The sequence below is a fragment of the Paenibacillus chitinolyticus NBRC 15660 genome (genome assembly GCF_000739915.1).
Classification (GTDB): Bacteria; Bacillota; Bacilli; order Paenibacillales; family NBRC-103111; genus Paenibacillus_F; species Paenibacillus_F chitinolyticus.
On record NZ_BBJT01000002.1, the window covers coordinates 806,456 to 852,567 of the forward strand.

A 46,112-nucleotide genomic window follows, 5' to 3' on the forward strand; every position below is an offset into this window, starting at 1 on the left:
ACGACCGGATCCTGCATCGGAGTCGATACGATGTCGTAGCCTGCGCTCCGGGACCATCCCAGATCCGCGTACGGCTGAGTGATTTCACGGTCCACGAACCATTTGCCCGTCTTGATATTGTCAATGCCGTCAAGCGTGGCGACATCTTTACGCAGGTATCCCGCCTGGTAGTATTTGCGGATCGTTTCCAGAGAAGCTTTCAGCTCTGGGGTCTCCAAAATATTGACGAATTTGAAGTCCGAGGCGTTGTCCTGGATTTTCATTGCGACCGGGAATTCGTCCCCGAGAATAAAGTCGTACGGAATGTACGGCTTGAATCCTTTCGGTACGGCAAGCGGCGTAATGTCTTCCGGTTCGCCTTCTTTAATCTGCTTCAGGTACGGCTCCAGGTCTTGAAGAGTGCGTACTTTGGTTATATCGATCTTATATTTGTCCACGTATTTCTTGTTAAAGCGCCATACCCACTGCTCGCCAAGCTCCTTATTGACCGGAACGGCGTAGTTTTTCCCGTCGATTTTGGTTCCTTCGAGAAAACGGGGGTCCAGCTCTTCTTTGATCCCCTTGCCGTATTTATCGAGCAGATCGTTCAGCGGCATGAACGCGCCTTTAGCCGCATTCGTGCGGTACTCGAACGCCCACGAAGACGTGAAGGCGATGTCGAAGTTTTCTCCGGAAGCGGAAAGCACCTGCATCCGTTTGGAATAATCGCCCCAGTCGATCATGGTGATATCGAGCGTCGCGTTGATTTTTTCCTTCACATATTTATTGATCTCTTCCTGGACTTTAGGCAAATCCCGCTGCGGACCGCCGATCAGATATACTTTCAATTTAACTTCCTTCTCGGTCGAATCGCCGGCCCCCTGCTTACTGTCCCCGCCTCCGCTTTTGCTTCCGCAGCCCGCAAGCAAGGAACTCAGTGCCAGCATCAGTACGAACATGAACACAAGCGCTTTTTTTCCCGCCATGCTTAATTCCCCCTGACCATATCATAATGATAACGCTTTCTTTATTGGAATGACCTCTCCTTCAGCCCTTCGAAAGAAAAGGCCGTAACCCCTATTCTTTTACCGAGCCGATCGTCAGCCCCTGAATAAAATATTTCTGGAAAAACGGATAAGCGAGCGCAATCGGCAGGGTAGCTAATACAACCATCGCCATTCGCACCGTTTCCGTGGGAAGCGAGGCCGCAATATCGTACGACACGACCTTAGAACTGTTCTGAACGACAAAGTCCATGTTGTTCTGAATGCGCATCAGCATCGTTTGAAGAGGAATCAGCGTCGGCTTGTCGATATAAAGCAGCGCATTGAACCAGTCGTTCCAGAACGCGAGCGTACTGAACAAGCCGATCGTCGCAATGCCCGGCAGTGAAATCGGCAGCACGATTCGCGTGAATACGCCGAATTCGGTCGCACCGTCGATTTTGGCCGATTCTACAATGGCGTCAGGAACCGTCGTGGAGAAGAACGTCCGCATCACCAGGATGTAGAAAGCGTTCAGCACGGACGGCAGAATGAGCGCCCAAATCGAATCGCGCAGATGGAGAAACTGGGTGACCACGATATACGAAGGTACCAAGCCTCCGGAGAACAACATCGTGAAGAAGGCGAGAAAGCTGAAAAATCTCCGCTGCTCGAAGCTTTTCCGGGACAATGCGTACGCATACGTGGCAACGAGATACAGCGTGAGCAACGTGCCCAGCACCGTCACTAGAAGCGTGACTCCGAACGACTGGAACAGCTGCTGCCCCGAGTTCATGAGAAACCGGTACGAAGCTGTGCTTAGCTGGCTCGGCACAAGGCTGAATCCCTCGATAGCGAGCGTCTTCTCGTCGGTAAACGAAATGATAATAATAAACAGAAACGGAAACACGCAGGACAAAGCGAACAAACCCACTCCGGTCGAGAATACGAAATTCCAGAACGGTGAAATCGCATTCAAATCTTTCGGCTTCTTGCCTTTCCGGGCTTGCGCCGCCGCTCCCGCCTTAACCGACCCGCTCAAGTCTGACATTGCTGGCACCCCCTAGCCGGAACCTTGCTGCTTTTACGTTTAAAAAACGGCATATTCTTTTTCAATCTTCCGCACCGCATAATTGGCCGTTAGGACCAGAATCAGGCCTACAACCGACTGGTAAAGCCCGGTAGCCGTACTCATTCCCGTATCGCCCATAACCGTCAGTCCGCGGTAAACGAACGTGTCGATCACGTCTGTAACCGGATACAAAGCACCCGAGTTTTTCGTCACCTGGAAGAATAAGCCGAAGTCCGAGCGGAAAATGCCGCCAAGCGCCAGCACGGTTAAAATAATCATCAGCGGTTTAAGCTGCGGAAGCGTTATGTACTTGATTTGCTTCCATTTGCTGGCTCCGTCAATCATGGCGGCTTCGTAATACGAACGGTCGATTCCCGCAATGGCGGCGAGATAGACGACGCTGCCGTAGCCGATATTTTTCCAGATGCCCATAAAGATCAGGATGTACGGCCAATATTTCGGCTCGCTGTACCAGTTGACCGGATCGGCTCCGAAATACACGAGAAGCTGGTTGAACACGCCCTTTTCCATATTGAGAAAAATCAGCACGAAGTAACTGATGATAACCCAAGACAGGAAATAAGGCATAAACATGGCCGTCTGATACACTTTGGTCAGCCGTTTGTTCAGCAGCTCGTTCATGACGATCGCGAATCCGACCGCACAGACCAGCCCCAGAAAAATCAAAGCCAGATTGTACAAAATCGTATTGCGCGTGATGATAAACGCGTCATTGGTGGAGAACAGAAACTCGAAGTTTTTCAGACCTACCCATTCGCTGTTAAAAACGCTTGCAAAAAAGCCGTCCGGATGAATACGAAAGTCTTTAAACGCCACGATCGTACCAAACATGGGCAGGTAGGCAAAAATGATAAACCAGATCGCTCCCGGCAGCACCAACAAGAGAAACGCCCGGTTTCTCACTAAACTTTTCACGATGCCAGGCACGGCGTTTTTCCCTCCTTTGCCTTTTCTTAGGTTGTCTTCTGCGATTGTTAATCCCCTATAATCAACAACGGCAACTCACGCGGGACTTTCCGTCTCGCTCCCGTTTTCATTATCCCCGCTGACCGCCTCCCCCGTATAGTTGAAAAATCTAATCCAAGATGGAGAAATTAAAGAAATCTTTGGCGATATCCTAAAAAAAAGCACGGCGGTGCAGATGCACGCGCCATGCTTCTTCCTTTTTTCACCTTTTGATATACATGGAACGGAGTTCCGTCGGCGATACGCCGGCGTATTTCTTAAAGGTCCTGTAAAAGTACGACGAGTCCCAATAGCCGACCTCCTGGGCGATTTCGGCCGTCTTCCGGTCCGTGTGGAGAAGAAGGTGCGTAGCCCGCTCCACCCGGTACTGGTTCACATAATCCGAAAAGCTGGTCCCCATCTCCTGCTGGAACAACTGCCCGAGATAATTCGGGTGCATGTGCAGCTTTTGGCTGAGTGTTTTAAGCGACAGCTCCCGGGAATAGTACTCTTTCACCTGCTCCAGCATCGCCGCTACATGCGTGCTGTACTCGCGGACCGCATCGGACTGGCTGTCCAGCATCCCGCCCGCGACCCGTTTGACCTGCGAGGCAAGCCCGCTCCGCGTCTGAATCCGGAAAAGCGCTGCGAAAACTTCGCTGTAATCCGGCTGTTTCTCCATCTCCTTGACCGCCAGCATAAGCTGGATAGCCGCATTGAAGTAAGGCTGCCTTGGTACGGGATGAACACTGTCTCCCCGGACAAAGAAGAGGTCCGCGAACTCGTCGATCTCATCCCGTCTCCCCTCCGCCAGCAGCTTGACGAACCGGTCCATCGCGGGCTCTTGGAGAGCCGGACGCTCTTCTTCCCGGAAGGCGTAAGCCGCCAAGTCGTCGACGATCACGCCGGGCTGCTCGTTCATCAAGTGTGCCTGATACCACGCTTGAACGGCGCGGGCGCTGGCCGGATAGCCCTGATACAGCTCTTCGGGCTGACCTGCCGCGCACCAGACCCGGAACCCGGTGAAGCCGGCGATCCACTCCGACATTCTCCGCAAGGCCGGAAGCACCTTTACTTCATTCCCGCTTAAAGCGAACAGGAGCGTAATTTCATCGCCGTCCCCCGGAAAGGCGATCACTTCGCAGTTCTCCGGCAGCTCCTCCGTGCCGATCCGTTCACACTCCTCGGCTAGGCCGGGAAGACGGTAAAACTGGAAGGCCGGCTCGTTCTCCGTCACGATCCGCAGCGCTGCCGAGCGGTAGACCTCATGGTCGATGGGAATGCCGAGCATTCTCGCGCGCTCCCTGAACTCCTTGTTGTCGATGTTCCCGTTCGTCCAGCGGTGCAAAATATTGTTGCGCAATATTTTCCAGTCTTCATCCAGGCAGAAACGGCTGATTTCTTCCCGTTCCCAGTCCCGCAAAATGTGCTTGATCGTCGCTTCCAGTTCGTCGATATTAATGGGCTTGAGCAGGTAATTTTCGATGCCCAGCAAAATGCCTTCCTTTACATATTTGAATTCGTCGTAGCCGCTCAAAATAATGAACTTGGTCCGCGGATTCAGCAGTTTGACCCGGCGCAGCAGCTCCAGACCGGTCATTTCCGGCATCATAATATCCGTGATGAGCAGGTCCACCGGCTCTTCCTTCAGCTTCTCCAGCGCCTCCAGGCCGTTCCGGGCGGAGCCTGCGATTTGCAAGTCGAACTGCTCCCATGGCAGCAGGTTGTACAGCCCTTGGACGATAAGCGGCTCGTCATCGGCAAAAAACAGTTTTCTCATAGCAGCATCTCCCCCTGTATGGCCGGAAGCTTTAACATCACTTCGCAGCCTTGATCCGGACCGCTGTCGATCGCGAGGCCGTAATCGCTTCCGTAGTGAGAGCGAATCCGTTCGTTCACATTGACGAGGCCTAGCGAATCGCCACCAAGCCCACCGGAATCCGGCTTCATCGCCAACCTCTTGCGGATTTCGGCCAGCCTCTCCGGCGGCATTCCTTTTCCGTTGTCCGCCACACGGACGACGATGTTCTCCTCTTCGCGCGTCATGCTTACCGCGATCCGGTTCGAATCCGATTCGGGCCGGAACCCGTGCACGAGGTAGTTTTCGACGACCGGCTGAATGAGCAGTTTAACCACCTGGCAGTTAGCCGCGTTTTTATCCAGACACGTCTCGACCTCCAGCCTGTTCTCAAAGCGGTACTGGAAAAGCTTCAGGTACATGACGTTCATCTCCATTTCTTCCGCCAGGGTCACGTTCGTCTGCTTGCGGATCATGTCGCGGAACAGGGCGGCCAGAATATAGATCATTTGCCCGACATCCCTCGCCCCGGACGTGATGGCCTTCATGCGGATGCTTTCCAGCGTGTTGTACAGAAAATGAGGATTGATCTGCGCCTGCATCGCCACGAGTTCGGCATTCTTCTGCTTGATTTCCGAGCGGTACACCTGGTCGATGTACGTTTCGAGCCGGTCGCACATGTAATTGAAATTTTGCGAAATATCCTGCAGCTCATCCTCGCCGGTCAGCACGATGCGTGCGCTCAAATCGCCTTCCTGAAGACGCCGGATGTGCGTCACGATTTTGCGGATTTTTTTGGAATACTGCCGGATGATCGTAAACGTAAACATAAAACTAACCGCAATGCAAAGGGCGGTAATCCCGATCAAACTCAGCCGGATTGTGTCCATGCTCTGCTCGATCCGTGATTTCGGGATAATCCCCGCAATCGTCATTCCCGTATTCCCGATGGTCAGCACGTTCACCTTGGACGGCTCTTCGAGCTCCACCCAGTCTTGCTGCTCATGAAGCTGCTGCCAGTATGGATAGATCTGCCCCTGATAACGATTCTCGGAATCGTAAATGACCTGCCCGCCGGAGGTCATCAGCAGCATTTTAGCCCCCCGGTCCTTCAGCTTGCTTTCGACCAGCCGTTTGATTTCATCCGTATTCAGATCGAATACAATCGCCCCGAATTTTTGAAGCGACACGGTATCTTTTAAAACATGGGTGTACGAGTAGACCGGTCCGCTGTCTTTCCGCGCCTCCCACAGGACGGATCGCTGATCTGTCGGCAGCCACTGGTGATTAATAGTGGAATCGAACCAGCCTGGGCTGTCCTGCGGAATCTCCGACGGATAATAAAACCGCTGGGTGCGGGGATTCATGAAATAAAAAAAACGCTCCCCTTTGCTGTACAAAAGAATATTCGCGATGGAAGGCTCGTCTTTGAGAAACGACCGGAGCTGGCTGTCGAAATTTTTGGGTTCCGTTCCGCTGCTCCGGATGTACTGATTCAGCCGCCTTTTCAAATAATCCTCATACTCATGTGACAAAAAATAAGTCAAATCCTCGTTAACCGCCGCGTCCGTGTACAACTGCTGGATGGCCGAATACATCCGTTCGTACAGCTGATTCAAGTTAACGCTTACAATATCCAGATCTTTAAGGACGCGATCCGTCTGTTCCCGCACGCTGCGCTGCTCATAGTACTGATAAGCCAGGATGGACACGCCCATAAACAGCAGCACCATGACAATCGAGTAAAAGAGAAGAATTTTATTAAACATCCGTTTTTTCAGGTGAATCCGGTAAAACGTTTTTAAGCTCGGCATGAGGTCAGCACCGTCACTTTCGGTCAATTCGCGTATAAGCTTATCACCGATGGGGGAAATTAGGCAATTGCATTCCCCTCTCTCCGCGGACTATAATGGAGCTACCCTATAATCACCCGCAGCTCCATAAGACAGGATTTTCCTCCTTTTCTCGCTCCCTAATCAGGTTCCAACAGGGGGTTTCTTCGACATGTTCCTCACCGAACACAAATTACAATCACGTATCCGTGAACTATCCGAGCTTCGCTATCGGGATAACCATCCCATTCCGTCTTTTCTTTCTCTGGAAGACCAGCGCAAAGAAATCAACCCGAGCCTTCCCGCTCCCGCCAAGGACTGGAAGACGATGAACGTCGGAAATTCGTGGAAAGGCCGCGACCTTTATTTGTGGCTGTCCGCTGAAATACATATTCCTGAAGCCTGGTCCGATAAACGCATTCTCGGCCGCTTCGATTTCGGCGATACGGGCGGCGGCAACAACTCGGGGTTCGAGTCCTTGTTTTACTGGAACGGCAAGCCGTATCAGGGCGTCGATTCCAATCACAAGGAAGTCTTCCTCCCGGACGATGCGGCGGGTACCTCCCGGCAGCTCCTGTTCCGGCTGTGGTCGGGACTCGAAGGAGGCGGGCAGCCCCAGGATCAGACGCATGCCATCCGGCAGGCCGAATTTTGCTGGCTGGACGAAGCCGCGGACGACCTGTACTTCACCGCGCAGGCGGCACTCGATACCGTCCGCATTCTGGATGCCAACGCTCCCGAGAGGACGGCGCTGCTTCATGCTCTGAATCAGTCCTTCAAGCTCATTGACTGGACCGAGCCCGGTTCCGAAGATTTTTACGTATCCGTAAATGCCGCGAGAACCGATCTGAATACACGGATCGAGGGGATGGACAAAAGATCCGATGTGACCGTAACCTGTGTCGGCCATACGCACATCGACGTGGCCTGGCTCTGGAGGCTTAAGCATACCCGGGAGAAATGCGCCCGTTCTTTCTCCACCGTGATGCGTCTCATGGAGATGTTCCCGGACTACACCTTCCTGCAGACGCAGCCTCAGTTGTACGAGTACGTCAAGGAGGACTACCCTGAGCTGTACGAAGCGATCAAGAAGCGTGCGGCGGAAGGCCGCTGGGAAGCCGGCGGAGGCATGTGGCTGGAAGCCGACTGCAACCTCACTTCCGGCGAATCGCTGGTCCGGCAGCTATTGATCGGCACCCGCTTCCTCGCGGACGAGTTCGGCACGGAATGCAAATACTTGTGGCTTCCGGACGTTTTCGGCTACAGTTGGTCCCTGCCGCAGATTTTGAAGAAATCCGGCATTCATACGTTTATGACGACGAAAATAAGCTGGAACCAGTACAACCGGATGCCGTTCGACACGTTCCATTGGCGCGGGATCGACGGTTCCGAGGTGCTCACTCACTTCATTACGACGCCGGAGCCGTGGTCCGGGCCCGACTCCTGGTTCTACACGTACAACGGTCAGATTATCCCGAAAACCGTGAAAGGCATCTGGGACGGCTACCGCGATAAAGAAATGAACCAGGAACTTCTGCTCTCCTACGGTTACGGGGACGGAGGCGGCGGTGTCAACCGCGACATGCTGGAGATGCGCCGGAGACTGAACAGCCTGCCGGGTCTGCCTAACGTGGAAACGGGGCGCGCCGATGCCTACTTTGAACGGCTTCAGGAAACGGCGGCGAACACCGATGCTTACGTACACACGTGGGATGGGGAGCTGTACCTGGAGTATCACCGGGGCACGTACACAAGCCAGGCTTACAACAAACGGATGAACCGCAAACTGGAGCTCGCCTACCGGGAAGCGGAATGGCTGAATGCGATGCAGAGCGTTCTGCATAACGATTGGAGCCTGTATAAAGGCAAGGAACTGACCGAAGGCTGGAAAATCATTCTCCGCAACCAGTTCCACGACATCATTCCCGGTTCTTCCATCCGTGAAGTGTACGAGGACAGCGTTATCGAGTACGAGGAAGCGGAAGCGATCGGCCGCACTGTCGACACGCAGGCGGTTGAAGCGATTGCCGCAGGCAAGGACTCTTCCGGCGCTTCTGCCTACACCGTCTGGAATTCGTCTCCGTGGACGGTGACGGAGCTCGTGACGATTGCTTCTCCGCAGCAAGGAGAATCCGGGCAATGGCTCGACCTGCAGGGCAGCGTGCTTCGGGCGCAGCTTCACGATGAGGTGTGGACCGTAGAAGTGAAAAACATTCCGCCGATGGGCTACACCACGGTCAAGTTCGCGGCGGCGGATTCCCGGCAAGCGGCATCAGCGAGTCCTTTCGCGTGGAATCACAGCGGGATTGAGACGCCGTTCTATGTGCTGGAATGGAACGCGCAGGGTCAATTGACCCGCATCTACGATAAAGAGCAGCGGCGTGAAGTATTGGCGCCGGGCGAAAGGGGCAACGTGCTCCAGCTTTTCGAAGATAAACCGCTCGCTCACGAGGCGTGGGATATCGATCTCTTTTATCAGGAGAACATGCAGGAAATCCGGGATTTCAAGGGCGCCGAACTCGTCGAGGGAGGGCCGCTTCGCGCCGTGATCCGCTTCAACTGGGTGTACCGGAATTCGTCGATCAGCCAAGATCTGGTCGTGTACGGCGGCCATCCGCGCATTGATTTCGTGACGGAAGCCGACTGGCATGAACAGAAGCAGCTGCTGAAAGCGGCCTTCCCCGTCGATATCCGCACAACGGAAGCGACTTTCGACATCCAGTTCGGCAATGTAAAGCGGCCGAATCACTGGAACACGAGCTGGGATTGGGCACGGTTCGAGACCGTCGGACATCAGTGGGCCGATCTTTCGGACCGGGGCTACGGCATCAGCCTGCTCAACGATTGCAAGTACGGATACGACATCAAGGCGAACGTGATGCGCCTCACCTTGATCAAATGCGCAACCCATCCGGATACCCATGCGGACCAGGGGCATCATGCCTTCACCTATTCCCTGCTGCCCCACCGGGGAGACTGGCTGCAGGGCCAGACCGTGAAGCAGGCCTGGATGCTGAACAGCCCGCTTCGGGCCTCGGAGGGAACCGCAGAGGTTCCGTCCCGTTCGATGTTCACCTTGTCGGGAGACACCGCCATGATCTCGGCCGTCAAAAAAGCCGAAGATTCCGGCAAAGTCATCGTACGTGTTCACGATTACTCCGGAAGCCGCAACGCGCTGGAGCTGACAAGCGATTTCCGCATCGCTTCCTGGCGGGAAACGAACCTGATGGAGAAGCCCGAAGGGCCGGTCGTCCATGATGGAACGATTTCTTTCGTGCTCCAGCCTTATGAAATCAAAACGTTCGAGATCGATCTCGAAGCATAAACGTCCGGCGCGAAACCCGGCGCACAGCAAAAAGCTTCCCAGCCATGCGGCGGGGAAGCTTTTTGTTCGGTTGCGGCTTGCAGCCCGTGTGACGGCAATGCGTTCTACTCGGTCTGACGCTTGAGCGGAAGCCATTCCAGAACCCGGCTGATCTGCTGATCCCAATAGCTCCAGTCGTGGATTCTCCCCTCCTCCTCTTCATAAAGGAGGGGAATATTCAGACTTTGCACATAATCCCGGAAGGCGATATTTTCCTCGTACAGAAAATCATCCGTCCCGCAGCACTGGTATAGAGCAGGCAGCTCCGTCTTCTTCTCCGCCGCATAACGGGCCAGCGCGAACAGCTCGCCTGCTCTCAGCAGCTCCTTGTTTTTTCCGAACACGAGCCGGAAATCTTTGGGGAACCGCTTTTCAATCTCTTTCACCTGAGTGACGCCCGACAAACTGGCCGCGGCCGCGAACTGATCCGGCTTTTTCAGCGCCCATTTGAAAGCCCCGTAGCCTCCCATCGACAGACCGGCCACGAAATTGTCCTCCCGGCGGTCCGACAGCGGAAAGAACGAGCGGCATACCTGCGGAAGCTCTTCGGACAGAAACGTCCAGTAATCGTAGCCGCTCTCCATGTCCGTATAAAAGCTGCGCGCCGCATTCGGCATCACGACGGCCAGCCCGAGAGGAGCGGCATAACGCTCGATAGCCGTTCTCCGCATCCAGATCGTATCGTCGTCCGACAACCCGTGCAGCAGATACAAGGTCGGGTGCTTAAGACCCGACGCGCTGCCTTCCAGCCCGATTTGGCCGGTCGTCCGTTGAGGCAGAATCACTTGGATAGAAGTTGACATACCGAGTACTTCGGAATAAAAATCACATTGGATGAAAGCCATGCCGCACATCTCCTCCTTGTTTATATTTACCAGGGGTAAAATAACCGTTGACTTCAAAAAAACCTTAGGTTATACTCGGAATTGTCGTTTTACCGTCTAATTTAGGACAACCTCATACTATACCGATTCTTATCAAGAGTGGCGGAGGGACAAGGCCCTGCGAAGCCCGGCAACCGATCGCAGCAATATGCGCGATGACAATGGTGCCAATTCCTTCAGGATCCAGGCGGATTCTGGCAGATGAGAAGGTCGTTTTCGATACCGGAAAAGCCCTTTTTGTCTTTACAAAATGGGCTTTTTCTTATTTTCAAGCAAAAGAAGGTGAAGCAATTGATCGAAATCAGGAAGCTGCGCAAGCAATACGGCAGCGGATCCCGCATAACACATGCCCTACAGGAAATTAATCTCACGATTGATAAAGGCGAGATTTACGGCATTATCGGCCATTCGGGCGCCGGCAAAAGCACCCTGCTTCGGACGATTAATCTCCTGGAACGCCCGACCGAGGGCAGCGTCTTCGTGGACGGCGTTGATCTTACGGCGCTCAGTACCAAGAAGCTTCAAGATCAGCGCCGCCGGATCGGCATGATCTTTCAGCATTTCAATCTCCTCTCCTCCGCCACAGTGGAAGAGAACATCGCGTTCCCGCTTCGCCTGGCCGGTACGGCCAAGTCGGAAGCCCGGCGCCGCGTCGGCGAGCTCCTTGCCCTGGTCGGGCTGACCGAGCACGGCAAGAAGTATCCGGCCCAACTGTCCGGGGGCCAGAAGCAGCGTGTCGGCATCGCGCGGGCACTTGCGACGAACCCGCACGTCCTGCTGTGTGACGAAGCGACTTCCGCACTCGACCCGCAGACGACGAATTCCATTCTCAATCTGCTGCTGGACATCAACCGCAAGCTGAAAATCACCATCGTGCTCATTACGCACGAAATGCAGGTCATCCGCTCCATCTGCGACCGCGTCGCCGTCATTCATGATGGCCAGATCGTGGAGCAGGGGCCGGTGGCGGAAGTGTTCCTGAAGCCGCGGCACGACGTAACCCGGCAGTTCATCGAACAGGTTGCGGACTCGGTCGAAATCGACAAGCCGGACGTGTCGGGAGCTCCTGCCCAGGACGGCACGGTGCTGAAAATCACCTTTCTCGGTGAAACTACGTACGAGCCGATTTTATCCAGAACGGTCCAGCAGACTGGCGTGACGTTCTCCATCCTGCAGGGAACCATCTCCCGGATGAAAAACACGCCTTACGGCCAGCTCGTCGTTCGTCTGCAGGGCCCGCGGGACGCGGCGGAGAATACGATCCGCCTTCTGCGCGAGCACGGCCTGGATGTGGAGGTGTATTCGAATGGATTGGTCTAAAATCGATTGGAGCGAGATCGGAATCGCCACGAACGACACGATGATGATGCTCGGCCTTTCGGCCCTGTTCACGTTCGTGATCGGGCTGCCGATCGGCGTACTGCTCTATCTGACTTCGAAAGGAAGTCTGCTGGAAAACCGCACGTTCAACATCGTCATCTCGTTTGTCGTCAACGTGCTGCGTTCCTTCCCTTTCATCATTCTGATGATCGCCGCGATCCCGCTGACGAAGCTTCTCGTCGGCACCTCCATCGGCGTCAAGGGAACGATTCCGCCGCTTGTCATCGCGGCCGCGCCTTTCTTCGCGCGTCTCGTCGAGACGGCTTTGCGCGAGGTGGACCGCGGCATTATCGAAGCCGCCCAGTCCATGGGCGCGGGCCGGTTCCAGATCGTCCGCCGCGTCCTGCTGCCGGAAGCTCTTCCCGGCCTCATCGCCGGCATTACGATCACCACCGTTACGCTCGTCTCTTACACGGCCATGTCCGGTATGGTCGGCGGCGGCGGCCTCGGTGACCTGGCTATCCGCTACGGGTACCAGCGTTTCCAGACGGAAGTCATGATCGCGACCGTCGTTATTTTACTTATTCTCGTGCAAATTTTGCAGATGATCGGAGACCGTCTCGTTCTCTATTTCACGCGCAAATGATGCGATAGATAACCGAATCCAAGGAGGAAACCCTGATGAAAAAACGTTCACTGATCGTCTTGTTTCTAATCGTCGCACTGACGACTCTTGCAGCCTGCGGCAAACAAAAAGCCGAACCTTCCACAACGGCTACACCGGCTTCCGGCGCAGGCGAGAAAGCTGCCGTTACATTGAAAGTCGGCGCGACTGCCGTACCGCATGCCGAGATTCTGGAGTCCGTTAAAGACAAACTGAAAGCGGAAGGCGTTAACCTGGAAATTAAGGTGTTCACGGACTACGTTCTGCCGAACACACAGCTTAGCGAAAAACAGCTGGATGCCAACTTCTTCCAGCATCTTCCTTACTTGGAAGAGTTCAACAAAAGCAAAGGCACTAAACTTGTCAGCGTAGGCACCGTTCATATCGAACCTTTCGGCGGCTACTCCCGTAAAGTAAAAGCGATCGGCGAACTGAAAGACGGCGCAACGATCGCCATCCCGAACGATCCTTCCAACGGCGGACGCGCTCTCGCTCTTCTGGAGAAGAACGGCCTGATCAAGCTGAAAGAAGGCGTCGGCATTGCCGGAACCGCAAAAGATATCGTAGAAAACAAAAAGAACTTTAAAATCAAAGAACTCGAAGCGGCTATGCTGCCGCGTGTTCTGGACGAAGTCGATCTTGCCCTGATCAATACGAACTACGCGCTTGAAGCGAAACTGGTGCCTGCCAAAGACGCTCTTTTCGTGGAAGACAAAGATTCCCCTTACGCCAACATTATCGCGGCCCGCGATGACAATGCCAAATCCGATGCGGTTCAGAAGCTGATCAAAGCTCTGCAAACGCCTGAAGTGAAGAAGTTCATCGAAGATAAGTACCAAGGCTCCATCCTGCCGGCGTTCTAAGAACGACGAACAGGAACGAAAAACCTTTCCGCCGGATAACCGGCCGGAAAGGTTTTTTTATTGGCATCTTGCCGGTCTAGCGATAAGCCTTGATAAATTCGACGGCTTTGCGGATATCTTCCGCAGGATCGTCGCCCACTTCGCGCTCAATCGTCAGGTAGCCCTCATAACCGATTTCTTGAAGCGCCTGGAAGTAGCGGTCGAAGTCAACCTTGCCTTCTCCAAGCGGCAGCTCTTCGAACAGTTCGCCCTCGCGGAGCATTTCGGCAATTCGCTCGTGCGCCATCGGCTCGAACCCGACCGCTCCGTACAGGATGCGGGGATCGAATTCTTTGTGCCGCAGGCCGTCTTTTACGTGCGTATGAACGATATAGTCTTTCAGCGTATAGACGCCTTGGACCGGATCATCGCCCGTCACCATAATCATGTTGGCCGGATCGAAGTTGACGGATACTCCGTTCGTGCTGAGAGTGTCCAGGAAGCTCTTGAGGTGAGCGGCGGGCTCCGGACCGGTTTCGATCGCGAAGTAAGCGTTCACGCTTTTGGCGTATTGGCCCAGCTCTTCGCACGCTTCCTGCATCGCTTCGTAAACGTCGTCCTTCTCGGACGGAACGATTCCGATATGGGTCGTCACGATGTTGGTGCCGAGCTCCAGAGCCAGGTCCAGAACGCGCTTCGATTTCTCGATTTTTTCTTTGTTCTCGGCGCGGACTTGGAAGCCGTGCCCTCCGAAGTCGCCTACGAGCGCCGATACCTGCAGCCCGAGCGAATCGATATAAGCTTTAAGCTCCTTGCGCTGCGAGGCAGTCAGGTTGTCCGGGTACATCTCGCCCTTAACGGCATAAATCTGCACGCCGTCGGCGCCGACATCCTTCGCTTTCTGAAGACCTTCGCGGACGGGAAGCCCGAAACTGTCTACGATAACCCCGATCGGGTTCGGAACGCGGATACTCATGATATTGGAGTTCTCCCCTCTACTATAATTAGTTCACTTGAATTTCTTTGCCGGCTGCGCTGGATTCATAGATTCCGCAAAGAATTTTCATCAGTTCCAGACCGTCTTCCACAGGCGAAATCGTTTCATGCTTGCCCAGGCAGCAGTCTACAAAATGTTCGATTTCACGACGGAATCCCGCTTCGAAGTCAAACGTCAGATGATCGATCTGAGGCGTCGCATTCAAAATGGTATTGTGCTTCTCGGTTACGAGCATCAGTTCCGGCTCGATTTCAGCCCCGCCCTGGTCTCCGAACAGCTTGACGGAAATCTCGTCTTTCTTCGCATGCAGCGTGAAGCTCGCTTCAACGGACAGCGCCGCGCCGTTTTCAAAACGGATCAGGGCGGATGCCATATCTTCGACCGTATTTTTTGCCGCATCGTAATCAGCTGCTTTATAGAAACTTAAATTCTCGATATGTGAACGGTTGCCTAATTTGTCATATGTAACGGCGGATACGGATTTTACCTTCGGTTTGCCCATCAGGTACCAGCACAGGTCGATCACATGAACGCCGATGTCGATAACCGGGCCGCCGCCGGAACGCTCCACATCCGAAAACCATCCGCCGGGATTGCCCAGGCGTCTCAGTACGGTAGCTTTCGCATAGTAAATGGAACCGAGCTCGCCGGAATCAATAAAGCGTTTCGCAACATTCGTATTCGTGCCGAAACGGCGTACGAAACCGACCTGCAGCACTTTGCCGGACTTGCGGACGGCTTCCTGTACGGCATGCGCTTCTTCCACGGTTTTGCACAGCGGTTTCTCGACGAGCACGTGCTTGCCCGCTTCAACGGCCGCTTTGCTGATTTCCGCGTGCGTATTGTTCCAGGTGCAGATGCTGACGGCATCGATTTCAGGATCGGCCAAAAGTTGTTTGTAATCGGTAAACGTTTTCACAGCACCGTATTGTTTAGCTTTCTCTTTGGCCCGCTCTTCGTTCAAATCGCAAACGGCATGAATTTCAACTTGCGCATTTTTGGCGTACGCGCCGAAATGCAGTTCGGAAATCGAGCCGGCACCAATAACGCCGATTTTAAGTTTTGACATGCTTCTCCTTCTCCTCCACATCTATAAGGTTGAATCTATTCCATTCTTACATGAAAAGGAAGCGTCTTCAAGCTTATTTGAAGAAGAGGTGAACACTTTTTTAATTCTATTGATTAATTATATTTATCGGATATCAAAATAACATTTATTTAAACCAAAAAAGCATAACGGATTTTTCCGTCATGCTTTAATTTTATGGAGATTTTTACCACATTGATTGCAAGGTCAGTTCCGGTCCTTAAAAACTTCCTGCTGGAAAGCGGCGATCGCCGAATATTCCTCTTCCAGCTTGCGTGACAGGCCGATGAAGATCGGGAGCAGCTTGTGGTAAATGCGGGCATTGGCCTTATCCGGCTCATGCTTATGCGTGGCTCCGATCATTCCGGAAACGACGCCGAGCGAATCTACGCGACCTGTCGCATACAAACCCAGCACGGCCGCCCCCAGGCAGGAGCTCTCGATGCTTTCGGGAATGACGACCTCCTGGTCGAAAATATCGGCCATCATCTGCCTCCAGAGAGCCGAGCGCGCAAAGCCGCCTGTGGCGTGTATTCTCGCCGGGCGTCCGATTTTCTCCTCCATGGCCAGCAGCACCGTGTACAGGTTGAAAATGACCCCTTCCAGTACCGCACGGATCATATGCTCCTTCTTGTGGTGCAGGGTCAGCCCGAAGAAAGAACCGCGCGCATCCGGATTCCACAGGGGAGCCCTCTCCCCGCTTAAATATGGATGGAAAAGGAGCCCGTCGGACCCGGGACGAACCTGCCCGGCGATCTGCGTCAGCAGATCGTAGGAGTCGATGCCGAGCCGTTTGGCGGCCTCCACTTCCGAGGCGGCAAACTCGTCGCGCACCCAGCGAAAAAGCATTCCCCCGTTGTTGACCGGCCCCCCGATCACCCAGTACGACTCCGTCAGCGCATAGCAGAATATGCGCCCTTTCGGATCGGTTACGGGCCGGTCCACGACCGTGCGGATGGCTCCGCTGGTTCCGATCGTCGCGGCGACGACCCCGGGCTCAATCGCGTTTACGCCGAGGTTGGACAAGACGCCGTCGCTCGCTCCGACGACAAACGGCGTAGACGGCGCAAGCCCCATCTCGGCCGCGTAAGACGCGCTCAAGCCTTCGACGACGTGAGTCGTCGGTACGGGCCTGGACAGCCTGTCGGGGGTAATCCCGGCAAGCTCGAGCGCCTGTGCGTCCCAGTCCAGCGCCTGCAGGTTGAAAAGGCCCGTGGACGAAGCGACCGAGTGATCGACGAGATAAGTCCCGAACAGCTTGGCAAATACATATTCTTTGATCGAAATGAATTTGGCCGTTTTGCCGAAAATCTCGGGATGGTCATGGCGGAGCCACATCAGCTTGGTCAGCGGAGACATCGGATGGACCGGCGTGCCCGTACGCAGGTAAAGCTCGTGGCCGCCCAGGTCTTTTTTGAGCCGCCCCGACCACTCCGCGCTCCGGTTATCCGCCCAGGTCATGCAGCGCATAAGCGGTTTACCTTCCGGGTCTACCGGAAGCACACTGTGCATGGCGGAGCTGAACGAAACGAAAAGAACCTCGCCAGGCAGTACCCTGGCTTGGTCCATTACGCCTCTCACCGACTTCAGGACGGCCTGGAAAATCTCATCCGGGTCCTGCTCGGCTGTAGACGAGGTCGGGGTATATAAAGGATAGCCGCCGCCCGCTTTGGCGACGACCTTTCCGTTCTCTTCGAAAAGCACCGCTTTAGTGCTCGTTGTTCCGATATCGACTCCGATCATATAGCGGGTCATGCTGTTCATTTCCTACTCCTTCTTTCTCTGTTAAGACTGACGGCCCGGACGTGTGTCCGGGCTGTCTGTGGAACGTTTCTTAGATAATCACGCTGAGTATCATAATAAAAGCGAGCCCGATAACGGACAGCAGGGTTTCCATAACCGTCCATGATTTCAAGGTCTGCGGAACGGAAAGGTTGAAAAACTCTTTCACCATCCAGAACCCGGCGTCGTTGACATGGGACAGGACGATGGAGCCGGCGCCGGTCGCAAGCACGACAAGCTCCAGATTAGCGCCCGGCGTTTGCGCGAGCACCGGCGCTACAATGCCGGCCGCGGTCGTCATCGCTACTGTCGCGGAGCCGGTGGCAACCCGGATCAGCGCCGCTACGAGCCACGCGAACAGGATCACGTTCACGTTCGCCTGCGTGGCGAATTCGGCGATTGCGGCCCCCACGCCGCTGCTGATCAGAACCTGCTTGAACGCACCGCCACCCCCGATAATGAGGATAATCGTCGCCGTAGGCGCCAGACATTCGCTCGTGAAGCGTGAAATGTCTTCTTTTTTGAAGCCGCGGGCAAAGCCGAGCGAGAAGAAAGAGAACACGACGGCGATCAGCAGCGCGATAATTTCATGCCCGATGAATTCGCAGAAAACAGTCAGGCCGCTCGTGCCTTTCGGATCGACAATGTTGGCAACGGAGCCGATCAGCATGAGAATAACCGGCAGGAGAATCGTAAACAGTGTGATACCGAAGCCGGGCAGATTCCGGTTTTCGCTTACGGCAAACTGCTCGGCCAATTTGGCCGGCGGTTCGGCCTGAATCCGTTTCCCGATAAATTTACCGAATAGGGGTCCGGCAATAATCGCCGTCGGCAGTCCGATCAGCAGCGAGTACAGAATCGTTTTGCCCAAATCCGCCTTGTACGCATCGATGGCGATCATCGGCGCGGGATGGGGCGGAACCAGGCCGTGCACCGTCGAAAGACCGGCCAGAATCGGAATCCCGATCTGCAGCAGCGGCATTTTTGTTTTGCGCGCCACAGTAAAGACGATCGGAATGAGCAGAATCAGCCCGACTTCGAAAAACACGGGAATCCCCACGATAAAACCGACCACCATCATGGCCCAGTGGACGCGTTTTTCACCGAACCGGTCGACCAGGGTCGTCGCGATTTTTTCGGCGCCGCCGGATTCCGCCATCATTTTGCCGAGCATGGTGCCCAGCGCGATGACGATTGCGATCGTGCCCAAGGTGCCGCCTAACCCGCCGGTGACCGCCTTAATGACATCCTGGGCTTTCATCCCGGACAAGAGGCCGAGCATGAGAGCCGAAATAATGAGAGTAACAAACGGATTCCATTTGAATTTAGCGATAAACACCACTAAAAATACAATCGAAATCAGAGTCCAGACTAATAAAGTGACGGAATGACTAAGTCCGAAAATGCTGTTCATGACTGACCTCCAGATGTGTGATTCAAAAGTTTTATCGTCTAATAGCGCTTTCATTCGGTTACTGCCTTGAATAGTTATGTTGTATACATGTCGACAAGTTTATTCGTACGCAAGCGCCATTTTACCGGCCGCTTACATTTTCCCCGTTTTTTTAAGAGGGTAAACTGGTTTCAAGAGTTTGCCGTGAATCGGCGAAATAATTGCGGACCACTTGCCCGATGACAGCGGGATCATGAGTTTCAAGACCTCTCACGATGGCCCGGTGCTTCTCGATTACGTCCAGGAGCTTCTCTTCTCCCTGTGAAAAAATTTCATCCGTTGTAATCAGCAGAACCGTGATAACGATTTGCCGGATGCTGGTCCACAAATGCAGCACCCTTTTATGGCGGGCCGCTTCGATAATCGTTTCGTGAAACGTGATGTCCTGAAAGGCGAAATCCTCGGGGTCGCCGTGTTTGACCGCCAGCTCCATCCTGTCGATAATCTGGTTCAGTTTACCGATCAGAGATGCCTGATTGGCCAGTGCGAGCCTGTCCTGCACGAAGCTCTCGATAATAAAACGGACATCGTATAATTCCTGCACATCTGTCTGGCTTAGCCCCAGTACGACGGCTCCCATTCGTTCCAGACGGATCAGTCCTTCAATGGACAACGCTTTCAGGGCCTCCCGGACAGGCGAACGGCTTGTGCCGAAGTCGGACGCTATACGGTTTTCGGAAATCACTTCACCGGGCTTGATGCTCCCGTTAATAATTTGCAGCCTTAATTCGCTGGCGATGGACTCTCCCAGAGAAACGCCTCTGAGCCACGCAGACGGATAACGCATGATGCACAACTCTCCTTACCAATGGGCTAAAGGTACGCTGACCTTGTCCGGCGGTTGAAAAGCCGGCCAAAGGGCCTTCTTTTCCCGCCTTCCGAAGTCACGTCAATTGTAGCATATCTTCAGCCGGAGCATCCATGCCGGGCAAGCTTTAGATCAGCTGCCTGCGGGCCGCATGCATTCGTATCAATCAATCGGCGCTGCGTACGACGGCATGTCCGCCGAACTCATTGCGCAGCGCGGCCACAACCTTGCCGTGGAACGTGTCCGTTTCCAGCGAACGGTAGCGCATGAACAGAGACATCGCGATCACCGGCGCATTCGCTCCGAGATCCAGCGCGGTCTCCACGGTCCACTTGCCCTCGCCCGAACTCTGCATCACGCCGCGGATTCCTTCCAGCTTGGGATCTTTGGAGAAAGCCTGTCCGGCCAGCTCCATCAGCCAGCCCCGGATAACCGAACCGTTCGACCATACTTCGGCTACCTTCTCGTAATCGAAGTCGAAGCCGCTCTTATCCAGCACTTCGAAGCCTTCCGCGATCGCCTGCATCATCCCGTATTCGATCCCGTTGTGAACCATTTTGAGAAAATGGCCCGAGCCGCTTTTGCCTCCGTAGAAATACCCTTTATCGACGGCCATGTCGCGGAAAATGGGTTCGATTTTCTCGAACGCATCCTTGTCTCCCCCGATCATGAAACAGCCTCCGCGCTCGGCTCCTTCCGTTCCTCCGGAAGTTCCGACATCCATGTAATGAATCCCGTGTGCGGCGAGTTTTTCAGAACGCGCCACCGATTCCTTATAGTGAGAGTTTCCGCCGTCGATCAGCACGTCGCCCGCATCAAGAAGCGGAAGAAGCGAATCAATGACGCTGTCGACGATTTTCCCTGCGGGTACCATCATCCACACCGTTCTGGGAGCGGGAAGGTTCGCTACCAGTTCCTCCAAATTTTCCGCCGGAACGGCGCCTAGTCCGGCGAGCCGCTTACCCGGAGCGGGATCTTTATCGAATACAACCGCCTCATGTCCATGACGGAGCAAATTTTGAACGAGATTGTAACCCATCTTACCCAAACCGACCATACCAATTCTCATGATGTCTGATTTCCCTTCTGGTATACTTGTATACAAGATATGTTTTTATCATAACTCCGTTCTCGGATTCTGTAAACACTCTTTTTGAAAGCGCTCTATAAAACGGAAAATTGTTCTTTTTTCAGAACGTTTTATATTGAAGATAATTCCTTATTGTTACTCATTTCGCTTTGCAGAACACCTTGTTTGCTTCCGAATGCAGCGATTTTCGCCTTTTTAAGCCTCTTTAACGAAGCCGTTTGGGCATTTTCCAATTGTTTTCTACGGTCGTTTGCCCTATTATTCCCGCTTTCGGATAGATAATGACGGATTTTTTACAAAAATGATTGCCATTTTCAGAAAAAATATGGCAAAACTACTTCACACGGGAACAAACGTTTGATATACTAAAAACAAACATTCGTTCGCATACTTATCGTATGCGTCCCAAGGAGGGTTTTGCTATGAGTCTGTGGAAAAATGTTCGCTTCATCGAACGCGATTTTTGGTTTCAGAAAATGTTGAATGATACAGAATCTCTGCATTCATGGCAGATCGACGACCTGCTGGGCGAAACGAATGCTCAATGGGATGACTTGACTTTTAAATTTTTTGATGACGGCTCCGTCACCATTATAGATAACGATACAGACACCCGTGTTTCTCCCCAAGAGCTTAAAGGCGCGGCACTCGATTTTTATATCCGCAAGCGCATTGAATTCATCCGTGTGAGCCTGCAGGAGAAGATCCTGATGTACGCCTGAACCACCCGGTTCACCTCCCCTCTACAGATCAAAAGGGAACCCCGGCTGCAGAGGTTCCCTTTTTTCTTCTCGTATTCTAATCTTGTTCTACTCGAACGATTATGAATGATTCCTCTTTTAATAGGATCTTTCCCGGCGTTCATTCTACCCGCTTAAGAACGGCTTTTTATTTTTGATTGGACGGATGACATATACAGGTCGTCAAATGATCGTTGACAAGTCCACATGCCTGCATATACGCATAGCAGATCGTCGAGCCCACGAAAGTGAATCCGTCTTTTTTTAGCGCTTTGCTCATCGCATCCGATTGAGGTGTGCTTGCAGGTACTTCCTGCAGCGAACTCCAATGATTCTGTACGGGCTGTCCATCCACAAAACTCCAGATATAGTCTGCAAAGCTGCCAGTTTTCTCCTGGATCTTCAGAAACGCCTGCGCATTGCGGACAAACGCATTGACTTTCAGCCGGTTGCGGATGATTCCCGGGTCCTGAAGCAGCTCGGCCTGCTTGTCCTCGCCGTAGCCCGCAATTTTCTCCGCGTCGAACCCGTCGTAAACGTTCTGGTAATGCTCCCTCTTTTTAAGCACCGTATACCAGCTTAAACCCGCCTGAGCGCCTTCGAGACATAGCATTTCAAACAGCTTGCGGTCGTCCCTCTCCGGAACTCCCCATTCGTGATCGTGATAATTCACGTAGAGCGGATCCTGATTGACCCAGCCGCACCGTATAAGTTCCATTTGTATGTACCTCCGTTTTTCTGCATGATCTGTCACCCGGAAGCCTGCCGCTGCAGCCTATAGAAGGTGCACGTGTTGCCGTACACTTGCGCAGCCGCTTCTTCTACCGCGACCGATTTAATCCCGGCAATATGTCGTACAACGTCAGCCACCATCAAGGGATGTGTCATTCTGCCGTCGTACGCTCCTTCGAACGGCCAAGGACCGTCCGTTTCGGCCATCATCAGCTCCAGCGGATAGCGGGCCGCCAACCGCCTGATTTCCTCTTCGTAGGAGATATCCGGGGTTATAGATATATAATACCCTAAACCGATCATACGTTCGACTGTTTTTTCAGAACCTTTAAACCAGTGAAAATGAGCGTGTTCTATTTTGTACCGTTCCAGCAGGTCAAGCACGAGGTCCGCGTCTTCGTAAACGGCGTGCAGAACGACAGGCTTGTTGTGTTTAGCGGCAAAAGCAATAAAGCGCTCCAACAAATCAATGTAAGGCTGTAAATAAAATGCTTGCCCGGCCTGCTCAACTTCCGTCCGCATGTAATAAGGCAGACCGATTTCCCCTACGGCCGCGGCTTCGTGAACGGTTTGCTCCATCCACGCCAGCAGTTCCGCAAGCTCATCCTCCGAGGGAAGCGGCTGCTCGGGATGAAATCCGTAAGCGGGCCGGACTATGTGGGGATACCGGCGGTAAAGTTCCCGGGTTCTCTGACATGAAGGGAGGTTCATGGACACGGCTAGCAGCATAGAGATGGGAATACCTTCCGCAATATCATGGAAAATCAAGGAACGTTCCTGCTCTCCATACTGTTCCAGATGGATGTGAGCATCGATATAACGAAGTTTTTCCGAGTCGTGCGCCTTACGGTCACCGACGGCTCCGGGCTCGAACCCCTTCCTATCAATCATCGGTTCTTTTATCGGTTCTTTTATCGATTCTTTTATCGATTCACTCATCGTTTTGTTCATTTCTTTCGGCCTCCGTTTCCGATTACTCTGTGATTTGCGTACGGATATACAAGACAGCCCGCAGGCAGAGGAGCTGAATGTTTCAGCTTCCGCTTCCTACGGACTTCATCAGATTGATCAGTTCTCTTTTCATCGAGATAAACGCCGGATCTTCCGTAATCGTAAGCGCACGCGGACGCTCGAAAGGAACGATGACCTCTCTCTCGATCCTGCTCGGCTTATCCGATAGCAGATAGATGCGGTCCGAAAGCAGCAGAGCCTCTTCCAGACTGTGCGTAATGAAGAGTACGGAGCGCTTATTCTGTTCCCATATTTTAAGCAGCCAGTGCTGCATTTCTTCACGCGTCAACGCGTCCAGCGCACCGAACGGCTCGTCCAGACACATCAGCTCCTGAGGACTGAGCAGAGCCCGCAGAAACGAGACGCGCTGCTGCATTCCCCCGGACAAGACGTGCGGATGTTCCTTCTCATAGCCTTGCAGACCCACTTTAGCCAGCCATTCCCTGGCCAGCACCAGCGATTCCGCTTTAGGCAGGCCTGCCGTCTCACGAGCCAGGATTACGTTCTCTTCCACAGTCCTCCAAGGAAGCAAAGACGCCTGCTGGGGCATATAGCTGACGAGCCCCTTCCTGCCGGTTACGTCGCTGCCCTCCATAACAATCTGTCCAGACGAAGGTCGGATCAATCCGCCTATGAGATGAAACAGCGTCGTTTTTCCGCTGCCGGAAGGACCGATCAGGGAGACGAATTCCCCTTCGTTTACATGAAGGTTAATCCCGTTAAGAATTTTCGTGTCGCTTCCCCCTGTGGAGAACGACTTGGAAATCTCTTTTAATTCCAGCTTTTTCATCGCTTTCTCCTCCTAATGTTTATCGGGTTTCCAGCGTACGGTCCATTTTTCCAGCAGCACGATGGCTCCAAACAGTAGGAGACTCAGAACGACAATAAGGAAGATGGCTACGAACACGCGGTCCGTACGGAAGGAAGACTTGGCCAACAGCATAAAAACGCCGATTCCTTTGTCGGAACCGAGCCATTCGGCGATAACCCCGCCCATAACGCTGTAAGTGGCGGAAATTTTCAGCCCCGAAAAGACGGACGGCAGCGCGTAGGGAAGCTCCAGCTTCCAGAACAGCTGGCTGCGTCGTGCCCCGATCATTTCCAGATAACGGTGCATGCCCGGATCGGGGTTTGACAACCCCCCGAGCGCCGCTACCGTTACCGGGAAGAAACACACAAGCGTAATGACAATAAGCTTCGGCAGCAGCCCGAAGCCAAACCAGATCATCAAGAGCGGCGCCAGTGCGATCGTCGGAACATTCTGGGACAGAACCAGCAGCGGATAGAAGGCCGCTTTCATTCCGGGAATCACATGAAGCAGGCAGGCGATGAGCAGCCCGAGCGCCGAGCCGATGGCAAAACCAAGCAGCGTAATGGAGACCGTAAAACTCACATGTTTACCCAGCAGGGGCGCCTGCCGGATGCCTTCCTCCACGATCTGCAGAGGCGCCGGAAGCCTCCAGGCCGGCGTGCCGGCCCAAGTGACGCCAAGCTGCCATAAAAGCAGCAGAAGGATGGCCGTCAGTAAAGGCGGCCATCCTTTCTTCCATAAGGAACGGATCATGGACGGTATTTCTCCGTCAGCTTGTCCATCGATGCGCCCTCGGGATTGAAATAGATCTTCACTTGCGAGATCACATTGGGGCTTCCGAACTCGATCATCGCTTCGTTCATTTTCCGGACCACGTCCAGCAGTTCGTTCAAATCGCCTTCCATCGTCGTTTCCAGCGGATGAACTTCATGCTTGACGCCGGATTGCTGAATCACTTCGATTGCGCGATCCACATAAGGGATCACATCTTCCCCGTTCTTCGTTTTCGGGATAATCTGAATACTGACGAGTGCATTAGCCATAAGAAAATCCTCCTTGCCGTACTTGGCAGAACGGCATCATGTATGAACGTATAAGGCAAACCGGATGAAAATTTTCTCCGCTTCGGACATCACTTGCCGGCAGGAGGCAGAAACTCGTTCGTAAATGCCTTATCGGCTTCGAGGCTTTTCTCCAAAAGCTTGTGATCAAGCATCCATTTCGCGTAGTTTTCCCACACTTCTTTTTTCTGCTCGCCCCAACGCGGAGCGTCGTCCTTGTATTTCGGGCTCAGCCATTTCTGGCTGGCCAGCACGAGGTTTTTGTCCAGCTCCGGTACCGCTTCGGACAGAACGCCAGCCGCCTCCTCGGGCTTGTCGATCGCGAACTGGTAGCCTTGCGAGGCCGCCTCCAGGAACGATTTGACGAGCTCAGGCTTTTCTTTGATCACTTTCTCGCTGGTGGCGAGGACCGGTGTATAGTAATCGAGCTGTTTCGAATAGTCGGTAAGATAAACCATATTCAACGGCTCCTTGCGAAGCTCGGATTCAATGCCTGTCCAGCCGTAATAAATCCAGGCGAAATCAATATCGCGCTTCACGGCAGTAAAGAAATCCGCGTCGCCCATGTTGACGATTTTCACCTTCGACGGATCGGCCTTATCGGTCTGCATCAGCGAGTCGATCATCGCATTCTCGGCCGGAGATCCCCACCCGCCGTATGTTTTGCCTTCAAAATCTTTAGGCTTCTTGATATTTTTAGCGGCCGGAGAGGCGAAACCCGACGTATTGTGCTGAATAATCGCCGCAATGGAAACGATCGGCACGCTTTGCGTACGGGCCTGCGTAATTCCTTCCTGGTAGCTTACGCCGAAGTCCGCGGCACCCGAAGCGACCATGGCGTCCGCGCCTCCCGCTCCCGGCTGGATGATGTCTACATTCAACCCTTTTTCAGCAAAATAGCCTTTGGCTTTGGCGACGTAGAGGCCGGTATGATTCGTGTTGGGCGACCAGTCCAGAACGACTTTGATGTCCGTTTTCTGAACCGCTGCAGGCGTCTGCGCCGCTTCCGGCGACGATTGAGCCCCTTCATTTCCCCCTGATTTGCCGCATCCGGCAAGCGCAACGGCAAAAGCCGCGGCAAGCGCTGTTGTACGTATGACCCGTTTCATCGTCTTCTCTCCTTCTTTATCCGCAGACAAGCCAAAAAAGCGCCCCCTGATCGGGAGCGCACATAAAGTCGATAGTATCCGTACGGTTTCCTACGCTGGCATTATCCAGATCAGGTGTAAGGGTCAGTATCTTTATGGGATACAATCTCAGCCGGCCGATTCCAGCACCCCTGCGTCTTATTCGGTTGTCGTGCATTTCTGGGTCTATTATAGCATACGGTCCCGGTTTGTCCAGGTAAATGGCAGGACTCATCCGTTAAGACAGCCACTCCCGCAATTTTTCTTTCGCTTCCGCGGCATCTTTGTAGCCCAGATCGTGCAGCGCTTCGAGCCTGGACGTATCCTTCTCCATCCGCCCTACCTTGAACGGGGTCGACGGACGGATCACGATGACTTTGCCCTCTCCTTCCAGCCGTTCGATTTCATCCAGCGTCCGGTTGTAAACCAGGCTACGCTCCACCATTGCGCGGACAAGCCCCGGATAGGACGGATAAAACCGCCGAGCCAGCCACTGCTGCTTGAACGGTGTCTTCCGGTAACCCTTCGGGCGGGTGAGCACCACGATATTGCGTTCGTTCCCGTCTTTCATCGACTGATGAATCGGAATGGGCGCCGTGATGCCGCCGTCAAACAGCGTTCTTTCCTGATACTGCACGGGCTGGGAGACGAACGGCAGTGAACTCGAAGCCCGGATAAGCGAAAGCGACATTTCGGGCGCTTCGTTTTTCCTGAAAAAGACCGCTTCTCCGCTTAGGGCATCCGTCGTTCCGATTACCAGTTCATGACTTGCTCCGTAAAAGGTTTGAAAATCGAAAGGAACCAAGTTATTCGGGATCTCATCGAAGATAAAATCCATCCCGAAGATGCTCTTTTCCCGGATCAGATTGCGGTAACTGATATATCTGCGGTCGGTAACGAACCCGATCGTAACTTTCTTATTGCGCCCCGGCTGCCGAGAAAGATAAGATGCCGCATTACATGCGCCGGCAGAAACGCCGATTACGTAAGGAACGTACCAGTCCTTCTCCATTAAATACTCAAGGACTCCCGCGGTATAAACGCCGCGCATTCCTCCACCCTCAAGCACCAAACCAAGTGAAGCCATTTCCGCCCCTCCCTTTATATCTCTCGTTCCAATATGATTAGCATACTACAATTTTACCGCTAAACAAAACGGTGCGCATCGTGATTTTACCGGGATTTTCTTGCTTTTGGAGGTCGTCCCGTGTTTTCCCTATCGAATCCGCTTCTTGAACGCAAAATAAAAACCCGCTTCATGCGGGCTTTCGGTTATCAGAAAGGCGGGGCCGGCTCCACTTGCGGGCCACGACGCCTTGACCGGGAGAAAACAGAAAAGCAAGGACGAACAGCCCTCCCGCGGCACAAATGATACAGCCTGCTATGGACGCGTCCAGCAGATAGGCTAACCCGTAGCCCAAAACCGCGCTCGCCGCTCCGATCCCCATACTGAGCGGAATCATGACACTCAGCCGTTCCGTCAGAAGATAAGCTGCCGCAGGCGGCACGACTAGCATACCGACAACGAGAATAGCGCCTACGCTTTCGAACGAAGCTACAGTCGTCATCGAAACGAGCCCCATGAGCAGGTAATGAAACAACGCCACGGGGATTCCCATAGCGGCCGCCGCCGCCGGATCGAAGGAACAGAGTTTAAATTGCTTGAAAAACATTCCGATGAGCAGCAGGCCGAGGATAAAAGCCAGACCGACCGCCCAGACCGCTTTGGGCCCGACGGCTATTCCGGCAATCGTGAGGGTATCCCAGGGCACGTAAGCAATTTCACCGTAGAGAACGCAATCCAAATCCAGGTCGATATGACCCGCATAAAGACTGACAAGTACGACCCCTACCGCAAAAAGCGCCGTAAAGACGACACCGATGGAAGCATCGGCCTGTACCCCGCTTTGCTTAAAAAACTGGATCAAAAAAACGGTAAGCAGACCGACCGCGGATGCCCCCAGCATCATGACGAAGGAATCCCGGGAGCCGCTGATCAGAAATGCGATCACAATACCCGGCAGAACGGAATGACTGATGGCGTCGCCGATCATGGCCATATTCCTCAGTACCAGGAAACACCCGACCAGCGAGCAGGCGCAAGCGACAAGAACGCCGGTTAGAATAATCCATCCGCTAATCACCGACACTCACCCCTTCTCTTTGCGCTCTCTTACTCTCGTACGGGAGCTTCGCCTTTTGAACCGAACGGTATGCCGACCATTTAAGCAGAAGTTTGGGCATAAGTCCCTTGCTCGCGCCGAACACGAGCGAAACCAGGAACCAGGCCGTTGCCGCAAGAACGCTGAGCGGCCCCGTCGGCATATTGCTGCCGATCGTGCTGAACAGTGTGCCAAGCGCCCCGCTTATCGCACCGAACAACCCGGACAGAACGACCATGGTTCCGAGCTTTTCCGTCCAGTATCTTGCCGCGACCGCCGGGGTGATGAGCAGCGCCGCCATCAGAACGACCCCCACCGCTTGAATGCCCGTAACGACGGCAACCAAAATGAGCAGCAGGACAAACTGGTCGAGCAGCGCGGTCGGATAACCGATTCCTTTGGCAAATCCCGTATCGAAACTGGTAAGCTTCAGCTCTTTGTAAAACAGCGAGCAGACGAGCAAAAGCAGTACGGAAACGCCCGCCATGGTGTAGACGTCCTTCATGACCATGGATGCCGCCTGTCCGAACAGGAACTTATCCAGTCCGCTCTGATTGCCGCTGGGACTATGCTGAATCTGAGTCAGCAGAACAATCCCGAAACCGAAAAACACCGATAAAACGATGCCTAGAGCCGTGTCCTGCTTTATTTTGGAGTGCCGGGTCATCCAGCCGATACTTAACGTAGCTAACAAACCCGAGATGGCGGCCCCGGCAAGAAAGCCCAGGATTGACTTGGACCCGGTCACCATAAAAGCCGCGCAGACGCCTGGCAGCGCCGCGTGCGACAGTGCGTCTCCCATTAAAGACTGCTTCCGCAAATAAGCAAAACTTCCCAGCACACCGCCGCTGAGTCCCAGCAGCGAACTGCCGTAGAGAATCCACTGCGTGTTGGGATCCTTCAAGGCTTCCAACCATGTAAGCAAAGCAATCCCTCTCCTTTCCGTCAGCTTCTACAAACGCCGGTCCAGCAGAGCCAGACGACCCCCGTAAGTTTTTTGAAGATTGTTGCGGTTAAAGACCTCCGACACGGGACCTGCGGCAATCAGACCGACATTCAGCAGCATGACCGTATCGAAGTATTCTTCCACAGTCGACAAGTCATGATGGACGACCAGCACTGTTTTACCCTGATTTTTCAGCTCTTCCAGCAGGCTGATAATCGCACGCTCCGTTGCGGCATCCACACCGACGAACGGCTCATCCATAAAGTACAAGTCCGCCTTTTGAGCCAGAGCTCTTGCCAGAAAAACGCGCTGCTGCTGCCCGCCGGACAACTGGCTGATCTGACGGGAGGCAAAGTCGGCCATCCCGACCTTTTCCAGGCAATCCAGGGCCAGCTTACGTTCGGCCCCGCCGGGTCTGCGGAACCAGCCGAGCCGGCCGTAGGTTCCCATCGTGACGACATCAAGCGCGTTCGTAGGGAAATCCCAGTCCACTGACTCCCGCTGCGGAACGTAACCGACCCGTTTGCGCTGTTCCCGGTACGGCTTGCCGTAAACGGACACACGCCCCTCCACACGCGGGATTAAACCGAGCGCCGCCTTGATCAGGGTCGATTTACCCGCACCGTTCGGTCCGACTATGCCGACCAGACTTCCTTCGGGAGCCGCGAAAGTGACTTGCCTGAGTACCGGCTGCTTCCGGTAAGCGACGGTCATATCTTCAATGAGCAGGGGCGGCTTTGACCGGTTCTCCTGCACGAGCTGCTGAATCTGCATGATGCATCCTCCTCGGTTCGTTTATTTCAAAGCTTTCACGATCGTGTCGACGTTGTGGCGGACCATTCCGATGTATGTCCCTTCGTTCGTGCCTTCCTCACCCATCGCGTCGGAATACAAAGTACCTCCGATCTTCACCTCATGGCCTTTCTGCTTCGCGCCTTCGATAACGGCGTCTATGGCTTTCTGGGGAACGCTGGATTCGATAAAAACGGCTTTGATTTTATTGGCCACCAGAAAATCGCGCAGATCGGTCACGTCCTTAGACCCGTATTCGGAAGCCGTGCTCATCCCTTGAAGACCCATAACCTTGATGCCGTATGCGTCACCGAAATAACCGAAGGCGTCATGTGCGGTAACGAGAACCCGGGCGCCCTCGGGTATGGAGGCGATTTCGGACCGGGTGTAGCTATCCAGTTCTTTTAATTTCGCCAAATAGGCGTCGGACTTGCCGCGGTAATCCCGTTCGTGAGCGGAATCGAATTTGATCAGTTCATCCCGGACTTTTTCCGAAGCGGTCATCCAGTTTTTTACATTAAACCAGATGTGGGGGTCGTACTGGGTACCGGCATCGTCTCCGGAACGGAGCTCCTTGCGGTCAATGGGATCGGACACGGCAACCGTCGGTTTTTTGCCCCCCATTTGTTCCAAAATCTCCGTCATCTTCCCTTCCAGATGCAGACCGTTATAAAAAATGATGTCCGCTTTGTCAAGTTTCGAGATATCTCCCTGGGAAGCTTTGTACAGATGGGGATCGACTCCCGATTTCATCAAACTGGTTACTTCTACATGTTCTCCGCCTATCTCGCGCGCAATATCGGCAATCATACCGATTGTGGTCGTAATGCGGACCTTGCCTGCGTCTACGGCCTTCTCCCCGGCCATTGCGGAAGGTTCGGAACTGCAAGCCGACAGAGCTATCACGCTTCCGGCGATCAGAACCACCAGGGACATGCCCTTCCATCTCCCGCGTCTTTTGGCAGCCCGTTCATGCAATCGATTCATTTTGTTCTCCTCCTGATCTTTAGTAAGCGAACTGATTAAGCGGTTTACCCCTCTTTATATACATTTTCCCTACGGAAATTTTGTTTCCCCAAGGAAACATAAAGGGCAAAAAAAAGTTCTCTTTTCACTATTATTATTCCCTAAAAATATAAATATTGCAATAGGGAAACTTTTTTAACAAAAGGAAAAATATCTGCGCCTGCACAAAAAAAAAAAAAAAAAGAAACGCTGCCCTTATCGGAAACAGCGCCGGATCAAGTCTATTCAGAGTGGTTATCAAGCGGACGAACCCTCTTCAGGTTTTACGATTCGTTTTTATTGATTTCGTTTAAGCTCGGCGGATACTCCGATGCTTTGCGTGAATTTAAGGTCACTGCTTCCGATTTCAACCGGCTTTTGTTTTGCTTATCGTCTATTTTGGTCGATTTGTTGAACGGCATTCTCTCATTCACCTCCGCTTTCGTTATCTTCCGTAGGGTGCCCAAATCTCGCCACTCCATAACGGATTGTTCCGCGATTCCGGATCACCTTTTGAATTGTCAGAATATTGTGTCGAAATTTTGGCACGTTTATCGAGTTTTGCGCTTACCCAGGAAATATAGTTCCGCTCAGGGAAATAACCGAATGAATCAATCTGCCCGCAAATGTACATCGTATAGAAAAAGGAGGTTGTTACGCATGGTAGAAAGTCAGCAGCATCAGCAGTTTATCCGGCATGCCGTCGAGGCGGCGGACGCGGCCATTCTGGCGGCGCAGGAAGCGGAGCACGAGCTTCAGGGGGCCATTACACAGGCCGATCCGAATGCGATCCAGCGGGCACAGGCCAAATTGGGCTCGGCCAAACGTCAGGTAGCCGAAGCGGCCGCCCAAATCCATTCGTTCGACGGGGATCGGTACGGTCAGCAGCTCCAACAGACGATCGAACAACTGCAGCAAGCCAAGCAGGATTTGGATGTAAGCGAGGATCATTACCATACGCCGAAGCAAGTCCGGTGAATTACGCTCCGAAAGGAGCTTTTTCTTTTTGAAAAAATTCTACATTATGATAAACTATTCAGGGTATATAAAGCGCCGGCCTTATCTTAAAGGGCGCTGAACAGGGAGGGCCTTCATAATTTATGTTAGTCATTGGGATAGCCGGGGGAACCGGTTCGGGAAAATCAACGGTCGCCCGTTCGATCATAGACGAGCTCGGAACGAAAAACGTTACACTCATTTGCCAAGATAATTACTACGCGGACCGCAGCGAGCTGTCCATGGATGAACGCGCCAAAATCAATTACGATCATCCGAACGCGTTTGAAAATGAACTTCTGCTGAAGCATCTCGGCGAACTTCGGAAAGGCCGTGAGATTCAGGTCCCGATATATGATTTTACACAGCATGCCCGTTCCTCCGAAACGCTTCACATTCTAGGCACGCCGATCATTGTGATCGAAGGCATCCACGTCCTGACGGACGAGCATCTGCGCAAAGCGCTCGATATCAAAGTGTTTGTCGACACGGACCCGGACGTCAGAATTCTGCGCCGCATCATGCGGGATACGAACGAACGTGGCCGCTCTCTGGAATCGGTTGTCGATCAATACATCACGACGGTAAAACCGATGCATGATGCCTTTATCGAGCCATCCAAAAAGTATGCGGACATCATCATTCCCGAAGGCGGAGAAAACGAGATCGGCATACGCCTGCTCACCACCTTAACGGAAAGCTATATGGATACCCTGCTGACGGATCTTAATTAACGCCAAAAGCAGCGGCTTCAACCGCAAAAGCACAAAAAAAGACCTGGATACAGCTTCGGCTGCATTCAGGTCTTTTTAAGTTGGAAAAGGATCGCCGCCTCGTAAGCCGACGTCTGCTGCAGCCAGGCTTATCCGGCCGGCAGGCCGCAAGTCGCGCGGACAGCCGCGCGGATAGATAGACACCTGCGGGCCGCCGGCCGATCGCAAACCGGACGATCATCCCCAGGGCATTTTACGCTTGTCCTAGTCCGGCGTCGGCCTCTCCCCTTTTGCGGTTCCGGACCGCAAGCCCGGTAAGAACGAACAAGACATACACGGAGCCAAGCAGGAAGAAGAGGCTGCTGAGGGAGATATACTGGATGCCCAGTCCCCCCAGATTAGGCCCGACAACGCTGCCGATGCTGAACAGAATCGAGCCGATCACGTTGGCTGACGGAAGGAGTTCCCGCGGGAGCAGGTCGGCCGCGTACGCGAGTCCCAGCGAGAAGAAGGACCCGATCATGCCCCCCGCCATCAGCAGGAGAAAGCCGATTCCCCACACGGAACTTCCGGCGAACGGCACGGCCAGGAAAGCGGCGGCTCCCATCGCGGCGGCCGCCAGAAGCACGGGCTTGCGGCCGATTTTGTCGCTCAGCATGCCGAGCGGCAGTTGCAGAATCAGTCCGCCGAAACCGACCAGCGGAAGCAGCATAGATACCGTCGTATCGGTGAGACCGAGCCGGAGGCCGTACAGCGGGAAGCTGCTGTTCAGCACCGCTTCGGTGTAGCCGTACAGGAAGGTCGGAATAAGCGCGAACCAGGCAATTTTGGCCGCTGTGCCGTACCGCTTCTGGGCGGGCGACTCCTTCCCTTCCGACTGAACCTTCTGATCGGGAAGCCTTTGCAGCAGCAAAATAACGACCGTGTAAAACAAGGCCACCGTCAAAAACGGCGCGTAGGAACCGAGCGCGAGCAGATTGATACCCGCCGGACCGATACTGAAACCGACTCCGTAGGCCATGCCGTAGTAGGAAATATAGCGGCCCCGTCGTTCCGGGGGAGCCGAGGTCAGAATCCACAGCTGCGTTGTGTAATGCAGGATGGAATTCCCGAATCCGATAATGAACCGCAAAATAAACCAGAACGTAAGATTCCCCCATACGGGAATCAGCAAAATAGCCACCGTCTCCATGGCAATTCCGAGAATTAGAATTTTCTTGTAACCGAGCGCGAGCAGAATCCGTTCGACTACGAACATGGACGCGAAGCTGCCGATATACATGGCGGCGGCGTTAAACCCGTTAACTCCCGAAGACACGCCTGTTTGCTCCAGCAGGATAGTCAGCAGCGGAAGCAGAAGTCCTTGACTTAAACCGGAAATGATGACAACCAGCAGCAGAAGTACCAGGCGGCGTGTCGGACTCATCGTCTTTACCGACGATACGTTCATGATGATAAACCTCCCAGCCTATTGAAAAACACCTCGACTATTGTACCATCGGCTGGAACGCTTGTGAATTGACCTCCGGTTAATTTTTTTAGACTTCAACGCTTTCTCCCTTTTCCCCGATAAAGTCCAGACGGTCCCCGTAAGCCAGCAGCTTGCCCGGCAACGGCACGCCGAACCGTTTCCAGACGAGCAGACGGACCTTGCGGATCCATTCGTCGAAGCCTTTGTAACCCGCAAACTCCGCTGCATAACGATCGTTCATCATGACAAAATAAGGACTGGCGAATTTCTCGGTCAGAAACCGGAGCGACGTGTCGACGGGCGTATATTTCTTACGCTTGCCCTCCCACGTGTCCACCGTGTATCTTTCGACCGGCATGTCCCGGAGCAGCTCTTCCAGCAGCTTCACTCTTTTGTGATAAGGCGAGGCGCAGGGGATTCCCATTCTTTTCAAGCTCTCTTCATGCTGGGGATAAAAGACGACCTTCCTGAATTTGCGCTGATCCGCAATCGCTTCTATCAGACCGAGTTCGTCCTCCGACCAGTCTTCAAACGTTTCAAAAATGAGCAGCGTTCCGCGCTGAGCGGGCGGCTCTTCTTCGTATCCAAAAGGCACCATCGTATTGCCTCTCGCCATTTGCGAACGCCTCCTTGTGGCCGTTTTCGTTTAGCCTTGCATGGTTGCTTTCATTTTACCCGAAACGGTCCCGATGAACACCCTGTAATCTCAGGCGCGCGGCAGATTTCACGAAATAATTGACCACTAGAAGAATGTATGTTCCATATTTCACACTATTTTTGGAGCCGTCTTCTACACATCCCCAAAATGTACTATAATGGGAAGAAGCATGTCCTCAGTACCCCGTACTGACATTTTTTACATAGAAGGAGTTCCTGCCCATGAGAGATCCAAGAATGGTTACGTTTGCACGAAACATTATCCGCTATTCGGTTGAACTTCAGCCGGGCGAAAATATTTTGATCGAGCTGATCGGCGTTAAAGATCCGGAGCTCGCGAAGTGCTTTATCGAAGAAGTGTACGCGGTCGGCGGAAATCCAATCGTCGAACTCCGCGATCCCGCGATCAACCGCAGCATGATGCTCGGCGCTACGCGCGAAACGCTGGAGAAAAAAGCCGAAATCGAACTGAGCCGCATGAAAGAAATGCAGGCTTACGTGGCCGTGCGCGCCGGCGACAACGTGACGGAAACCGCGGACGTTCCGGAAGACCGCCTGAAGCTGTACATGAGCGTGTACTCCAGACCGGTGACCAACCAGCGTGTCAACCATACGAAATGGTGCGTCATGCGCTACCCGAACGGCTCCATGGCCCAACTGGCCAACACGAGCACCGAAGCGTTCGAAGACTTCTACTTCCAGGTGTGCAACCTCGACTACAGCAAAATGGAAACGGCGATGGAGCCTCTCGTCCAGCTCATGAACCGTACCGACAAGGTGCGCCTCGTTTCTCCGGGTACCGACCTTTCTTTCTCCATCAAAGACATTCCGGCGATCAAATGCTGCGGCAAACGCAACATTCCCGACGGCGAAGTGTACACCGCTCCTGTGCTCAACACCGTAAACGGTATCATTTCGTACAACACGCCGACTGTTTACTCGGGAACTTCTTTCGAGAACGTCGTCCTGAAATTCGAAAACGGAAAAATCGTTGAAGCGACAAGCAACAACTCCGCCCGCATGAACGAAATTCTGGATACGGATGAGGGCGCACGTTATATCGGTGAATTTGCGATCGGCGTCAACCCGTACATTCTGCACCCGATGAAAGATACCCTGTTCGATGAAAAAATCGACGGCTCCATTCACTTCACGCCGGGACAAGCTTACGAAATCGCCGACAACGGCAACCGCTCTTCCGTTCACTGGGATATCGTGCTTATCCAGCGTCCCGAATACGGCGGCGGCGAGATCTGGTTCGACGACGTGCTTATCCGCAAAGACGGACGTTTCATTATTCCCGAGCTGGAATGCCTGAACCCCGAAAATCTGAAATAAGCAGCGCCTATATCGCAGCGGCGAAACGCATCCGTACAGCGATTGCGCCGCGCATTACGAAACAGCTTCACCCATCCGGGTTGAAGCTGTTTTCTTTTGGCCCGTATTTGCGGAAGAATGGATGGAGCAGCCTCCCGGCTAATCGCAAAAACGCTGCGCTCCACCAAGTCGGTTCCCCGCGTCTCGACGGACGTCGTAGGCACCAAGCAGGACCGTCGGGTGGGTAGCAGAATGTCCGGATGGCCGGTCAGGTCCCGCCTCCGAGGGAGGAAATGGAAGCGATCCGAGCTCGCTGGAAGGAAGTTACCCCTCCCGACTGGATCGAACAGATGTGAACGGAAAAAGAGCAGTCTCCCTGATTCGAAAGGGAGACTGCTCTTTTTCGATTTTTTATGACGGATTGACGCGTACCGCCGCCTGCTTGCCGCTGACCTGGATGTTCGTCTCCTTCGTGCCGGAGGCGGACAGATCCTTAACCAGCCGTTCCAGAAGCTCCTTCGCTTTCGGTCCTTCTTTGCCCTGAATGCGGACGACGAGCTGTACGGCGTTCCCGGAAGCCAGAAGCTTCTCGGCCTGCCTCTGTTTCGTTTCATAGTCGTGGTCTTCGATGTGAACGGTGAGCCTCAGCTCCTTCACTTTCAGAGGCATGTCCTGACGGCGGGCCGCCTGCTTGTCTTTCTGGACCGCCTGCTTCGCCGTGCCGCGAGCGGCAAGCTTGCAGGGGGGCGGGCTGCTCATCAAAGACGTGCATACCAGATCGGCGTTCGCCGCCTTAGCCAGCTTAAGCGCTTCTTCCCTTGGCATGACACCGAGATTTTCCCCGTTTAAGCCCGTAAGCTCCACCTCGGCCGCTTTTATTTTCTCGTTCATGATAAGCATCATAAGTTCCTCCCGGATGTTGTGTCTCCGGAAACTTCTGCCGCTATATGGCTGCGCTATAGAACCGGTTCGTTTCCGTACTCTCCTTCTTTCTATTGTAGGGGATACGGAGAGGAAATACAAAGCGCCCGGCAGGGAAACACCCCCTCTTTCGGACGCTTGTAATCGCATGACGGGTGCAGTCAGCCCAGCCAGTGGAACACGGTCCCCGCCGGGGCTTGCTCCCGCACAGCAGGCGCTCCGGGAGGGCGCAGCGCCGCGGCCGCGGCGGCGAGGTCGAGCCCGCCGCTTCCCGGCGAAGCTCCTCCGGCGGGTATTGCCCCCGCGATGCGGATGGCGGCGCCCTTCGGCACGAGCGCGAACAGCGCCTGCATGTCGGCATCGCCGACCCGGATGCAGCCGAGCGAGCGCCCGTCGCCGATAGAGGCGGCATCCGCCGTGCCGTGCACCGCGATGGCGCCCAGCCCCAGCGCCGCGGCGCCGTACACGCCCGGCGTCCTGCCCGCGGGAGCGATCACCCGCTCCCGCACGGCGAACGTGCCGTCCGGCGTCGGCGACTCCGGACGGCCGATTCCGGCGCGGGCCTCCAGCACCGCGCCTCCGGCAGTCAAGAGCAAGCGGTGATCCCGCTTGCTCACGGTCACCCGCACAGGCTCGAACGGAACGTTCGCCTGTGCGGAAGCGCTTGCGGGAAGGATGATACCCGCAAGCGAAGCCCCCGGCAGGTTCGGCGTCAGGGCCGAACCTGCATCTGCGGCGGCGGGCCGGTAGACCCACCCGCCTCCACCGTCGTAAGACGGGCTCACCCGGGTGGAGCCCGTCACGGCTTCCCGCGGCACGAAGCTGAGGTAATTTCCGGGATAATCGCGGACCAGCTCGTCCAGGCTTGCCGGAAATTTCCCTCCATGGTCCGCCGCGTATGCCCCGAGCGCCGTGCGGATGAGCTGGGTGCCAATCCGCGTCAGCACCTGAGCGCGCGGCGCGCCTTCACCCAGATAGGTGATCTCCGCGGTTTTGCGGAGCGATGGCGCATATTGTGCCGCCGCGAAAGCACCCTCCACTTCGGTGGGATCTTTGACCGGGACCACTTGTCCGTCCATACCCGGGAGCGCGTCTTGTCCGGTCAGCCGGACTGCGTAAATGACCCGGCTTTTTTGCGGATTCCGCCCGATTAGAAGCTCCATCTCCTCCCGGAGGATCGTCTCCGCCCGGGCGATGCCCGTACCTGGGGACAGCCGCAGCAGGTAAGGCCGCTCATCCGGTTCCACGCCGGAAAGTTCCTCCGGGCGTAAAGAAGCAGCTTCCGGCGAGAAGCTGCTTCCTTCTTGAGGCTGAGATACATGCGATTCGTAGCTTGAGGGCTTTCCGTTTTCCGCGGCGGAAGCGGTCTGTTTGTTTCCTGCTCCCGAGAGGAGAATGACCAGCAGGACCAAATTGATGACGATGAGCGCATAGAGGAAAGTCCGCAAAAATTTGTTGAATTTGCTTCCCGTTGCCGCCTCCAGCTCTTTGCGGACTCCCGCCAGATCGCTTTCCTCCCGCTTCGCCAGCTCGTGTACGGCCCGGTTGGCGTCGGAGTAAAACGGGGAGGGGTACGTTTTCATCACCTCTTGATAGTGAAAAAGCGCCCTGGGCAGGTTCCCCTGCTCCCTTGCCCGCTCTCCCATGCGAAAATGTGCTTCGGGAGACGTTTTATCGGCATAGCGGATGACTTTATCGAAATACTGCGGGTCTCCCCGGCTGATGTATAAATTTTTGTTGACTCGCACCAGATGCGGTTCTAAAGGATGCGAAAACCGGTTCGTCGCTCCTCCCATTCCCTACCTCCTGTTTGCTGTAATGAGAGATTAATAGGCTGTTCGATACATATTGTATCAATATAAATACAATTTGTATAGTTATAATCGTACGCCAATTTTTGCGTGCGGCTCTTCGCTATTTTTCTCACTATTCCGCCTTCGTTCGGTGTATGAATTGTTCACCTTGCAAGCAAACTAACAGTCGGAGGTGGATTCCATGGCAGGAAGAAACAGCAAGCCCAAAAATCGCGGTCCGGCCAGTCAACCGGGCAGACTTGACCAGTTCGGCGATAAGCTGGCCGACGGCAAAGGTCCAGTACCGAAGCCCGAAAACGTTTTAGGGGAGTAACTTCTTTTCTCCGCACCGATTCCGTCTTCACACGAAAAAAGCCTTCCGGCCCTTTCGGTCCGGAGGCTTTCTTTATTTATTCGTTTTACCCCAATACATACCGGCTCAGCATCGCGTACACGTCGTTAATGTTGGCGCTTTTGTTAAATTTCTTGACGATAGGCTCGTGGGTGCTCGACAGCCAAATTTTAAGCTCCGCATCCAGATCGAACGTCCCCGCGCTCTCTTTCGCGAACCGGATAATACTTTTGTAAGGAACGGACATGTATTCCACTTTGGAGCCCGTTACCCCTTGCTTATCGATCAGAATAAGGCGTTTGTTCGTAAAAACGAACCCGTCCCGGATAATTTTGTACGCGACCTGCACCTGCTCGCCCGGAATAAGAAACGGCTCCAGTTCCTTTTGAAGCTTCTCCGGAGACATTTCCGAAGCATTTCCCAATAAACCGTCCAAGATCCCCACAGCTCATCAGCTCCCTTGCCCATAATCCTTATTTTAACACACCTCGAACCGGGACGAATCCGTCTTTTAAAAATCCCCGTCGCCGTTGTCCTGCGCGGCTTCGCGTTCCAGCCGCGCCAGAACGGACTGGATATCTTCGGGCTGAAGCAGCTCCACGGGTGAAACTCCCTTTTCAAAATGAAGGGAGCTGCCGCTCAGCAGGACGACATACTGATCGCCGAACTTGGCAAAATGTACTTTTCTCCCGTAATCCGCGAGCTTCCCTTTTACGGTCAAATGATCGAGCTTAAACGTCATGCCCAGATCCGGCTGCTGCTCCACCAGAAAGTTGGCGGCCTCCATGACAAGCTCCGGCGCCCATTTCTCCTGCAGCTCGCGCTTCTCGCTTGCCGCCCAGAGTTCAAGGTCCCTCTCCTCGGCTTCTTTCTGCTCGGGATGGGCTTCCAGCGTCTGCTCGATATGCTGCTGAACCAGATTGACAACCTGATGATTCAGAAGCTCCGGCATGGACTTTTCATACTCCACGAATTTAAGCAGATCCTCGAAATATTTGGCGTGCGACGGCTGATGGATTTTCAGCTCCCAGTCCTCAAGCATGCCGACCTCCGGCATATACGGATACTGGATCGCTTTCATATTTTTCGCGTTGATGGCCATTTCCACTTCATGCAGCAGACTGGATTCATCCGTAATGCGGGCTATTTTGGGCTCGAAATCGCATTTCATCACGAATACGAACGGCTCGTCGAAATACTGCGGCAGCTTGGCGCTGGCCGTAATGAGCGCTCCGCTGCGCACCGAACTCGTCTGGATGTAAGCTCTTGCCAATTCATCGCTTTCTTTCAGGAAATCGTCCCTTGACGAGGCGCTGCGAAGTCTGGCGAACATATTGTAGTTCGGATTCGTTTCGAGGCCGCACCCCGGTTCCGTTATAAACCGTCCGATTTTGGTCGGAACTTGCTCCGACTGGGGATTACGTTCCACTTTGCGCTTGGCCAGCCGGGCAAACTCGCCGCCCAGAAACTGTTCGAGCGCACTGCCTTCGTAAGCGTCCCCGTCCAGAGTCTGAAAATGACGGTAAGCCTTGCCCGTCCCTTCTTCGCGTATGACAAAAAATGAGATAAATTTCACTTCGAATTTCATGCTTTTTTCCCCTTTATCCGTTAACCTGCTGTCTAACCTTCTCTGATTGTAGCGAATCCCGCGATTTTTGACAAAAGAAACTGACTCCGGACAAAAAAAACTGCCAGACCGTGTGATTGTTGGAAGCCTCGACCTGTCTATATTAGTAGGAACGATAGAAATACGATTTACTATGGAGTTGGGGTGTACGATGAGATGATTTATGGAACGATGTTGTTGGAAACGGATATCGAATTGTTCGCCGCAGCACTTTCGCAGACCGAAGTCTACATCTGGGGAATGGATCACAACGATGTGTATGTCCAAATCGGACGAGGTTTTATCGAGAAATACAACCAGGACCAAGTGAAAATCCGTTCGAGCCTCAATAGCTGTACGATGATTTACTCCAGAGAAAAATGCGAATTCAGCGCCAAAACCGAGAGCGCGGAAGAGCAGCCTAAGTAAGCAAGCCAGAAAACCCGTATAATATAGAGATGAAATGAAGCCGACCCTACATACCTTACAAATGTGCGCCTATTTAAATAGCAGGAACAACCTTTAGATGATAAATAACTATTCTTATTAACTGCTAAAAACCCCCTCGGGCGAGGGGGTTTCTTTTTGCTGCGCGGACGGGCATGGACGAGCCCGGAACCTTCGTACGGGACCTGCATAAGCTGTAGCAGTACAGGATGTAAGCCCAAGACGGAGGGATTCCCGTGAATGTGGAACTGATGGGACTGCATGTCGTTTATGTATGTTTTATTGCCCTTATTATCGGGTTTATGCTGTTTCGTAAAGATACGACGCCGGTTTGCCTGATCGGCATTTTCTTGCTGGGCCTCGCCGCTACCGGCTCGCTTCCCCAATCGGTCGGAGGCATTTTCACAAGCCTCATCTATGCCATGAAAGAGCTTCTGCCGACCATACTCGTCATCTCGGTCATCGTCGGCATGAGCCAGGTTCTCTCGTTGTCCGGCGTCAGCGACACGATGATTTCCCCCGCGGCGAAGCTTATCCGCAGCCCCGGAGCGGCCTTCTGGATCATCGGTATCGTCATGATGACCGTTTCCTGGTTTTTCTGGCCGTCGCCGGCCGTGGCGTTGATCGGGGCCGTGTTACTCCCGGCGGCGGTCCGGGCCGGTCTGCCGGCTATGGGGGCGGCCGTGGCCATGAACTTGTTCGGCCACGGCATCGCGCTTTCCGGCGACTACGTCATCCAGGCCGCCCCGAAGCTGACCGCCGACGCCGCCGGGCTACCCGTCGGCAGCGTCATGGAAGCTTCCATCCCGCTCGTCGCCGTGATGGGAGCGGTCACGACCGCGACCGCTTTCTGGTTCCTGCGGCGCGATTTGAGAAGCGGCGCTTTGAAACCGGAAAGCGCTATCAAGCCACCGGCCCCCGTCATCGGGGGCACATCTTCCGGCGGGAAGCTGCTGTCCGGCAGGCGGCGCCTGCTTCTCGCTGTCGCGATTCCCCTGCTGTTCGCGGCCGACATTGCGGCCATGTTCAAGCTGAACCTGCAGGGAGGGGAAGCGACCGCTCTGATCGGCGGGACGGCCGCCCTGATCCTGCTGCTCGTCTCGCTCATGGCGCACCGCGGGGGCGGGTTCGGTAAAACGACCGCTTACCTGGTGGACGGGTTTCATTTCGGCTTTAAGGTATTCGGTCCCGTCATTCCGATTGCGGCCTTCTTTTACCTCGGCGACGCGGCTCTTACCGAACTGTACGGGCATGTCCTCCCGGCCTCCTCGCACGGGATCGTGAACGATCTCGGGCTGGCGCTGGCCCAGACTGTGCCCGTCCATCCGGCCGCAAGCGCCGTCACGCTGACAGCCGTGGGCGCCATCACCGGGCTGGACGGGTCGGGCTTCTCCGGCATCTCACTCGCCGGCTCGGTCGCCAGCCTGTTCTCCTCCGCCCTCGGCGCGGGAGCCGCTACCTTGACGGCTCTCGGCCAGGTGGCCGCCATCTGGGTCGGAGGCGGCACGCTCATCCCGTGGGCGCTCATTCCCGCCGCCGCCATCTGCGGTGTCGATCCTTTCGAGCTGGCCCGGCGGAACCTGAAGCCGGTGATGATCGGCCTGGCCGTCACAACCGTCTTCGCGATGTTTCTGATCTGATCCGGCGGAGAACATGCGGTACTCAGGATGCGCGTCAGCCACGGCCGTGTTCCATGCAGACCCTTTCCAGCGTCGCTCTTGCTTGGTTCTTGCTTCGTTCTTGCTTCGTTCTTGCTTCGTTCTAGCTTCGTTCTAGCTTCGTTCTAGCTTCGTTCTAGCTTCGTTCTAGCTTCGTTCTGGCTTGGTTCCTGCCTGGTTCTTGCTTGGCATTCGCTGCCTTTCTCGGCTTTTTCCACCTTCTTACCGCGCTCAAGGATTCCCCTGCATCCTTCGGCAGCAAGAACGGTATCTAACGTCCGGTAGAGGCTCCGCCTTCGCAAGGCAGCCCTTCGCCCTCTTCCCTGCCCGCCGCATCCGGCGGGCATTCTTTTTCGAATGCCGCTATAAGATCTTTCATGAGCTTCATGGCCGCTCCCGCATCCAGCGCATAATATTTTTCCGTGCCCTGCTGACGGATCGTTACGATCTCCGCCTGCTTGAGCAGTTTGAGGTGGTGGGAAATGGCCGGTCTCGACAGGTGCGAATGCTCCGTGATGCTTTTGACGTTCATGGGCCCGTGTTTGCCGAGCAGCAGAATAATCTGCTGTCTAGCCGGATCTCCCAAAGTCCGGAACAAATTCGTACACTGCTCAAAATACTCCATCGTAGTCATTTCTGTTGTTCCGCTCATACGATCACATCTTTCTTCATCGATGCGGCCGGAAGGGATGCGGGAGAGGACGCCTAGATCAGCTTGCGGCCGAGGTTCTCGGCCTTGTCCAGCCAGGATTCCCGCTTGGCCGCCGTGGATAATTTAAGCGATCCGAGCGTTGTCACGCGTACCGGCTTAAATCCGCTGAATTCGAGGGTCCCCTTCTTCATCGCCTTATGGCCGGGGCTTCCGCTTATAGTCTGATAATACCATACCGGAGTGTCCATCGTCACAATGAGGCGGGCGCTCTTCCCCTTAAGCAGTTTTTCCCAGGCGAATGAGTCCTTGCTCTTGTACTTAAAAGCGAAGCCCGGTAGAAATACCCGGTCGATCAGCCCTTTGAGAAGAGCTGGCATGGTCCACCACCAGGTCGGATAGACGAACACGACGTGGTCGGCCCAGCGGATCGACTCCTGGATTCCAAGCAGATCGGACTCCAGCTCCGTCCGCTTTCTGTACCCGTAAGCCAAATTCGGATTGAATTCGAGATCGCTGATCTGCACAAAACGAATTTCCGCTCCGGCTGCGGCCGCCCCCTTGCGGTACGATTCCGCCAAAGCGGTGCAGTAGCTCTCCCGGTCGGGATGTCCTTGAATGATTAAAACGCGTGACGGTGCCTGTGTTGTCATAAGAAGAAACCTCCATCTGATCATTAATTCAGTTCGTATGTTTAAGTATTTAAACCTTTAAACCAAAGATAAGCCCCGTTTCATTATTTGTCAATCAAAAATCATGGCTGATGAATCCGCAACAAAAAAAGCCTTCATGCGAAGGCTTAAGAATTCTCGTAAATTTTCCGGTATTTTTCATTGAAAGCGTCGATCCAATCCCCATTAATCGGCCCGTTTTTAATTTCATACAAGCGGTCCGTCAAAACATAAACGGTATTGTTATTTGCGTAATCAAAATCCTTTCGGCTTTATCGCTCGCGAGTTCGAATTCGGACGATAAAACCCTTTGAAACAAACAAAAAAACCGCGCATGCGCGCGGCTTTCGAATGACGAATTCGTCGGATAAACTTGCCTTGTATAAACCAAAAATCTAAAAGTGCACGTTTCATGCCGCTCCCGTTTATTCCGGAAGACACCAGTCAATCGGCTCGATTCCCTGCTCCCGAAGCCATGCGTTGGCTTTCGAATAAGGCTTGCTGCCGAAAAATCCCCGGTGGGCGGAAAGCGGACTCGGATGAGGAGCTTTGATGACGCCGTGCCGGTTCAAGTCGATCAGCTGCGTTTTGGACTGCGCGTGGCTTCCCCACAAAATAAAAAGAACGGGGGTCTCTTTGCGGTTCAGCGTTTCGATGACTTTATCCGTAAAAAGCTCCCAGCCTTTTCCTTTGTGGGAATTCGCTTCACCGGCCCTCACGGTCAGCACCGTGTTCAGAAGGAGCACCCCCTGGTCGGCCCAATGCTTCAAATACCCCGTGCCCGGGAGAGGACAGCCGATATCGTCCTTCATTTCCTTGAACATGTTTTTGAGCGACGGAGGGGCGGGTACGCCCGGTTTGACGGAAAAGCTCAAGCCGTGAGCCTGACCCGGTCCGTGATAAGGGTCCTGCCCCAGAATAACCGCCTTCACATCCTTAAACGCCGTATAATGCAGGGCATTGAAAATATTGTGCATCTCGGGATAGATCGTCCGCTCCGCGTATTCCTGCTTCAAAAACTCCCTGAGCTTCAGATAGTATGGTTTCTCGAATTCCTCCGACAGTAATTCTGCCCAGTCATTCTTCAAGATCGTCATCGCTTATGTCTCCTTCCTATTCCTCCGTTTCCAGTCTTCCGGTAGACGGATCTGCAAGAACCAGCCGGGCCGAAACTTCCTCTCCGCCCTGCCGTTCCAGTTTGAGCTTGGCCGTTTTTCCTTTTTCCAGCAGTGCTTTCACCTGGGCATCCGTCAAGCTCCGTCCGAAGCTTTCCTTCCAGATGACGAAGGTGCAGCCAGTCTTGTAATGCGAACAGCCATATCCTTTCTTACCCATAAAAATGGTTCCGCCGCAGCCGGGCCGAGGACAAGCGCCAACCACACGCGGCCCGTCCGCCGGTTTAGCCGCAGCAGAGGCACCCGGGCCTGCCGCTTGTCCCGCGGAGGCTCCGCGGGAGCGCTGGCCGGCAGCTTGGCCCGCTGTGGTCCGGGAGCTGCGCCCGGATGCCTGCCCTTCGGCCCCCGCCGTCTCCCGCACGGGCGCCTGTCCCGCGC

The 46,112-nt window shown here is 54.2% G+C and carries 44 protein-coding genes and 2 riboswitches (1 of these 46 cut by a window edge); of the genes, 11 read left to right on the top strand and 33 right to left on the bottom strand.

Annotation, left to right across the window (positions count from 1 at the left end; genetic code table 11):
• The 5 genes from PCH01S_RS05100 to PCH01S_RS05120 form a co-directional block, all read right to left on the bottom strand.
• Positions 1 to 965: the 5' portion of an ABC transporter substrate-binding protein gene (locus PCH01S_RS05100; RefSeq protein ID WP_042227306.1), read on the bottom strand. The gene continues 529 nt to the left of window position 1, outside the view; only the first 965 of its 1,494 coding nucleotides appear in the window; the start codon lies at positions 963 to 965; the stop codon falls past the left edge of the window.
• Positions 966 to 1,056: 91 nt separating this feature from the next.
• Positions 1,057 to 2,013 (bottom strand): carbohydrate ABC transporter permease, encoded by a 957-nt coding sequence (locus tag PCH01S_RS05105; protein WP_042227307.1) that lies wholly within the window; start codon positions 2,011 to 2,013, stop codon positions 1,057 to 1,059.
• Positions 2,014 to 2,052: 39 nt separating this feature from the next.
• The gene (locus PCH01S_RS05110) at positions 2,053 to 2,982 is read right to left on the bottom strand and encodes an ABC transporter permease (protein ID WP_042227309.1); all 930 of its coding nucleotides are present in this window, start codon (positions 2,980 to 2,982) and stop codon (positions 2,053 to 2,055) included.
• A 241-nt stretch (positions 2,983 to 3,223) separates the two neighbouring features.
• A complete protein-coding gene (locus PCH01S_RS05115) occupies positions 3,224 to 4,780 on the bottom strand; it encodes a response regulator transcription factor (RefSeq protein ID WP_042227310.1) in 1,557 nt (518 codons plus the stop codon).
• Positions 4,777 to 6,612 carry a cache domain-containing sensor histidine kinase gene (locus PCH01S_RS05120; RefSeq protein ID WP_042227312.1) on the bottom strand — a complete coding sequence of 612 codons (1,836 nt, stop codon included), beginning with the start codon at positions 6,610 to 6,612 and terminating at the stop codon, positions 4,777 to 4,779. The genes PCH01S_RS05115 and PCH01S_RS05120 overlap by 4 nt, the downstream gene beginning before the upstream one ends.
• A gap of 190 nt (positions 6,613 to 6,802) precedes the next feature.
• On the opposite strand from PCH01S_RS05120, the gene PCH01S_RS05125 reads away from it, so the two are divergent.
• The gene (locus PCH01S_RS05125; protein ID WP_042227313.1) at positions 6,803 to 9,955 is read left to right on the top strand and encodes an alpha-mannosidase; all 3,153 of its coding nucleotides are present in this window, start codon (positions 6,803 to 6,805) and stop codon (positions 9,953 to 9,955) included.
• A gap of 104 nt (positions 9,956 to 10,059) precedes the next feature.
• Here PCH01S_RS05125 and PCH01S_RS05130 read toward each other — a convergent pair whose 3' ends face one another.
• The gene (locus PCH01S_RS05130; protein ID WP_042227315.1) at positions 10,060 to 10,839 is read right to left on the bottom strand and encodes an alpha/beta hydrolase; all 780 of its coding nucleotides are present in this window, start codon (positions 10,837 to 10,839) and stop codon (positions 10,060 to 10,062) included.
• Positions 10,840 to 10,965: 126 nt separating this feature from the next.
• Positions 10,966 to 11,086, top strand: a riboswitch (SAM riboswitch).
• Positions 11,087 to 11,169: 83 nt separating this feature from the next.
• Between PCH01S_RS05130 and PCH01S_RS05135 the strand changes: the two genes are divergently transcribed.
• From PCH01S_RS05135 to PCH01S_RS05145, 3 genes are read left to right on the top strand one after another with little or no spacing between them, the layout of a single operon-like run.
• Positions 11,170 to 12,198 carry a methionine ABC transporter ATP-binding protein gene (locus PCH01S_RS05135; RefSeq protein ID WP_042227477.1) on the top strand — a complete coding sequence of 343 codons (1,029 nt, stop codon included), beginning with the start codon at positions 11,170 to 11,172 and terminating at the stop codon, positions 12,196 to 12,198.
• Positions 12,185 to 12,844, top strand: coding sequence for a methionine ABC transporter permease (locus tag PCH01S_RS05140; protein ID WP_042227317.1), 660 nt, complete (start codon positions 12,185 to 12,187; stop codon positions 12,842 to 12,844). The genes PCH01S_RS05135 and PCH01S_RS05140 overlap by 14 nt, the downstream gene beginning before the upstream one ends.
• Before the next feature lie 35 nt (positions 12,845 to 12,879).
• On the top strand, positions 12,880 to 13,725 hold the full coding sequence (locus PCH01S_RS05145) for a MetQ/NlpA family ABC transporter substrate-binding protein (RefSeq protein WP_042227319.1): 846 nt from the start codon (positions 12,880 to 12,882) through the stop codon (positions 13,723 to 13,725).
• Between the two features lie 76 nt (positions 13,726 to 13,801).
• On the opposite strand, the gene PCH01S_RS05150 is transcribed toward PCH01S_RS05145, so the two are convergent.
• The 6 genes from PCH01S_RS05150 to gnd all read right to left on the bottom strand — a co-directional run bounded on the left by PCH01S_RS05150 (position 13,802) and on the right by gnd (position 20,900).
• On the bottom strand, positions 13,802 to 14,680 hold the full coding sequence (locus PCH01S_RS05150; RefSeq protein ID WP_042227321.1) for a sugar phosphate isomerase/epimerase family protein: 879 nt from the start codon (positions 14,678 to 14,680) through the stop codon (positions 13,802 to 13,804).
• A gap of 28 nt (positions 14,681 to 14,708) precedes the next feature.
• Positions 14,709 to 15,770, bottom strand: a complete 1,062-nt coding sequence (locus PCH01S_RS05155) for a Gfo/Idh/MocA family protein (RefSeq protein ID WP_042227323.1) — start codon at positions 15,768 to 15,770, stop codon at positions 14,709 to 14,711.
• 225 nt (positions 15,771 to 15,995) lie between these two features.
• Complete coding sequence (gntK, locus tag PCH01S_RS05160) at positions 15,996 to 17,552, bottom strand: gluconokinase (RefSeq protein ID WP_042227325.1); 1,557 nt, start codon at positions 17,550 to 17,552, stop codon at positions 15,996 to 15,998.
• 70 nt (positions 17,553 to 17,622) lie between these two features.
• Positions 17,623 to 18,984, bottom strand: coding sequence for a GntP family permease (locus PCH01S_RS05165; RefSeq protein WP_042227327.1), 1,362 nt, complete (start codon positions 18,982 to 18,984; stop codon positions 17,623 to 17,625).
• A gap of 151 nt (positions 18,985 to 19,135) precedes the next feature.
• Entirely contained in the window at positions 19,136 to 19,810 is a 675-nt protein-coding gene (locus tag PCH01S_RS05170; RefSeq protein WP_042227329.1) for a GntR family transcriptional regulator, read from the bottom strand.
• 187 nt (positions 19,811 to 19,997) lie between these two features.
• Positions 19,998 to 20,900, bottom strand: coding sequence for a phosphogluconate dehydrogenase (NAD(+)-dependent, decarboxylating) (gnd, locus tag PCH01S_RS05175; protein WP_042227330.1), 903 nt, complete (start codon positions 20,898 to 20,900; stop codon positions 19,998 to 20,000).
• Between the two features lie 443 nt (positions 20,901 to 21,343).
• Here gnd and PCH01S_RS05180 point away from each other — a divergent pair, with 443 nt between their 5' ends.
• Positions 21,344 to 21,643 (top strand): hypothetical protein, encoded by a 300-nt coding sequence (locus PCH01S_RS05180; protein WP_042227331.1) that lies wholly within the window; start codon positions 21,344 to 21,346, stop codon positions 21,641 to 21,643.
• A 166-nt stretch (positions 21,644 to 21,809) separates the two neighbouring features.
• On the opposite strand, the gene PCH01S_RS05185 is transcribed toward PCH01S_RS05180, so the two are convergent.
• The 11 genes from PCH01S_RS05185 to PCH01S_RS05240 form a co-directional block, all read right to left on the bottom strand.
• Positions 21,810 to 22,379: a DNA-3-methyladenine glycosylase I gene (locus PCH01S_RS05185; protein ID WP_042227332.1), complete on the bottom strand. Its 570-nt coding sequence runs from the start codon at positions 22,377 to 22,379 to the stop codon at positions 21,810 to 21,812.
• A 32-nt stretch (positions 22,380 to 22,411) separates the two neighbouring features.
• Positions 22,412 to 23,344 (bottom strand): TatD family hydrolase, encoded by a 933-nt coding sequence (locus tag PCH01S_RS05190; protein WP_084706526.1) that lies wholly within the window; start codon positions 23,342 to 23,344, stop codon positions 22,412 to 22,414.
• Positions 23,345 to 23,426: 82 nt separating this feature from the next.
• Positions 23,427 to 24,194, bottom strand: coding sequence for an ABC transporter ATP-binding protein (locus tag PCH01S_RS05195; RefSeq protein ID WP_042227333.1), 768 nt, complete (start codon positions 24,192 to 24,194; stop codon positions 23,427 to 23,429).
• A gap of 12 nt (positions 24,195 to 24,206) precedes the next feature.
• Complete coding sequence (locus PCH01S_RS05200) at positions 24,207 to 24,968, bottom strand: ABC transporter permease (protein WP_009672896.1); 762 nt, start codon at positions 24,966 to 24,968, stop codon at positions 24,207 to 24,209.
• Complete coding sequence (locus tag PCH01S_RS05205; protein ID WP_042227334.1) at positions 24,965 to 25,258, bottom strand: MTH1187 family thiamine-binding protein; 294 nt, start codon at positions 25,256 to 25,258, stop codon at positions 24,965 to 24,967. The genes PCH01S_RS05200 and PCH01S_RS05205 overlap by 4 nt, the downstream gene beginning before the upstream one ends.
• Before the next feature lie 89 nt (positions 25,259 to 25,347).
• Positions 25,348 to 26,385, bottom strand: coding sequence for an ABC transporter substrate-binding protein (locus PCH01S_RS05210; protein WP_042227480.1), 1,038 nt, complete (start codon positions 26,383 to 26,385; stop codon positions 25,348 to 25,350).
• Between the two features lie 69 nt (positions 26,386 to 26,454).
• Positions 26,455 to 26,567: riboswitch (TPP riboswitch) on the bottom strand.
• A 74-nt stretch (positions 26,568 to 26,641) separates the two neighbouring features.
• Positions 26,642 to 27,490 (bottom strand): patatin-like phospholipase family protein, encoded by an 849-nt coding sequence (locus tag PCH01S_RS05220; RefSeq protein ID WP_042227338.1) that lies wholly within the window; start codon positions 27,488 to 27,490, stop codon positions 26,642 to 26,644.
• A 169-nt stretch (positions 27,491 to 27,659) separates the two neighbouring features.
• Positions 27,660 to 28,553, bottom strand: a complete 894-nt coding sequence (locus PCH01S_RS05225; protein WP_042227339.1) for a metal ABC transporter permease — start codon at positions 28,551 to 28,553, stop codon at positions 27,660 to 27,662.
• Positions 28,540 to 29,490, bottom strand: a complete 951-nt coding sequence (locus tag PCH01S_RS05230) for a metal ABC transporter permease (protein ID WP_042227340.1) — start codon at positions 29,488 to 29,490, stop codon at positions 28,540 to 28,542. The genes PCH01S_RS05225 and PCH01S_RS05230 overlap by 14 nt, the downstream gene beginning before the upstream one ends.
• 27 nt (positions 29,491 to 29,517) lie before the next feature.
• On the bottom strand, positions 29,518 to 30,285 hold the full coding sequence (locus PCH01S_RS05235) for a metal ABC transporter ATP-binding protein (protein ID WP_042227342.1): 768 nt from the start codon (positions 30,283 to 30,285) through the stop codon (positions 29,518 to 29,520).
• Between the two features lie 21 nt (positions 30,286 to 30,306).
• Positions 30,307 to 31,290, bottom strand: coding sequence for a metal ABC transporter solute-binding protein, Zn/Mn family (locus PCH01S_RS05240; RefSeq protein WP_042227343.1), 984 nt, complete (start codon positions 31,288 to 31,290; stop codon positions 30,307 to 30,309).
• Positions 31,291 to 31,968: 678 nt separating this feature from the next.
• On the opposite strand from PCH01S_RS05240, the gene PCH01S_RS05245 reads away from it, so the two are divergent.
• Together PCH01S_RS05245 and udk are read left to right on the top strand one after the other, a co-directional pair.
• Positions 31,969 to 32,286, top strand: coding sequence for a hypothetical protein (locus tag PCH01S_RS05245; RefSeq protein WP_042227345.1), 318 nt, complete (start codon positions 31,969 to 31,971; stop codon positions 32,284 to 32,286).
• 122 nt (positions 32,287 to 32,408) lie between these two features.
• The gene (udk, locus tag PCH01S_RS05250) at positions 32,409 to 33,038 is read left to right on the top strand and encodes a uridine kinase (protein ID WP_042227346.1); all 630 of its coding nucleotides are present in this window, start codon (positions 32,409 to 32,411) and stop codon (positions 33,036 to 33,038) included.
• Between the two features lie 232 nt (positions 33,039 to 33,270).
• Here udk and PCH01S_RS05255 read toward each other — a convergent pair whose 3' ends face one another.
• Together PCH01S_RS05255 and PCH01S_RS05260 are read right to left on the bottom strand one after the other, a co-directional pair.
• Positions 33,271 to 34,467 (bottom strand): MFS transporter, encoded by a 1,197-nt coding sequence (locus PCH01S_RS05255; RefSeq protein WP_042227348.1) that lies wholly within the window; start codon positions 34,465 to 34,467, stop codon positions 33,271 to 33,273.
• A gap of 88 nt (positions 34,468 to 34,555) precedes the next feature.
• Complete coding sequence (locus PCH01S_RS05260) at positions 34,556 to 35,104, bottom strand: hypothetical protein (RefSeq protein ID WP_042227350.1); 549 nt, start codon at positions 35,102 to 35,104, stop codon at positions 34,556 to 34,558.
• 263 nt (positions 35,105 to 35,367) lie between these two features.
• Here PCH01S_RS05260 and PCH01S_RS05265 point away from each other — a divergent pair, with 263 nt between their 5' ends.
• Positions 35,368 to 36,483: an aminopeptidase gene (locus tag PCH01S_RS05265; protein WP_042227352.1), complete on the top strand. Its 1,116-nt coding sequence runs from the start codon at positions 35,368 to 35,370 to the stop codon at positions 36,481 to 36,483.
• 390 nt (positions 36,484 to 36,873) lie between these two features.
• On the opposite strand, the gene infC is transcribed toward PCH01S_RS05265, so the two are convergent.
• Positions 36,874 to 37,362 (bottom strand): translation initiation factor IF-3, encoded by a 489-nt coding sequence (infC, locus tag PCH01S_RS05270; protein ID WP_174446789.1) that lies wholly within the window; start codon positions 37,360 to 37,362, stop codon positions 36,874 to 36,876.
• 182 nt (positions 37,363 to 37,544) lie between these two features.
• The gene (locus tag PCH01S_RS05275) at positions 37,545 to 39,179 is read right to left on the bottom strand and encodes a L,D-transpeptidase (protein ID WP_042227354.1); all 1,635 of its coding nucleotides are present in this window, start codon (positions 39,177 to 39,179) and stop codon (positions 37,545 to 37,547) included.
• A 199-nt stretch (positions 39,180 to 39,378) separates the two neighbouring features.
• Between PCH01S_RS05275 and PCH01S_RS31235 the strand changes: the two genes are divergently transcribed.
• Positions 39,379 to 39,510 (top strand): hypothetical protein, encoded by a 132-nt coding sequence (locus PCH01S_RS31235; RefSeq protein ID WP_255246824.1) that lies wholly within the window; start codon positions 39,379 to 39,381, stop codon positions 39,508 to 39,510.
• A gap of 85 nt (positions 39,511 to 39,595) precedes the next feature.
• Here the strand turns inward: PCH01S_RS31235 and PCH01S_RS05280 are convergent, their stop codons facing one another.
• A complete protein-coding gene (locus tag PCH01S_RS05280) occupies positions 39,596 to 39,973 on the bottom strand; it encodes a PH domain-containing protein (protein ID WP_009672891.1) in 378 nt (125 codons plus the stop codon).
• 66 nt (positions 39,974 to 40,039) lie between these two features.
• Positions 40,040 to 41,116 carry a DUF3900 domain-containing protein gene (locus PCH01S_RS05285; protein WP_042227355.1) on the bottom strand — a complete coding sequence of 359 codons (1,077 nt, stop codon included), beginning with the start codon at positions 41,114 to 41,116 and terminating at the stop codon, positions 40,040 to 40,042.
• A gap of 195 nt (positions 41,117 to 41,311) precedes the next feature.
• Between PCH01S_RS05285 and PCH01S_RS05290 the strand changes: the two genes are divergently transcribed.
• Positions 41,312 to 41,563: a hypothetical protein gene (locus PCH01S_RS05290; protein ID WP_241688710.1), complete on the top strand. Its 252-nt coding sequence runs from the start codon at positions 41,312 to 41,314 to the stop codon at positions 41,561 to 41,563.
• Between the two features lie 254 nt (positions 41,564 to 41,817).
• Entirely contained in the window at positions 41,818 to 43,221 is a 1,404-nt protein-coding gene (locus tag PCH01S_RS05295; RefSeq protein WP_042227358.1) for a hypothetical protein, read from the top strand.
• Positions 43,222 to 43,510: 289 nt separating this feature from the next.
• Here PCH01S_RS05295 and PCH01S_RS05300 read toward each other — a convergent pair whose 3' ends face one another.
• The 4 genes from PCH01S_RS05300 to PCH01S_RS05315 all read right to left on the bottom strand — a co-directional run.
• On the bottom strand, positions 43,511 to 43,891 hold the full coding sequence (locus PCH01S_RS05300) for an ArsR/SmtB family transcription factor (RefSeq protein ID WP_042227359.1): 381 nt from the start codon (positions 43,889 to 43,891) through the stop codon (positions 43,511 to 43,513).
• Positions 43,892 to 43,944: 53 nt separating this feature from the next.
• Positions 43,945 to 44,541, bottom strand: coding sequence for an NAD(P)H-dependent oxidoreductase (locus PCH01S_RS05305; protein WP_042227360.1), 597 nt, complete (start codon positions 44,539 to 44,541; stop codon positions 43,945 to 43,947).
• 443 nt (positions 44,542 to 44,984) lie between these two features.
• On the bottom strand, positions 44,985 to 45,656 hold the full coding sequence (locus PCH01S_RS05310) for a uracil-DNA glycosylase (RefSeq protein WP_042227361.1): 672 nt from the start codon (positions 45,654 to 45,656) through the stop codon (positions 44,985 to 44,987).
• Positions 45,657 to 45,672: 16 nt separating this feature from the next.
• Positions 45,673 to 46,112, bottom strand: a 440-nt coding sequence (locus PCH01S_RS05315; protein ID WP_409372153.1) for a topoisomerase C-terminal repeat-containing protein, incomplete at its 5' end; no start/stop codon positions are given.

Coding starts and splice junctions, on each gene's coding strand:
- PCH01S_RS05105 (WP_042227307.1), bottom strand. CDS start 2,013: ATGTCAGACTTGAGCGGGTCGGTTAAGGCGGGAGCGGCGGCGCAAGCC.
- PCH01S_RS05115 (WP_042227310.1), bottom strand. CDS start 4,780: ATGAGAAAACTGTTTTTTGCCGATGACGAGCCGCTTATCGTCCAAGGG.
- PCH01S_RS05120 (WP_042227312.1), bottom strand. CDS start 6,612: ATGCCGAGCTTAAAAACGTTTTACCGGATTCACCTGAAAAAACGGATG.
- PCH01S_RS05125 (WP_042227313.1), top strand. CDS start 6,803: ATGTTCCTCACCGAACACAAATTACAATCACGTATCCGTGAACTATCC.
- PCH01S_RS05130 (WP_042227315.1), bottom strand. CDS start 10,839: ATGGCTTTCATCCAATGTGATTTTTATTCCGAAGTACTCGGTATGTCA.
- PCH01S_RS05140 (WP_042227317.1), top strand. CDS start 12,185: ATGGATTGGTCTAAAATCGATTGGAGCGAGATCGGAATCGCCACGAAC.
- PCH01S_RS05145 (WP_042227319.1), top strand. CDS start 12,880: ATGAAAAAACGTTCACTGATCGTCTTGTTTCTAATCGTCGCACTGACG.
- PCH01S_RS05150 (WP_042227321.1), bottom strand. CDS start 14,680: ATGAGTATCCGCGTTCCGAACCCGATCGGGGTTATCGTAGACAGTTTC.
- PCH01S_RS05155 (WP_042227323.1), bottom strand. CDS start 15,770: ATGTCAAAACTTAAAATCGGCGTTATTGGTGCCGGCTCGATTTCCGAA.
- gntK (WP_042227325.1), bottom strand. CDS start 17,552: ATGAACAGCATGACCCGCTATATGATCGGAGTCGATATCGGAACAACG.
- PCH01S_RS05165 (WP_042227327.1), bottom strand. CDS start 18,984: ATGAACAGCATTTTCGGACTTAGTCATTCCGTCACTTTATTAGTCTGG.
- PCH01S_RS05170 (WP_042227329.1), bottom strand. CDS start 19,810: ATGCGTTATCCGTCTGCGTGGCTCAGAGGCGTTTCTCTGGGAGAGTCC.
- gnd (WP_042227330.1), bottom strand. CDS start 20,900: ATGAGAATTGGTATGGTCGGTTTGGGTAAGATGGGTTACAATCTCGTT.
- PCH01S_RS05180 (WP_042227331.1), top strand. CDS start 21,344: ATGAGTCTGTGGAAAAATGTTCGCTTCATCGAACGCGATTTTTGGTTT.
- PCH01S_RS05185 (WP_042227332.1), bottom strand. CDS start 22,379: ATGGAACTTATACGGTGCGGCTGGGTCAATCAGGATCCGCTCTACGTG.
- PCH01S_RS05190 (WP_084706526.1), bottom strand. CDS start 23,344: ATGAACAAAACGATGAGTGAATCGATAAAAGAATCGATAAAAGAACCG.
- PCH01S_RS05195 (WP_042227333.1), bottom strand. CDS start 24,194: ATGAAAAAGCTGGAATTAAAAGAGATTTCCAAGTCGTTCTCCACAGGG.
- PCH01S_RS05200 (WP_009672896.1), bottom strand. CDS start 24,968: ATGATCCGTTCCTTATGGAAGAAAGGATGGCCGCCTTTACTGACGGCC.
- PCH01S_RS05205 (WP_042227334.1), bottom strand. CDS start 25,258: ATGGCTAATGCACTCGTCAGTATTCAGATTATCCCGAAAACGAAGAAC.
- PCH01S_RS05210 (WP_042227480.1), bottom strand. CDS start 26,385: ATGAAACGGGTCATACGTACAACAGCGCTTGCCGCGGCTTTTGCCGTT.
- PCH01S_RS05220 (WP_042227338.1), bottom strand. CDS start 27,490: ATGGCTTCACTTGGTTTGGTGCTTGAGGGTGGAGGAATGCGCGGCGTT.
- PCH01S_RS05235 (WP_042227342.1), bottom strand. CDS start 30,285: ATGCAGATTCAGCAGCTCGTGCAGGAGAACCGGTCAAAGCCGCCCCTG.
- PCH01S_RS05240 (WP_042227343.1), bottom strand. CDS start 31,290: ATGAATCGATTGCATGAACGGGCTGCCAAAAGACGCGGGAGATGGAAG.
- PCH01S_RS05245 (WP_042227345.1), top strand. CDS start 31,969: ATGGTAGAAAGTCAGCAGCATCAGCAGTTTATCCGGCATGCCGTCGAG.
- udk (WP_042227346.1), top strand. CDS start 32,409: ATGTTAGTCATTGGGATAGCCGGGGGAACCGGTTCGGGAAAATCAACG.
- PCH01S_RS05255 (WP_042227348.1), bottom strand. CDS start 34,467: ATGAACGTATCGTCGGTAAAGACGATGAGTCCGACACGCCGCCTGGTA.
- PCH01S_RS05260 (WP_042227350.1), bottom strand. CDS start 35,104: ATGGCGAGAGGCAATACGATGGTGCCTTTTGGATACGAAGAAGAGCCG.
- PCH01S_RS05265 (WP_042227352.1), top strand. CDS start 35,368: ATGAGAGATCCAAGAATGGTTACGTTTGCACGAAACATTATCCGCTAT.
- infC (WP_174446789.1), bottom strand. CDS start 37,362: ATGCTTATCATGAACGAGAAAATAAAAGCGGCCGAGGTGGAGCTTACG.
- PCH01S_RS05275 (WP_042227354.1), bottom strand. CDS start 39,179: ATGGGAGGAGCGACGAACCGGTTTTCGCATCCTTTAGAACCGCATCTG.
- PCH01S_RS31235 (WP_255246824.1), top strand. CDS start 39,379: ATGGCAGGAAGAAACAGCAAGCCCAAAAATCGCGGTCCGGCCAGTCAA.
- PCH01S_RS05285 (WP_042227355.1), bottom strand. CDS start 41,116: ATGAAATTCGAAGTGAAATTTATCTCATTTTTTGTCATACGCGAAGAA.
- PCH01S_RS05290 (WP_241688710.1), top strand. CDS start 41,312: ATGATTTATGGAACGATGTTGTTGGAAACGGATATCGAATTGTTCGCC.
- PCH01S_RS05300 (WP_042227359.1), bottom strand. CDS start 43,891: ATGAGCGGAACAACAGAAATGACTACGATGGAGTATTTTGAGCAGTGT.
- PCH01S_RS05305 (WP_042227360.1), bottom strand. CDS start 44,541: ATGACAACACAGGCACCGTCACGCGTTTTAATCATTCAAGGACATCCC.
- PCH01S_RS05310 (WP_042227361.1), bottom strand. CDS start 45,656: ATGACGATCTTGAAGAATGACTGGGCAGAATTACTGTCGGAGGAATTC.